The sequence below is a fragment of the Mesorhizobium sp. B2-3-2 genome (assembly GCF_006442295.1).
In the GTDB taxonomy this organism is placed as follows: Bacteria; Pseudomonadota; Alphaproteobacteria; order Rhizobiales; family Rhizobiaceae; genus Mesorhizobium.
Genome location: NZ_VFWA01000012.1, coordinates 115,343 through 165,773, shown reverse-complemented (window position 1 = coordinate 165,773; position 50,431 = coordinate 115,343). Strand labels below are relative to the sequence as shown.

The following is a 50,431-nucleotide window of genomic DNA, read 5'->3' as shown; positions in this document are numbered from 1 at the left end:
GGCGCCGGACCCTTCGCGCTTCACTTTGACAGCGACACCAGCACCGCGACCCGGGTCGAACTCGGTACCCGGCTCGACCATGCGATCGCGCTCGAGGACGGCGCCAGACTGACGCTGAGCGGCCGCGCCGCGTGGGCGATCAATGGCGGCACCGACCGTAATTTCGGCGCCGGCTTCCAGGCTCTTCCCGCCAGCAGCTTCACCATCGACGGCGCCAAACCCGACCGCAACGCCCTGCTCGTCGACGCCGGCGCCCAGTACACCTCTCCCTCCGGCGTCTTTGCCGCGGCCGCCTTCCAGGGCGAGTTCTCCGGCAACGTGAAGAGCTATTCCGGCAAGCTGAAGCTCGGCATCACCTGGTGAACGATGATGCCCATGGCCCTCACGAACTCGCAGCCGAGATGCGGTCGAATTGCTGGTCCGGGTGGATCGTCTTGAGGGCAAGGAATCGAATTTAAGATTCTCCAATTCGCTGGAGTTTCGGGAGCAAGGCAGATGGGTGGAAAAGTCAATGTAAAAAGGCGGGCCCGCTGGTGGCTGGCCTGAGCAGGGGAACTTGCGTGTCGACGCCGGGTTCGCAAAGCAGCGTAGTCGAGCATTGTCTGGTGGAGATCGGTCTCCACATTGCTAGCGTCGAGGGACAGCGCTGGCGCGGGTAACAACCCCGGTGTCCCCGGCGGCCCCAGCAAAAAACCTCTCTCCAGGGCAGAGATGCAGTGCTCCAGCCGCTGAAGCCGCGACCTGTGCGCCTGAATTTGAAAACCGATCTCGGAAGGCCTTCGCGGCTTCGCCACATCTGCGGTGGCGATCAACGCCCGTTCAAGTTCGGCAATCTGTTCCCTGAGCTTTCGAGCGTCGTCGATCCGCTGTTTCCGAATCCACCCCCGACCCCGCAGTCCACCAGATGTTCTTGCTGTCCCCTGCCCAGCGTCCGACAGGGATGCTGGTTTGGTGGTGGCGGTCATGCACTTCTCGTCGTTGGATTGTTGTGGCAGCCCGCACGCTAGGCGCGGTTCATCGGACCAACCCAACAAAGTTATTCCGCCACGTGGGCGCAGGCAATCCTTGAGCGAGCGTTGCTTGTTGCAGTGGCTGGTCATGGACGTCGCGTCATTCAAATGAGCCTAGGTCCAATCGCGCTTGCTTAATAAAGTCCTTATATTCGAGGTTGCTTATATTAAGTTCTTTAAATCCAAACCGATGAAATTAATTACTTTATTAGTTGACTGATGTGTGATGTTCTTTGTTGAATTGATTCAAGCGCAGATTCGGCTGCCTTGAAGTGCCGCGCCAGCCTTTGGATGAGAGGGCTGCATTGTGGCGGAGGAGCGGGCGGTTCGGGAGAGGGCGATGCTGGGGCACACCAGGCCAGCAACGGGGAGTGACGATTTGGATCAACTCCGGCGCGGCTCGGTTGAGCGCGCTGCGGCTTATTGCTTTCGGTATGCCGAATAATGCAAGAGCCTGTTGTAGATCACTCGTGTTCCGATTTGAGGACGCAAACCGGCTGGCAGTTGGCCGGCCATCTGCGCGTCGCCGTTTCCCGCAAGAGCAAGCTTCATCGCAAGGCTGCCTGCGGCATCAACCTGGATCGCCGGTCGGGTGGCTGGTTCCGTTCCAGACTGTCACATGGAACTCGAATGCAGGCGCCATAATCGTGCCGTCAGGCGCGAGCCCGCCAGTTTGGCGCCGGGGGGACTAAATGAACGAGACGCTTGGCAATTCGACGCCGCTGCGACTGAGGCTCGGATCAAAGTCCGAGGCGAGCGATGGGCGATCTCGCTTGCTGCGCGGCGGCCGCATGACGAAGTGGAAGGGCGAGGCGGCGAGCTATGCCTCGCATGTTGGCGAGTTGGCCCGGTCGTCGGTCCGAGCCTTGCGGGCGGCGCTTCTGCCTGTTGCACTGATGTTCGGGCTGGGTACAGGAGGGGCAGGGGCCGCCGACCTATACTGGGACGCGAACAACAGCGGCATCGGAATTGGTGGAACAGGAACATGGGACACGAGCACGTCCTCCTGGAACACGACCGGCAACGATGTAGCCGGCCCATTCACGACCTGGAACAGTGCCACCCCGGATAACGCTATTTTCCAGGGCACAGCTGGCACGGTCACGCTCGGCGCACCAATAACCGCGGGCAGCCTTACTTTCAACGTCAACGGTTACAACATTACCGGCAGCACATTGACGCTCGGTGGCGCCACGCCGACAATCACCGCAGCCGGCAGCGCTACCATCAATTCGGTCATCGCCGGCTCGGCGGGCCTGACGAAGGCGGGTGCGGGCACGTTGACCCTGTCTGGCGTCAACACTTTCTCGGGCAGTGTAACCGTCAACGCCGGCACCTTGGGCCTGACCGGCACAAACAGTTTCACCGGTGCAGTGAACGTCAATGGCGGGATACTCTTCGTCGGCTCGAACGCGGCGCTTGGCAACGCAACCAACGTCGTAAATATGGCTGCCGGAACGACTTTGAGCGCCAGCGGATCGCTTCTCGGACGGACAGTGAGTCTTTCCGGTCAGGCGAATGTGCAGGGAGCCGGGGCAGGCTCTGCTCATTACACTGGTGTCGGTGGACTTACGATCGCGGCCGTGGGTAGCACCGGTTCGATCAGCATGAGTGACGATACGAATGACTTTGCTGGGCCGGTGAGTTTTGTCGTCAACAACGCCGCAGCGGCGTCTTTCACATCGGTGCGCAATATCGGTCAGGCTAGCGCGTTGGGGGCCGGGGACACTATCAGCCTTCAGGCCAACACAGGAGTGTCCGCCCTCAACTACACCGGGACTGGGAACACGTCGAACCGCAACTGGCAGATCACCACCGGAGGCGGAGCGCCGACCGCCTTCCTCCAGAATGCCGGTACCGGCACGCTGACGCTGACCGGCAATATTTCGGTCACGGGCGGAACCACTGTCGCATTGGGTGCCACCACCGCCGATTTGCAGGCGCTCGGCGTCATCAGCAGCGCGGCCGCCAACACATTCAGGTTCATTGCCAGCGGTTCAGGAGCGATCACGCTCGGCAATGCCAATACGTTTACTGGAGCTGCGTCCATCGAAGGCGGTGTCGTCAGGGCTGGCGTGCTCGCAAATAGCGGCGCGACCAGTTCGCTCGGCGCAGGCACGGCCATCACGATCAGTGGCGGGACTGTTAGCTACACGGGCGCCGGCGCGAGCAGTAATCGCACATTGACCCTGGGCGGCACGAGCGCCATCCGTAACGACGGCACGGGAGCGCTGACTCTGAGCGGCGCCACGTCGCTGACGGGCAACCTGACCCTTGGGGGCACCTTCACTGGCGCCGACAATGCGATGTCCGGCGTTATTTCCGGCAGCGGCAATTTGATCAGCAGCGGCAATGCCACCTGGGCGCTGACCGGGGCGAATACCCGCACTGGCACCGTCACCGTCAATGGAGGCACTTTGCGCGCCGGCAGCGCATCGGCGTTCGGCACGACGACTGGCATCACAACCACAGGGGGCACGCTGGATCTCAACGGGTTCAACATGTCGACGACGTCGATTGCCGGCACGGGCGGCACGTTGGCGCTCGGTAGCGCGAATCTTGCGCTCAATCTCGGTACAGGCGTCAGCAATACTTATGGCGGGAGCATTACAGGCGCCGGTGGAAGCCTGACCAAGCTCGGCGCTGGCACTCTGACGCTCACCGGCACCAGTACCTACACTGGCACGACGACCCTTGGGGGCGGCACTCTGGCGCTCGACTTCTCGCCCGCCGGCGGGCCGACCAGCGGCATCATCTCCGCTTCATCCGCCCTGGTCATGAACGGCGGTACGCTGACCGTGAAAGGTGCAGTTGGCGAGACCAACGTCCAAAGCTTTGGTGGCCTGACCATCACGACGGGCAACAACACCGTCAGCGCCACTTCCGGCTCTGGCGGCACCACCACGATCAATCTCGGCACGATCAGCCGCACCGGGGGCCTTGCCAACTTCGTGTTGCCGACGACAGGCGCGATCACGACCAGCAATTCGAACGGCGCTTTGGGCGGCTGGGCCACCGTCAACGGCACCGACTACGCCAAGGTTCAGGGCGGCAACATCGTTGCCTTCACCACGGCCGATTACGTCAACAAGGACAATGCCTCGACCTGGCTCGCCAACGAGATCATCAGCGATGCCGGTGGCGCCGCCAACACGCCCTATTTTGGCACGGTGGGCAGCACCGTACAGATCGGCGGCCTGCAATTCACCGCAGCGGGGAACTCCACAGTCAACGTCGCCATTGGTCAGACGCTCGGTGTCGACGGCACCATCATCGTCGCTCCCTCCGTGGGAGCAGCCAACCAGACCATCACCGGCGGTTCGATGACCGGCACGCTGGGTGGCGGTGTGCTCGGCGTCCAGCAGAACGGTACCGGCACTTTCACCATCGCCTCGACGATCGTCGACAACACGGGCGCCATCGGCTTCACCAAGGCCGGCACGGGCAAGGTGGTGCTGTCCGGCGGCAACACCTACACCGGCGCCACCACAGTGGCGCAAGGCACGCTCTCCATCAATTCGGTCGCCGATGCGGGGCAGGCCAGCGCTATCGGCGCAGCATCGACCAATGCGTCCAACCTGGCGATCCAGGGCGCAATCCTGGAATATACCGGCGGAACTGCGTCCACCGATCGCGGCTTCACCATCGCCCGCTCCGGGGCCATCACCTCGGACACGATCTCCGTCACCAATGCCGCCGCCAGCCTGACCTTTTCGGGGCAGGTGGTCAGCCCGGACGGCGCCAACTTCATCAAGGATGGGGCGGGCACGCTGACGCTTTCCGGCAGCAACAACAGCTATACCGGCAACACCATGGTCAATGGCGGTACGCTCGCCGTCACCACGCTCGCCAATGGCGGCGTCAACAGCTCCATTGGTGCCTCCAGCAATGCGTCCTCGAGCCTCGTCCTGCAGAACGGCGGTAAGCTGGACTACCTCGGCGCCATCGCGACAAGCAACCGCGGCTTCACGCTCGCTTCGGCAGGCGGCATCGGCGTGAGCAATGCCGCCACGACCCTGACGCTGGGCGGCGTCGCGACCGGGCCAGGCAGTCTGACCAAGACAGGTCCTGGCACGCTGGTGCTGTCGGGCACCAACGATTATTCCGGCGGCACGACGGTAAGCACGGGCATCTTGCGGGCGGGCTCTACCAGCGCCTTCGGCACAGGGGCGATGACCGTTGCTGGCGGAGCGACTCTCGATCTTGCCAACAACAGCAACTCTGTCGGGGCGCTCGGCGGCTCAGGCAACGTGACCCTCGGTACAGCAAGGCTCACGATCAACGGCAGCGGCACGTTCAGTGGCGTGATCAGTGGTGCTGCTGCCGGCGGAGTTACCCTTGGCTCCGGCGCGCAGACATTCAGTGGTTGCGGCAACACCTACGCTGGTTCCACGATCCTGCAGGGCAACAGCACCCTGAATGTCGGCTGCCTGGCCAATGGGGGCCAGCTGAGCGACATCGGTGCCTCCAGCAGCGCTTCGACCAATCTTGTTTTCAACCAGGGCGCCCTGAACTATACCGGCGGCAACGTAACAACCGACCGCGGCTTCCAGCTGCTGGCCAATATCGGCGCCATCGGCGTGGCGAATGCAGCGACGACGTTGACATTCACAGGCCAGGCAACTGGTGGGGGCATCTTGCGGAAAGATGGTCCCGGCACGCTCGTGCTCTCCGGCAACAATACCTACACTGGCGGCACTATCGTAAGCACCGGCACGTTGCGGGCCGGCTCGACAACCGCCTTTGGTACCGGCGGCACGACAGTAAATGCAGGCGCGACGCTGGACCTGAACGATCTGAGCAACACGATGGCTGGCCTGACCGGAGCCGGCAACGTTACCTTGGGAACGGCCACACTGACGATCAATGGCGGTGGTGGACTCTCTTTCAGCGGCGCAATCAGCGGCACCGGCAACTTTGTCAAGACTGCCGCCGGTGGGCAGGGGCTTGCCGGCTGCAACAACAGCTATGGGGGCACTACGACCATCAGTGGCGGCTCGCTGGTGGTGGATTGCCTCGTCAATGGTGGCGTCAACAGCTCGATCGGCGCGTCGAGCGCAGCCGCCAGCAATCTCGTGTTCAATGGCGGCACATTGGGCTATGTCGGTACCGGTGGCAGCACGAACCGTCAGTTCACCCTCGATACCGCTGGCGGTGGCCTCGACGCCTCGGGCACTGGCGCGATCAACTTCACCAGCACGGCGGCGATCACCCTTCTGGGTACGGACACCGCTCGCACCCTGACCTTGGGTGGCACCAACACCGGCAACAACAGCCTCGCGGCGCAAATCACGGACAACGGCACTGGCAAGACGGCGCTCACCAAGACCGGCACCGGTACCTGGGTTCTGACCAATGCCAGCAGCACCTATACCGGCGTTACCACAATCAGCGGTGGGGTGCTCGCCGTCGACAAGCTCGCCGATGGCGGCCAGGCAAGCTCTATCGGCATGTCGGCCAAGGATGCGTCCAACCTTGTGATCGGCAGCGGCTCGACGCTGCGCTACACAGGCACCGGCGACACCACCGACCGCCTGTTCACGCTCTCGACCGGCACCAGCTTCATCGAATCCTCGGGTTCGGGTGCAATCGTCTTCAGCAATACGGGCTCGGCCGCTTATACCGGCTCTGGCAATCGCACACTGGCGCTTGGCGGCACCAATACCGGCCTCAACACCATGGGCGGCACCATTGTCGACGGGCCCGGTGGTACCACGACGCTGGCCAAGAACGACAGCGGCACCTGGGCGTTGACGGGCAACAACACCTTCACCGGCAACACCGTTGTCAACAACGGAAACCTGATGATCGGCAATGGCGGCACCACCGGTAACGCCGGCGCCGGCAACGTCATCGTCGCCAATGCAACTTCCACGCTCTCCTTCAATCGAAGCGACCCCTTCAATTTCACGGGAACGCTGAGCGGCCTTGGCAATATCGCGCAGATCGGCACCGGCACCACGGTGCTGACCTCGGCCGGCAACACCATCGGCGGCACCACCAACGTTAACGCCGGCACGCTGCAGGTGAACGGTGGGCTGACGAGCACCGGAGGTATCACGGTTAACGCTGGCACACTGCAGAGCAACGGAGGGGGCGCTGCCATAACCACGCCGACGATCGCGATGAACGCCGGCTCGAAGCTCATTGTCGGCGGTGGAACTATCCAGGCAGCCGGTGGCACCCAGACGTTGTTCGCCGGCGGAACCGGCGGAGCCACGATCAACATCACTGGCGGCACGCTGCTCGGCAACGGTACGCTGGGCGCAGGCGGGAACACTGTCAATCTCACCGCCGGTTCGCTCAACACCGGCGCAGCCGCATTGAACCTCGGCAGCGGCAGCGACACTTTGCTGTTGAGCGGTTTCGCGACGATCGCAGGAGTCGGGGTGGACGGCGGTGCCGGCACCGATTCACTTCAGGTGAGCACCACACTTAACCGTACGCTCGACGGCGCCCAGATTGCCGGTTTCGAGAGCCTGGACAAGCAAGGCACCGCCACCCTCACACTGACGGGCAATCACAGCTACAGCGCAGGCACGACAGTAACGCAGGGAACGCTCCAGATCGGCAATGGCGCGACGGCAGGTTCTCTCACCACGCCAACAGTGGTCAACAACGGCACGCTCGCCTTCAATCTGAACAGCGCCTACAGCTTTGCCGGCGCAATCTCCGGCACCGGCGCTGTGAACAAGCTCGGCACCGGCACCACCACTTTGACCGGTACCAACAGCTACACCGGGGCGACCAACGTCAATGCCGGCACGCTCCTCGTCAACGGCAATCAGGCTGGTGCCACCGGGCAGACCAGTGTCGCCAGCGGCGCGACGCTGGGCGGCACCGGCACGATCGGCGGCAGCGTCACGGTCGCCGATGGCGGCACGCTCAGCCCCGGTGACGCTGGCAGCGTGCCCGGCGCGCTGACGATCAACGGCAATCTCGCGCTTGGCAATTCCAACCTCAACGTCGATTTCGGCCAAGCGAACATCCCCGGCGGCGCGTTCAACGACCTGATCGATATCGGCGGCAACCTGACGCTCGACGGCACGCTCAACGTGACGCAGAGCCCCGGCGGCACGTTCGGCCCCGGCGTTTACCGCATCTTCAACTATGGAGGTTCGCTCGCCGACAACGGGCTCAACGTCTCGGACCCGAACTATTTCGTGCAGACGGCGGTGGACAAGCAAGTCAATCTCGTCAACTCGACTGGGTTGACCTTGAGCTATTGGGACGGCGAACTGGGTCCGCATTCGAACGGTGCTGTCAACGGCGGCGACGGCACCTGGCGCGCCACGGGCGACCAGAACTGGACGGACGCGACCGGCCTCTTCGCGGCGCCGTTCGCCAATGCCAGCTTCGCGATTTTCCAGGGCGCTGCCGGCATGGTGACGGTCGACAACACTGGCGGCCAGGTCCAGGCCACGGGCATGCAGTTCGCCACTGACAGCTATGCGGTGCAAGGCAATTCCATCGTGCTGGTCGACGATCCCGCGCAGGCAGGTCTCCAGTCGATCATCCGCGTCGGCGACGGCACGGCGGCAGGCGCGGCCTATGTCGCCACCATCGCTTCCGATCTGACGGGCAGCAGCCAATTGGTGAAGACCGATCTCGGCACGCTGGTGCTGGCGGGGACCAACAGCTACAGCGGCGGCACGGCGATCAATGGCGGGACGCTCCAAGTCTCCGCCGATGCCAATCTCGGCGCCGCGGCCGGTGGCCTCTCGCTCGACAGCGGCACGCTCAACACCACAGCTAGCTTCGCTTCGGCACGCGGCGTCACGATCGGCGCCGGCGGCGGCGCTTTCGACACGGACAATCTGACGAATCTGACGCTGACCGGCACGGTCGGCGGCGCCGGCGCGCTGACCAAGGAAGGCGCCGGCACGCTCATCCTGGCCGGCACCAACAGCTACCAGGGCGGTACTTTCATCAATGACGGGACGGTCCAGATCACGGCCGATGCCAATCTGGGCAACGCGACCGGCAAGATCACCTTCGATGGCGGCGCGCTCTACCAGCAGGGCGCGGCCAGCATCGTGACGGGCCGCAACGCGACGCTTCAGGCGGGCGGCGGAACGTTCCAGGCCGACAGCGCCCTGCAGTGGGAAGGAACTGTTGATGGCGCAGGCGCGCTCACCAAGGCCGGCACAGGCGCCCTGTTCCTCGGCGCCGACAACAGCTATGCTGGTGGGACGACTATTGCGGGCGGCATCCTGTTGCTGGGCACGGGCGGCACGACGGGTTCCATCCTGGGTGACGTTGTCGACAACGGCACGCTCAGCTTCAACCGCTCCGACCTCTATACGTTCAACGGCACGATCTCCGGCAACGGCGGCGTGACCCAGGACGGCACCGGCAACACCGTGCTCACGGCCAACAACAGCTATGCCGGCACCACGCTGATTGTCGGCGGCGGCGGGCTCTACATCAATGGCGACCAGAGCGCTGCTACCGGATTGACCAACGTCAATTTCGGCACGCTTGGCGGCAATGGCACTAGCGGCGGCGATGTCTTCGTCGACGCCGGGGGCAGGCTGGCTCCCGGCGGCATCGGCGCTACCCCCGGCACGCTCACCATCATGGGCGGCCTCGACCTGGCGGATGGTTCGAACCTCGACTACTCGTTCGGCCAGGCGGGCGTGGTCGGCGGCGCCTATAACGACCTTACCGTCGTGCACGGCGATCTGACGCTCGACGGCACGATCAATGTGACGGAGGCGCCGGGTGGCAATTTCGGGCCGGGCATCTACCAGGTCATCAGCTATGACGGCACGCTGACCGACAACGTGCTGGACACGACATCGCCGAGCCACGTGGTGCAGACCTCGGTCGCGGGCCAGGTCAACCTCGTCGATATCAGCGGGCAGACGCTCAATTTCTGGGACGGCAACGCCGGGCCGAAGAGCAATGATGTCGTGAACGGCGGAGACGGCACCTGGCGGGCCGCCGGAGACGACAACTGGACCGGTTCCGACGGCAACCTGAATGCCGCGTTCTCCAATGGCAGCTTTGCCATCTTTGCCGGGACCTCAGGCCTGGTCACCGTCGACAACACCAATGGCCAGGTCCAGGCGGCAGGCATGCAGTTCGCCACCAGCGGCTATGTGGTCCAGGGGCAGGCGATCCAGTTGGTCGGTCCGCAGTCGACCATCCGCGTCGGCGATGGAACCCTTGCCGGCGCTGCTTACATAACAGGCCTCTACGCGAACCTCACCGGCGCGGCTCAATTGGTGAAGACCGACCTTGGCACGCTGGTGCTTGACGGAGCCAACAGCTACAGCGGTGGCACGGCCATCAATGGCGGCACGCTGCAGGTTGCGGCCGACGCCAATCTGGGCGACGCGGCCGGCGGCTTGAGCCTGGCCGACGGCACGACCTTGAGGACCACCGCGGCCTTCACCTCCGCGCGGAGTGCCACCCTGGCCTCGGGTACGGGCACATTCCAGACCGATGCGAACCTCACTCTGTCGGGCCCGATCACGGGTGCCGGCGGCCTTACCAAGACTGGGGCCGGAGCGCTCTCGCTCACCGGCACCAACAGCTATGCCGGGCCGACCACGGTGACAGCCGGCGGGCTCTATGTCGATGGCGACAACGGCGCGGCCACCGGTGCGGTTTCGGCCGCAAGCGGCGCGACAATCGGCGGCAAGGGCAGCATCGGCGGCGACGTCACCGTCGCCGACGGCGCGACGCTCTCGCCCGGCTCGGCCGATGGCGCTCCAGGCACGCTGGCGATCGGCGGCAACCTCAACCTCTCCAGCGGCTCGACCCTCAACTATGCCTTCGGCGAGGCGGGTGTCGCCGGCGGGGCACTCAACGACCTGACCACGGTCGGCGGCAATCTCGCGCTCGACGGCACGCTTAATGTCAGCGTCAGCGCCGGCGGCACGTTCGGGCCGGGCGTCTACCGCGTCTTCAGCTATGATGGCACGCTGACCAACAACGGCCTCGTGGTCGGGGCGATCCCGTCATCGGGCTATTCGATCCAGACCTCGATCGATCACCAGGTGAACCTGGTCAACACGCAAGGGCTCACCTTCAACTATTGGGACGGCAGTGCCGGCCCGAAGAACAATGGCGCGGTCAATGGCGGCGACGGCGTCTGGCAGGCCTCGGCCGGCAACGACAACTGGACCAACGAGACCGGCACGATCAACGCACCGTTCGCCGACTCCTCCTTCGCGATCTTTGCCGGCCAGGCGGGCACGGTGACGGCGGACGGCAGCCTGGGCCAGGTGACTGCCTCCGGCATGCAGTTCATGACCAACGGCTATGTCATCCAGGGCGACGGGATCGAGCTCATCGGCCCGTCCAGCAGCATCGTCGTCGGTGACGGCACGGCGGCGGGCGCGGGGATGACCGCGACGATCGCCTCCGCTCTTTCCGGTGACGCGCAACTGGTAAAGTCGGACCTGGGCACTTTGGTGCTGACCGGCACCAACAGCTACACGGGCGGCACCGCAATCAATGGCGGCACGCTGCAGGTCTCGGCCGACGCCAATCTGGGGGACGCGGCGAGCGCGCTCGACTTCAACGGCGGCACACTGCACACAACTGCAAGCTTCGCCACCTCGCGAGCGGTGAGTTTGACCGGTTCGGGGACCGTCGCGACGGACGCCGCCACAAGCCTGACCTTCGATGGCGGCCTCACCGGCGCTGGTTCCTTGACCAAGGCTGGGGCGGGAACGCTTCTTCTGAACGGCGCCAGCGCCTATGCAGGCCCGACCTCGGTTCAGCAGGGCACGCTGGCAGCGGGCGCGGCGAGTGTGCTGAGTTCGGCCTCGGCCTTCACGGTCGCTTCCGGCGCGACGCTTGATCTCGGCGGCTTCAACCAGGCCGTCGCTTCGCTCGGCAATGCCGGCTCGGTGCGGTTGGGCACGGCGCCGGGAACGACGCTAACTGTCAATGGCGACTACACCGGCAATGGCGGAACCATCTTCCTCAATGCCGCACTCGACGGCGATGCTTCGACGACGGACAAGCTTGTGGTGAATGGCAACACATCGGGCACCGGGATTCTTGCCGTCGCCAATGTCGGAGGGACAGGGGCCCAGACCGCCGAGGGCATCAAGATCGTCGATGTCGGCGGCACGTCGGCCGGCACCTTCACGCTTGCCGGCGACTATGTCTTCCAGGGCGATCAGGCGGTGGTCGGTGGCGCCTATGCCTACCGGCTTTACCAGAACGGCGTCAGCACGCCCGTCGACGGAGACTGGTATCTGCGCTCGGCGTTGACCACCCCGACCGGTCCACAGGGACCGCTCTATTCGCCGGCCGTGCCGATCTATGAAGCCTATCCCGGCGTGCTGCAAAGCCTGAACGAAGTTGGCACGCTGCAGCAGCGCGTCGGCAACCGCTCCTGGACAGGTGCCGCCCAGGGCGCCGACGAGATCGGCAGCGTGCCGACGCAAAGCGCGATCTGGGCCCGCATCGAGGGGGCGCATGCAAAGCAGAGCCCTCAGAGCGCCACGACCGTATCGGACTATGACGTGACGACATGGAAGCTGGAGACGGGAGTCGACGGGCTGATCTACGAGGACGCCACCGGCATTTTGCTCGGCGGCCTCACCTTCCATTACGGGACAGCCTCTTCCGACATCTCGTCGATCTACGGCGTCGGCTCCATCCAGGCCACCGGCTATGGCTTCGGCGGCACGCTGACCTGGTATGGCGACAATGGCTTCTACACCGACGGCCAGGCTCAGGTGACCTGGTATGACAGCGATCTCAAGTCGGCCACGCTGGGCAGCGAGCTTGCCAAGGGCAACAACGGCTTTGGCTATGCGCTGAGCGTAGAGGCCGGCCAGAAGATCGCCCTGCAAGGCAGATGGACGCTGACGCCGCAGGCGCAGCTTTCCTATTCGTCGGTGCGCTTCGACGGTTTCACCGATCCATTCGACGCGTCGGTGTCGCTGAGCCGCAGCGAGGCCTTGATCGGCCGCGCCGGACTGTCGCTCGACTTTGAGGACGCCTGGACCGGCGCCCAGGGCAAGGCAAGCCGCTCGCATCTCTACGGCATCGCCAATCTTTACTACGATTTCCTCGACGGCAACGATGTCGATGTCTCGGGCACGGCGCTGCACGAGCACGACCAGCCGCTGTGGGGCGGCCTCGGTCTCGGCGGATCGCTCTCCTGGGACGACGATCGCTACGCCGTCTCCGGCGAGGCCTTCGCGAAGTCGAGTCTGAAAGACTTCAGCGACAGCAACTCAATCGGCGCCAAGCTCGGCTTCAGCCTGAAGTGGTAGCCGAGGTTCGGCATGCCGTCATGTGACAGCTCCTTCGGGGCTGTCGTTCTAAAGAAAGGCACTGGCTTGCGTATTCCCAAACTAATCTATGCAGCGGCAGCGTTGATATCACTAACCGCATCGGCATCCGCTCAGGAAAGCACCCTGCCGGGCGGTGCTTCATCACTGCAGGAGGCGTATCAGGACTGGAATCTCAACTGTCAAGGTAGCCCCAAAATCGTCTGCGTGGTCTCGCAGCAGCAATCACAGCAGAATGGACAGCGCGTATTGGCGGTCGAATTGCGCAAGGGGGAGGGCGATGTCGTCTCTGGCAATTTGGTCCTGCCTTTTGGACTTCAGCTCGATTCAGGCGCGTCGCTGCAGATTGACGATGGACAAGCAGGAGAACCATTGCGATTCTCCACGTGTGTGCCCGCGGGTTGCGTGGTGCCGCTCAGCTTCGAGGCTCAGGCCGTCGCCAGCCTGCGTGCGGGCACGGCGCTGAAGATCAAGGTCAAAAGTGCTGACCAAAAAGAGCTGACCCTGCCTGTTTCGCTAAAAGGTCTGGCAGCGGCGCTCGACAGGCTGCAGGTCTTGGCCGGGAGCTAAGTGGCATGGACTGATCGAGAGACGGAAATTTGCCACTTCAGGTCGGTGGTAGCGCTAGCGGCTTAGGACTTCTCACGGGAGAGATTGCTGCGCAAGCAGTGGGTCAGGGCGAATCTGAGCTGCACTTCCCGTAGGGGAGACTCGCCCGCCAGCTGAAGAGGCGACGGCCCAAGCTACCGCGAGGCCGCATAGCAGCGACGCCGCGATGGCAACTGATATCGGGATGCGATGCATCCGGGCTAGGTAAAGGGATCATCACCCAAGGTCGACTAACGTTTGCGCCTCCGTCCTCACGCCTCGTTACATGCTTAACGCGCGGTCGTGGCACACACCCTGCCTGAGAGCAGCATGGCTCGACATGCGTGGATAGCCATTCATATGTTTAACTAAATGTAAGACCCTTAAATCCATGTTGAGCGTGGTGGGGGGCAAGGCGACTGTCGCTTTTCTGCTTGTCTAGAAACTCTCAACGCCCGCATAGCCTTGTGGGTCGAGCAAGCCACGCATTATGTCGCCAGCATCGCCAGCATCGCCAGCATCGACCGACTGCAGCGGCGCACGGCTGTAGCGGGCGCCTCCCGGCGCAGCTTACAAACGATGTGAGAATCGTGTGTTCATCGGCACTCGGTTACTCCCGACGTGGCGGACCCTCCGAAGGCAGAGGTCACAGCTTCTTCGGCTCGCACTAAACCGGGAACCTATTGCTTCATCTCGAATTGAGTCGCGTTCGAGTTCGGGAGAGTTGCGTGCAAGACCAGCGATTTGAAAAGCCTGTGCATGTTGCGCTCGGCAGGTCGAGGAACACCGTCTACACCATGGACCGAGTAGCCCAGGCAGCGGACATCTTGCTGAACCGATGGCCGGCGACAACCGGGAAGAAGCATGTCGCTGCCCGCAAAGCCTGCCTTGGCGTGCTTTAGGGCCCTGAAAGAAATCCGCGACGCCCGCAGAGCCTTCGTTGAGGCCGCAAAGGAGGCGGACATTCGCTGAGCGGGATACGTTCAGTGAGCGTCGATCCGGTTTTGATCGTGCGCCGATAGCCCTACTGTAAACAGGCGCCCAGGCCCGGAGTCTCCATGTGTAACGATTACGAACAGCATGTACTCTGGGCTGAATATTGCCGGATGATGGCGTCACTGGCGCTCAGAATCCCGAGCCACCAAACCGAACTTGATTTGCCCCAGGCGGATGACGTCCACATAAATGACCCGGCGCCAATAATGCGTGCCGCTGGTGACACGATCGAACTGGCATCGATGACGTTCGGATTTCCACCCACCGGACCAAAGGGCGGGCCTGTGTTCAACTTCCGCTCCGAAGGCCGGCAATTCGGAAACAGCAAACGCTGCCTCATTCCGGCGTCCGCGTTCTTGGAGTTCACAGGCACGAAATATCCGAAAGCGAAACATCGCTTCACGCTCAACCGCTCGCCGTTCATGGCTGTCGCGGGGCTTGGCGTGAGGCAGTCGGCAACAAGCCACCCACCTTCACCATGCTGACGATCGATCCCGGACCGGATGTCGCGCCCTATCACAATCGGCAGGTTGTGGTCCTTCAGCCGGAGAATTGGGCGGCCTGGATCAATCTGACAAAGCCTGAGGCTGAACTGCTGCGGCCGCTTCCAGCCGGATCGCTCTCGGTGGAGACAGTTCGCCCCGAAAGCTCGTGACTTAACTGCGCAATAACTCCGGCACGCTGAGCGGACCGAGATCGAGAACTGGCGTGTATTCGCCCGTGCGGCGCCAGACGCCCCGCACCTTTCCATGCTCTCGATCTCGCCTCGGATCGAACGTCAGCCCTTGGAAGTGATCAGAAACGCCTCTGCAGATGCGGCATCGCTGAAGCAATGAAGCCGATAGGTTTCATATTTGCCATTCGGCCATATTGCCTGCACATGCCGCGTCTGATGTCGAAGCCCTCGTTCCTGGCAGAACTCCGCGACCATGGTGAAGTTTCGCTCGGTGCAGAGGTCATCCGGCAACGCAACCTGGTGTGGCCAGTCGCGGTCGAAGACCGATGGCGTTGGTGAGCCCCGACCGCGTTTGACCACTAGTCGAAATGCATGGACTGGCCGCGCATCATTGCGAGCGTCAGCGCGATTGCAGGATTTGCCGGCGGCTTCTTCATATGCAAGGAGCCATCGAAGTCACGCCATGCCGCCATGCGCAATTCATCATCGTCATCGCTGGCCGACGGGTCGAAAACGTGGGCATCACAGGGATCTCGGTCGATCTCGATCGTCCAGTCCTTGAGCGCCTTGCGAGCCATCTCTTCGACCTGGGCAAGGTCGCTGGTGAAGAAGGGGATACGGTCACCATCTTCCGAAAGCGGCTCAACCCTATCCAGCGTCGGCCGCTCGGGAACCCAACCGAGAACGAAGGCAATATCGAAATCGATCTGGCGATCCGGGCCGGTCGTGATCTCCAGCCGCTTGACGACGTCAGGATAGAGTTGCTTCCGCTCCGGCCAGGTGTCTGGAATCGCCTCGGCTTGCAGCTTCGTGCGGGGGACGTTGATCAGCTCCATGACCTGATGGTGCGGAACTTTGTGCTCCGGCCAGCCCGCACAACATGCAGCAGCCGCAGCCGCGTCGGCTTCCAACCAAACTGTGGCGGCTCGGTCCTCGTCCTCGGTAGGCTTGTCGTCTTCTGGAAAGCCTTTGATATCCCAGCCTTCCAACGCAAATAGTCCTTCCGCACCTTGCAAAGCCGTAATGCCGGCGCGTGCAAACACGGCTTCGGCTGCCGCGATGCCACGTGCGAGCTCCTGAGGTGTTGCGTCCTCGATGTTCAAGCGAAGTTCCATGGTTCGCCTCCTATGGCTCTAGTTCCTGCAAATGTGAACAAAATGAGAACAAAGAGTCAAGCGTGCCCTTGACGAGAGAGGAATATGTTCCTTATTTCAGCGTAATCTGGAGCAGCAAAGGACCATGGCTCGGCGTCAATCGCGCTGGCCGGCGAAGCTATGGCGAAAACGGCGGAAGACAATTTTCGGATCGAGGTCTGGGATCGCGAGGAGCAGGCTTTGTCAGAAACCATTTCGCGTTCCCCCGATTCAACGGTCAGCCAGGCAGCCTGGCAGGCCGCCATCCGACGCCGGCCGGGCATGTTGCTGATCCACTACAACAGTCGGCATGTGATGGAGAAAATCCTGACACCAGGCGAGGTCAAAATCCCACCGCAGACCATCATCGATGGCAGCATTCACGCTGCCCTGGATGTGGCGCTCGGCGATCTTCGCGAGTGGCATGTGCTGCGGGCCTGGTGCAGATCCTGTTCCCACTATGCAACGGTAAAGCCTGCCGGCCTCATTGAACGCTATGGAAAAGGCGCTCTATTCAGTTCGGTCGAGCGAGCGCTCTTTTGCACAAGTTGTGACAGGGGAGGGCCTGTCAGGCTGGAATTCATAAGCTGCCACGCAATTGAGGGGTGAAGGGATGCAAGACCTCATCGATTTCGTGCAGGCCAACTCGGCTCTGGCTTGGACACTCCGATCGCGATCAGCGGCCGAACTGTCGAGAGCCGGAAGTGCGCGATCTCCGCTGGTCGGCTTCGACGCAAAAATATGCGGACCACCGCGGACGGGGACAGTCGGTCCCGCGTCCCGTCCTCGGCCGGCGCTATGCTGACGCTCCTACGGCTGTCCCGTTCACCGCCCCGCGGCGGGGGCGAATTTCCTCCGTCCTGCGCGCGACAACGGTCCGCTGTTGCGGCCGCGCGCAGGACTGCGGCTTATACGCCGTTCTTCCTTAGCGCGCCGGCGGTCGCCGGCGCGGGATGCTGCGCATGGAACCGAATCCCAGGCACGGTATTGAATCGGACTATGTATCCGAGTTCCGCATGTCGGCTGTAGACGGCACCGTCAGCACGCATTGTTCACTCAGCCGACTTTGGCAAGGCTGGGGACTACGACGGGAAAAAAGTGCTGGTTGCGAGCGCAGGCAACTCCGGATAGCGTGCCACCCCGTCTGGCGGCGCCACCCGTCTGGCCTCCGATTGCCACCGACGGCGGGGCAGTACGGGCTATCAAAAACGGCAATATCATTGTTTTGCCAGAGATCAGGAAGTTTGCTGGAGAGGCTGTCATCCTAGATAGCGGGGCTTCCGTCTATCCGGACATCGTTATCGCCGCGACCGGTTACAGCCCGGGCCTAGACCAGATGGTTGGGAAACTGAACGTGCTGGATTGCAAGGGCGTTCCGCTTTTCAACGTCGACGCATCCGACCCGAGTTTGCCGGGCCTTTGGTCACCGGCATGAGGCCGAACATTCCCGGTTGCTTCATGAACGCCAGAATGCAAGCAAACGCGACCGCTGGCGCTATCTCAAAAGCGCAACGTCTCAAAGATAGCTAAAGCCGCATTCGGGGGTCAGCTTGGGACGGATTGCAGCAGCGCCCCTCCCGCGGCCAGCAACAGCACAATGATCCACGGCGGTGCCTTCCAGACGATGAGCAGCAGAAATCCGGTAAGCGCGAGCGCGAAATCCCCCGGCGACAGAACGGCGCTCGTCCAGACCGGACTATACAATGCGGCGCCGAGAATGCCGACAACGGCGGCATTCGTGCCGCGCATGGCGGCCTGCGCCGTCGACCGCTGCCGCAACGCGCCCCAGAAAGGCAGCATGCCGTAGACGAGCAATAGACCCGGAAGGAAGAGGGCGGAGAGCGCTATGCCCGCACCAACAAGCCCATTGGGCGCCGGCGCCATGACCGCACCGAGATAGGCGGCAAAGGTGAAGAGTGGTCCGGGAACAGCCTGCGCCAGGCCATAGCCCGCGAGGAAGGTTTCGTCCGCCACCCAACCGGGCGTCACGACCTGCGTCTGCAGCAGCGGCAGAACGACGTGCCCGCCGCCGAACACCAGAGCCCCCGAGCGGTACAAGGCATTGAACAGAGCGACGGCCTGATGACCGGTTGCGTTCGCCAGAAGGGGCGGAAGCACGAAGAGAGCCGCGAATATAATAAGTGCAATCGCACCACCCCGGCGCGATACCGGAAAGCTCAGATGACCGCTTAGCGCGCGCACTTCCCCACGGCAGAGCCCGAGCCCGGCGACGGCGCCGAGCACGATCGCGCCAATCTGACCGAATGACCCGCCGATGAAGACAACGACGAATGTGGCCGCAATCGCGATGCCGGCGCGTTCCTTGTCCGGCGTGAGATTTTTCGCCATGCCCCAAATCGCCTGCGCTACGACCGCAACGGCTACCAGTTTGAGCCCATGTAAGAACCCCTCCGCAATCGGCTCCACGAAGCCAGACGTGCCTAGCGCGAAGGCAAACAGGATGACCGCGGACGGCATGGTGAATGCGAACCAAGCGGCAAGCCCGCCGAGAATACCGTTGCCGCGCAGGAGGCCCAGCGAGAAGCCAACCTGGCTCGAAGCCGGGCCAGGCAGAAACTGACAGAGCGCCACGACATCGGCGTAGCCGGCCTCGTCGATCCACTTGCGCCGCACCACCAGTTCGTCGCGGAAATAGCCGAGATGCGCAATGGGGCCGCCGAAGGAAGTCAGGCCGAGCTTGAGGAAGACCCCGAAGACCTCGCTGGGCGAGCCGGTTGTGGGTTTCGCCTCAGATGCGGCCTCGCTGACTTCAGCTGCTTCATTCTGACTCAACGGTGCGTATTCCCAGCCGACTTTCCCGAATGTGATAACGGGAGTATTTCCCTGAAAAGCTCACGCACCCTCAGTCCGGCCTCGTTCAGGGCCTCGCAGCCCAGCGGCGTTGCTCGGTAACGCCGTCTCACCGAACGCCCCGTTCTCCTCGGTCCCGTCGTTCATATTGAAAACGAACCCTGGAGGTCTGGTGGCGCGAGAACCTACGTCGCGGTGCCTGAGCAAGCCACTGGTCAGATAGCAAACTGGTCGACTGCATTGTGGCGGATCGCAAGCTGCTAGGTCAAGCAGGTGACCGCAACAGCCGCTTTCTATTGGCCCTGATCTTGCCGCCATAGTAACTTGCTAGCTTGTCTGCTGGCGCACCCATGGCGAGCATCATGGTTGCGCGGCCGGCAGCCTCGATTTTTTCACTGATCATCAACTTGGCTTCCCGTTCAGCCGCTTTGCCGCCACTAGCAATTCGCATACCTCGAAGCCACATCACTTGCTGCGCTTCCAGTATCGAAAGAGAGAGATCGACCCATGGGTTGAACATTGAGCGCCCCTGATTGGCATGAGAGAACGGCAATCTCCCCCGTCGGTTCCGCCGATTGGCAGGTCGAAAACGTCTTTCTGGCAGCGAGTTGACGGAACAAGCCGAACGTTCTGCAGCTGTCGCCTCGGCCGACCTCTTTCTTATTGGACACAAAAAGCCGCTGTCCCCATTTCGGCCCGGATCGGCCGTTCGAAAATCCTGCTCGGAGGCCGGGATTAATTAGAGTTCGCTTTTCTGTGGCCTAGACCATCGGTGGGGACTCCCCGTCTTGGAAAGATCGCGCAACACTTAACACGGCCGCACTGGGCCGCCAGTAAGCGCCGGGCGCAGGCTTTGTGGCCCAACCGAAGCGAAGCGGCCGTCGACCGTCAACTGCATGAGCCTGGCGAGAGAGCTTGAAAAAGCGAAATGAAGATCTCCGATTTTTTCATTCGCCAAGCTGCCGCAGCACGCGAGCGGCTTGGACGTCGTCGTGGAGACGTTCCGGCAGTTGCTGGCCATAGAGGTTTGAGACTTGCTGACGGCTGAAGGCCGTTGCGCCAGAGCCCCTGTTGGATCGGGTCGAGGGTAAGTATTCGAATACAGGACAGCGCCTGCAAAGCCGGACGACTTCGACCTGATGAACCGGCGGCTTCCCGGAGGAATCTGCCCGGCAGCCCTCGACCTTCTAAGCGATTGCGTCGTCCTGCTCAAAATCTTCGGTCTGCTTCGACAGGTCGTTCCTGTTGAGATCGCGAAGCGGATGATTGCGCTGGGAGGGTGAAGCTCAACACCGCGCGGGACTTCATAATTCTCACGCCGCAATCCCTGCGTGCCGATCCTTCAAGGCCGCGGCAACAATTCCCCGGCATCGATGCCGTGCAATTGGCGACCATGGAAGCCGAATGGCCGATCTCAGCAGCAGGTCTCAGCGGGCGGCGGAACGGAGCGGCACTTGGAATCTCGAGCAGTTTCCGCAGCGCCTTGCAGAACCTCAAACGATCCTCGATTTTCCAACGCACATCGACCCGTCGATGCGTCGCCGAAATCGTCCCAGAGTGAAGCCAAACAGGGTGCTTAGGTGCCTCGCTCCTGTCGCCGGAGAAGAAAAGGCCCCGTCGAGACTTCGGCGGGGCCGCATTTCTCAAAGCGGTGTGGTTCGGCGAACGCGATCGCGTTCCGCCTCGATGTCGTCAAAAGGCTCTGCGCTGGCGTCGAATCCAGTCCATCCGGCAGCCTCGTAACTGCTACGCCGTTCATCGAGATTGACCGAACGCCCGCCGCGCAGAATGCGCTCAGCCTCGCCCGCCAGCCGATCGTCGACTTTGGCAGTCACCAGACTGCCGCCGCGGCGAACGCTCTCGGCATAAACATGTGCATCCCGTTCCGAGACGCCGGATTCTGTAAGTGCCCCGATGATCCCGCCGGCTGCTCCGCCGACCACGGCGCCACCCACCGCGCCGGCCGCTGTCGCAGCGAGCCACCCGGCCGCCACCACGGGTCCGACGCCAGGTATGGCCATGATCCCGAGCCCGGTGAGGAGCCCGCCCGCGCCGCCGACGACCGCTCCCAGGCCCGCACCTGTGGCGGCATCTTCACCGGCTTCTGAAGTCTCGTCCTGCCGATACCAATTGTCGGAATTATTGGCCACGATGCTGATGTCGTCTCGCGGCACGCCAATCGCTTCCAATTCGCTCACGGCGTCGGAGGCGTCCTGATAGTCATCGAAAAGTCCGGTGACTGTGGTCATTGTTTCACTCCATTTCTGAGTTCGGTTATTGAGCTCCGGCAACCACGTTGCCTTGGAAATCAAGCGCTACGGTCACTTGCTTTCCGTCTTTCTCGGCAGTGCCACGCCAGATGCCTTTGTCGTCCTTCGTCAGCGCGCTGACATTGGAGAAGCCGGCATCCTGAATGCGCGATTTCGCCTGCGCTTCGGTGAAGCTGTTGGCGCCAGGTACGGGCGCCGCCGGGTTATTGGTGTCGCTCGTCGACACCGCGGGCGTCGTCGAACTCGTGCCGGAAGACTTGTCGTTGGTGCCGGATGCGATCTTTTCGATCATTTCCTGATGCATCTTGAGCGTCGGCAATGTCTCCTGCGCGAATGTCTTGAGCTGAGTATTATCGCCGTCCTTGGCGTAGCCTTCGAACAGCTTCACAGCGTCGACATGTGCGTCGCGCTGCATCTGCACGTAAGACTTGTCGAACGAGTCCTTGCCGGTGTTCAGGGCGTGAAGGTCGCTCTTGTGCGCGGCGTCCGTCTCGGCGGGTACCTTCAGCTTCTGCTCGCCGGCGATTGTCTCGAGCTTGGCGTTCGCCGCGCCATGATCGTTGATCATCTTCTGGGCGAAGTCTTTGACTGCCTGATCCTGAGCCTTGCCTTGTGCGATCTTGCTCGACTCGACCTCGAACATGCCGCCGGCGGCGGCCTTGTCGACGAACTCCTGAGCTTTATCGGCGGCGTAGGAGGACGCGGCAAATGTCAGGACCGCGCAGGTAGACAGCGCTGTCATTAGAAGGCGGTGTTTCATCAATAGGTTCCTTGTTGAATGGGTGTCATTCAACAAGCGCCAGAGCCGTTTGTTCCGGTCCAAGGACAATTTAGCTAGCACAAGAATGCCTCTTGTTGAGGCGGCGGCGCTAAGCTCGTCTGTAAGGGCGAGATGCGTCGAGATGCGCGCCGACCCGATCCGACGAGCCAGCGCGGGCCACTCGCATTTGCATCCCGCAACAACTTTTATACGGATTCCAATCCAGAACAAGCCAATGCAGAAGCGCCGGGTTATCAAGGAATGTAGCTTATTTTTGCTAGGCTTTCGGTGGTCCGCAGCGCCCTTTCAGCGCGGCAATTTTGGTTTCGTGATCGCCGCCGGACATCGATGAATACGGCACACCGATGAGGAACATGCCTGGCGCATCATTGCCGCATTGTTCTGCTGATCGGCTAGAAACCCCGGACCCTCTGCAAGGCCCGACCCCTGAGTGTCCGCGCGATCAGCCATGCGGGCGCATCACCACCTTGATGCAGCCGTCTTGCTTGTCGCGGAATGTCTTGTAGAGGCCGGGTCCTTCGTCGAGACCGGCGCGGTGAGTGATGACGAAGGCCGGATCGATATCGCCATTCAGCACTTTCTGAAGGAGCGGATCGAGGTAGCGCTGCGTGTGGGTTTGGCCCATGCGGAACGTCAGCCCCTTATTCATCGCCGCGCCGAACGGGATGTGGTCGACCAGGCCTATATAGACGCCAGGCACCGAGATGGTGCCGCCCTTGCGGCAGCAATAGATCGCCTCGCGCAGCACATGTGGCCGGTCGGTGCCGAGATAGACGGTCGTCTTAGCCTTATCGAGCATGGAATCGGCCGTGGCCGTGGCATCTGCCTCGGTCCCGACACAGTCGATGCAACTGTCCGGACCGCGTCCGTCCGTCATGGCCATCAGCGCATCAAAGATATCGGAGTTGCTGAAATCGAGCGTCTCTGCCTTGCCGTAGTCGCGTGCCATGGCGAGCCGCTCCGGCACCTTGTCGATGGCGATGACGCGACCAGCGCCGAGCATCCAAGCGCTCTGGATTGCGAACTGACCGACTGGACCGCAGCCCCAGACGGCGACGGTGTCGCCTTCCTGGATTCCGGCGTTTTCGGCCGCCATGTAGCCGGTGGGTAAGACGTCGGAGAGGAACAGCACCTGCTCGTCATCGATGCCGTCAGGCACCTTGATCGGGCCGACATCGGCAAAGGGCACGCGCAGATACTCGGCCTGTCCGCCCCAGTAACCGCCGAGCAGATGCGAATAGCCAAACAGGCCCGCGGGCGACTGGCCCATGATTTTGGCGGCCTGCTCGGCATTAGGGTTGGACCTGTCGCAGAGCGAAAACAGGCCGTTCTGGCAGAACCAGCATTCTCCGCACGAGATGTTGAAGGGAACGACGACGCGATCGCCTTTGTTGAACTTTGTGTGGTTGCGACCAACCTCCACCACTTCGCCCATGGTCTCGTGACCCAGCACGTCGCCCGATTTCATCGTCGGCATGTAGCCGTCCATCAGATGCAGGTCCGAGCCGCATATGGCGCAGCAGGTCACCTTAATGACGATGTCGCGGTCGTCCTCGATCCTGGGATCGGCGACCTGTTCGCAACGAATGTCGCCTTTACCGTGCCAAGTCAGAGCTTTCATCGGGCGGTTCTCTATGAGTTTCGATACTCGCGGATATGGCCGAACTGGCGCTGGGCTTGAATGTTCCCGGATCGCGTCCGCGCCCTCAGCGATCTTTCGCCGAGCCCGGCTCGGCTAGTTTGCGGTGCTGTTCGGCCAGCGTGCCGGCCGGGGTGACATGTGCGGCGGCGACCTGCATCTTGTTCGTCCAACCGCTGACGACCTGTTCCTCGCCGCCATCGTGGCGTCGTAGCCGTCTCTGGCTACATCGACGGGACTGTCCTTCCCTTGCACCCCGATCTCGGTATCCATCATGTCGGCGCGTTCGAAAAAACGCGTCTGCGCGGCGCCCGGCATCAGCACAGTCACACTCACGCCGCTGTCCTTCAGCTCATGACGCAGCGCGATGGCGAAAGAATCGATGAATGCCTTGGTTCCGTTGTAGACCGGCTGGAAGGTGCCCGGCATGAAGCCGGCAACAGAGCCGGTAAACAGGATCCTGCCGTGACCGCGCCGGATCATTTTGCAACCGAGTCGTTGAGCGAGATGCGCCGTGCCGGTGACGTTGGTATTCGATGACGCGGCGTGCCTCGCCCCAGCCCTGGTCGACAAAGCCCCGGCCCAGGCCGCGCCCTGCATTGAGGAGCAGAAGATCGATGTCACGGTCTCCGATTTCGGCGATCAATTTGTCGGCGCCCTCCTCGCTTGCAAGATTGGCCTCCACTGCGTCAACCGAGACGTCATGCGACCGGAGCGCCTCGGCCGCCAGTTCTATTGCAGGCTCGTCGGCGGCGACGACGAGGCCATAGCCGTTCTCGGCACAAAGTTTCGCGAGCTTCTTGCCGATGCGGCTCGAGGCGCCGGTGACGACCGCCACTTTCCCGTTTCCCATCCGATCCTCCTGAGTGGTTCGGCGAACATCCGGCTGAACCGATTGTTCCTTTGGGCGGTATTATGCCCGCGCAATCGAATTGCCAATAGTCGGCCGAGGCAAGCGCTGTGGGGCGCCCACGGCTGTTGGACGGCAAGGAGCGATGCCCATGGGAACTCTTTGCGACCTGAACAAGAAGCTCACCGAAGCCTGAATCATCCGTAACGGCTGTGGATTGCGTTTGCGAAGGCGCGACACCGGCTCGCAGGGTGGGGTGCCCGATCCAACATCGTGGGGGGCCCCTCGGGCGTATCGTGCCCATGATATTGGAAGGCGCAGTTCGCGCGCCAAGGATTGCGGATCGCCTCTATTTTCCTGCACCGGACTGTCTATCACGCTTGGTTTCGAGAGCTCTTACAAACGCCTTGGCCCCCATATCACAGCTGTGCCTGGAGGGCCCATTGGAGCTAATGACTGCCTTTGCCTGATCGAGCGTGAGACCATGCTTGGCGGCGAATTCAGATGGTTCGTAGGCATCAGCCCACTTATCGATCGGCTTCATTTCAACTCCGTCTGACGTTGTTGTCACCAGAAGCTATGGTAACAAGAAGAAGGCGGAAATCTCATTTGTTGAAAGGAGCGCGGCAAAGGTGACCCGGTAGCGAAGCCGCTGCCAAGGGCGCTGTCGGCGTTGCAGGCCGCGTGCTGCTCGACAGTAGGCTTGAACAAAATCGAAGACCGATCTGGCCAATCCGCAAGCCGCATCACGTCGCGGCGGCGCGCAGCACCGCCCGCAGGCCCGCAAAAAGCAAGCTTGGAACATCCTGCTCCGTTCTGAGTTCGTCACCGTCGTGGGGGAAGCTAACGTTCGTGGCCGAGAGCGCCGGAAGGGATTTCAATATCAATTTTGGGCCGCAGCATCCGGCGGCGCACGGCGTCTTTCGCGTTGCGCTCGAGCTCGCTCACATAGGCCTGCTTCGCCCAAAAAGCTGAGCCAATGCGGCTTGGCCGCGGACGGCACCAACAAGCCTTACCGCTGCGTGCTGCGGGGAGCCGAGCTTCGCGCACCTGCAGGCGATGGACCTGCGCTGCCGCGGCCATCTGCTTGCGGACGTCGCGGCCCTCCTGGGCATTGTGCCCGGGTGACGTGGACAGAAAAACGCCAAGAGGGGTAAAGAAAAGTTTGATGCGTGATCACTTTCTCCCAATCCATTTCGACAGCTTCTTCATGGCGGGATTCGAATGTTCTTCGCATCGTCGCAAAGATGGCCGGCGTCTGGACCTTATCCGCGCAACCAGCCACGACATTCACGCTGAGGACGACTACCGTAGATGCTCAGACTTGGGATTGAGAACCATTCGTGATGGACTGCGGTGGCATCTGATCGAAACGGCGCCGGGTGTCTACGATTGGTCGAATTGGAAATCCATGCTGGACGCCGCGAGTGCCGCCGGCGTTCAGGTCATCTGGGATGTCTTTCACTATGGGTCTCCCGACCACCTCGACCAGGGCAGCGAACAGATGATCCAGAGCTATGCGTCTTTCGCAGCCGAAGCGATCCGACTACACCGGGCAGTGACCGGGAAAGCTGCGGTAGTCTGTCCCATCAACGAAATATCGTTCTTCGCATGGGCAGTCGAAGTCGGCTATTTTCCGCCAGCCGGACCTAAAAAGAGTGGCTGGTTCAAGCGCCATCTAATCAAGGCAGCTGTACAGGGTATCCGTGCAATGCGTGAGGCTGACCCCGAGTGCGTATTCGTCTGGGCTGAACCGCTTATCCACATCGCCCCGCGCGACCGCACCCGCACGGAGGTCAGTCGTGCGGAGAAGGTCCGCCAAGGGCAATTCGAAGCGTATGACATGCTGTTGGGCCGTATCGCGCCTGAGTTAGGAGGAGCCGAGGATCTGATCGATGTGATTGGCCTTAACTTTTATCCACACAACCAATGGTATCTGCATGGGCCGACAATCCCGATGGGCCATCATGAATACCGGGCTCTATCAGAGATGCTAGTCGAGGTCGCCCGACGCTACACCAGGCCCATGTACATTGCAGAAACCGGCGCCGAGGGTTCCGCCGGCCCCGCATGGCTTCACTACGTATGCGATGAAGTTCGGACCGCGATCAGCCAAGGAGTCCCGATCGAGGCTATCTGCCTCTACCCAATCACCGCCTATCCCGGATGGGACAATTCCCGCCACGCCGAAGTCGGCCTGTTTTCCGTTGTCCACGCGGACGGCTCGCGCCGCATCCGCCGTCCGCTAGCCGATGAACTCGCGAGGCAGCAGAAGCTATTCCATTCTTGACGCGCGCGACCTTGCTGTCTCGGATAGAGGGAGGGGCGTCTAAGCGGGCGCCGCCATAGCCGTCTGCAAATCGGGCGTAGCCGGAAGCTCCTTTTGGATACGCGCGAAAGTGGCCAAAGCCTGTCCTACGACCTGATCCATATTGTAGTAGCGATACGTGGCTAGACGGCCAACGAACCAGACGTTCGGGCAATTTGCAGAAAGCGCCTCATATTGTTTGTAGAGGGCCTCATTTTCCGAACGCGGCACAGGGTAGTATGGGTCACCAATATCTGTCGGGTATTCGTAGGTGAGGCTGGTCCGGACATTCTTCTGGCCAGTCAAATGCTTGTACTCGGTGATGCGCGTATAGGCTTCCGTTTGCGGATAGTTGACCACCGCGACCGGTTGAAACTGCTCGCAGTCGAGGGTGACATGCTCGAAGCGCAATGAGCGATAGGGCAGACGGCCAAGCTTCCAGTCAAAGAACTCGTCAATCGGTCCGGTGTAGATCATCCGCCGGAAAGGAATCCGCTCTCGCACATCGCGATAATCGGTCTGCAGCATGATCTTGATGTTGGGATTGTCCAACATTCGTTCGAACATGCGCGTATAGCCGCCGGCCGGCATCTGCTGGACGCTGTCGCCGAAATAACGATCGTCGCGGTTCGTTCTGGTCGGAACGCGGGCCGTGACAGACTTGTTCAACTGGCTGGGGTCGACCCCCCACTGCTTTCTGGTGTATCCGCGGAAGAATTTCTCATAGAGTTCTCTGCCAACCGTGCTGACAACCACATCCTCGGCGGTGTGGACTTCCTCGACGGTTTCCCGACGCGAGGCGAAGAACTGTTCCAGCTCTGCCGAACTCAGCTCCAGACCGTAGAGGCGGTTGATCGTGTCGAGGTTGATCGGGATCGGCAGAAGCTTGCCGTCCACGAAAGCGAGCACACGGTGCTCGTAAGGCCGCCAGGCGGTGAATTGCGACAGATAGTCAACGATCGATTGCGCGTTCGTGTGGAATATATGTGGTCCATAACGATGGATGAGAATGCCCGCTTCGTTGTAGCAGTCATACGCGTTGCCGCCGATGTGGCTGCGACGGTCGATGAGGAGAACGCTTTCGCCTCTTTGCGAGGCGATCCTTTCCGCGAGAACACTGCCGGCAAAGCCGGCTCCGACGATCAGCCAGTCGAACATGTCATGCGCTCCTGCGGAAGGGCACGACCTTCTTGCTTGCACTGGCTTGCTTGATGTGGGCGGCCATGGCTTCCCAGGTTCGCTGCCAGGACATGTTGGCGAGATAGGCATCGACCGCTGGCAGCCGCGTGTCGCGCGGCTGCGCCAGCAGTGAGCGTAGCTTGGGCTCGATATCGTCGGCATCCGCAATATCCACGAGTCCTGCGGCGCCGTAGCTCCGCACGACGTCGACGATTGCAGTCGAGATCACGGGCAGACCCGCGGCGAGGAACTCGGGAGTTTTCGTCGGACTGATGAAACGCGTGGCTTCATTGAGCGCGAAGGGCATCCAGCCCACGTCCCAATGCCGGAGGTAATCGGGCAGGTCCATATAGGCTTTGTTGCCGAGCCAATGCAGGTTTTCGGCTCTCGGCAGGAGGTCAGGATCGATTTTCACGACCGGACCAAGCATTACGAAATGCACGTCTGGCATCGTCCTTGAAGCCTGCGCCACGAGATCGATATCGAGGCGCTCGTCGATGACGCCGAAGAAGCCTACCCGAGGGTGTGGGATGGCCAGTTGATCCGCTGGCTCCTCGCCGGGCTTCCTCGCCTTTTGAAAATGGCTGACGTCGATGCTGCTGGGGAAAGGGTAGATTGCCCGATGCTGGCAGCGCTTCGCTTCGAACAGGCTTAGGCCGCCGGTGAAGACCAGATCGGCGCGCTCGAAGAGCGCCCGTTCCCTTAGCGCGAGTTGGGCCGGCGCATTCTTGAATGCCGAAAGCTCGTCCATGCAGTCATACACGCACACGTCGAAATTAATATGCGCGCTGAAGCGCAACGCCATCGGGGTATAATACCAGGCGGTCAACTGAGCGTGCGGTGTCGACGCGATGATCCGGTCAAGATATCTGCGCTGGATCGCATCCGCCCTCGCGGGGCTGGTGCCGATCGGTAGCAAGGGGGTCGCGATCCGGATGCCCGGCGCCGCTTCGCAAAACCGAATGGATGAGTGAGAGCATTCTTCGAAGATAGGTTCCTCGAAGTAGACGATCTGGTGCTCTCCCGAGGCAAGGGTGAGAATGTGCTGTGGGCGCTGATGGACGAAATTCCACCGCAAATGGGAAAAACACACCAGTAAATCTTGTTCTTTTCTGGTTTCGACGAGGGCCGGTATTCTTATCGCTGCGTCCATATAAAGAGTTCCCTTGATGACATCGCCGTTTAGACTGCGTATAACATTTGTTAATCGCCAGTTGCAGGAAGCTGTTCCTGCGACATGTCTAACACTCCGCTGAATAACTTGTTCCAGCTGCAGCGAGCGATATCCAGACGGGCGTGGGCTGCGCCTAAGAGGGCGGCCATGGCTGCAGGCAGCTTTCTGGGGACGGCCGCGCGGACGCCGCATTTTGGTTGAATGAGCAGCTAAAATAGCTGACGGCTTGAACTGTTTCGTCGGGCTGAAGCGTGAGAGCTCTCACGGCCGACAATCGCTGGGACAGACGATGAAGATCGATTTTGAGACGAATGTGTTCCCGTTGTTTCACCCGCAGGCGGTAGACGATCTCAAGGATCCATGCCCGGTTTACGACGGCCGGCTCTGGCATGTGTTCGGGTCGAGCGGCACGGTAACGAGCGAGACCTGGAAGATCCTTCACGCAACCGCGCCTGAACTGCATGGACCGTGGACGGAGCACGCGCCCATCGGGCTTCCGGTCAAGGGTTCGGGCGTTGCGGCCCCGGGTGTCGTGCACGAAGACGGCGTCTTCCACATGTTCATCCAAACCGAGTTCATGAAATCTGGCGGCCGTTGCGAACACGCAGTGTCCAACGACGGTTTCAACTGGGTGGTGCTCAACCCGGCAATCCTGTCCCTGCCGGGGACGGATGAAGACGGCATCTATGATCCGCATCCGGCTCTCATCGGCGGTAAGCGCTACATCGTTTATTCCGGCATGCCGGAATTCACCCGCGTCCCGCAGCCGGATATCTATTTGGCTCGAAGCCAGTCCGATTCATGGTTCGGGCCCTGGAAGCGGTTGGGCAAAATCCTGGATCACAACGAAATCCCCCACCACAACACGCGGGAAGATCCCGACTACGAATGGGGAATTGAAGGCGCTCAACTGGTGGAGCTTCCGGATGGTCGTGTGCTCCTCAACGCCACTTGCTTCCTTCCGCACGGACCGCGGGGTAGCCGTCAGCGGGTATTTTTCGCCATTGCGGGCGCCGTTACCGGACCTTTCGTCTCGCTTGGTCCAGTGCTCGATCCGGGCGGGCCTGGGGAAAACGGCCACTCGACGGTGATGATTGACGGCGAGCGGCTGACCCTTTTTTACCAAAGTCGCGTTGCCGCGACGAACCATCGCTGGCGCTATGGTTTGGCGAGCTTCGATGTGTCTCTCCTGTCGGCAGTTGCCTGACTGCCTTTCCACCAGCATGCGGACCTATTGCGAGAGTTTCGTTCCGCTTGGCCTCCCACCGCTCGCGGTAACATTGCCGTCGGGAACAATGTCCCTTGGGCATAGTTCGGTCGCGTTCGTGCGGAGAGCGGCCAGCCATGTGTCTACAGCAAACAACCGGGATGCGGCCCAAGCCCCGACGGCGGACCGGGCCCGTCTTCATTCCTTGCGCAACCCTGTCGCCAGGCTGGCTGGACCCACAAACTGATGCGAGGACGTCGTGCGCCGCCGTATGAATATTTTCAATTTCGAACGTGACAGCGCCCAAAGCGATGTGCGCCATCCAAATCGCATTTCGCCAAGCGATGCAGATCAGCTCGGCTATTTCGCTGCGGTAAATGGGCTCACAGAGCAACAGGCACAAGAACTGATCCAAACCCACGGAGGCAATCTTGCCGTGCTCGTCAAGGAAGCTCGGAAGCTGCGAGAACCTAAATGACCAGGACCGCTGGAATTTACCACGGCTCGCCGGCCTCGTCGGCAGGGGCCCGTCCCAACTTCCCCGTGATCTCTACGACGAACAATGAAACCTTGAAGTTGCCTTTGAGATACATGGCGTCGAATATGTGAAAGTCGCAACGCCGGCTGCCGACCAGCAGCCGGCGTTCGAAACCGAATGCATCGCAAGCCGAAGGCTGGCCTTTTCGACATCAGGATAAGACAATACCGGTATGAACGCACTGACGGGCATCGGGCGATTGCGTAACAAATCTGCGCTCCTTGAACGACGAGGCCGCACGATGACGCATGGCCTCGTCCGTCACCAAAAAAGGTGCCGAACAGGGATGATATCGACAAAGGTAGCTGTCCGGCGTTTTGACGCCAAGATCAGCTGTAGGGCGACCAGCACTGCCGGCGCGGTCCGCCATAGGGCTGGTAGGTGTTGTCCCAGGCGCGGTAGGAGACGTAGTGGGCGTAGCACCACCTGACATGGGCGGCGGCTAGACGTGCGTCTGGTCGGGGCGCAGGCGGAAACGGATTTGCAATGCTCGCGCCGGCCAGCATGCCCGCCGCGAAGGCGCCAACTGGAAACCAGTAACCGTTATAATAGCGATAGCCCGGCCGGAAGCGGACATATCCTCTGTATCCGTTGAAATAGTAGAAACCGCCGGCGGCATAGAAGCCCCTGCGAAAATAGACTTCCGTCGTGCCACTCGCCTGAACGGTGGCCTCCGGCAAAGGCTGAAGCGGCATCGCGCCGGCCTGCTTAATGGTGGCCGAAATGGCAAGCAGCGCTGCGCCGATCGCTGTCGAAACTTTTATCATGATCCTGATCCTTTCAAAAAATGAGGCGGTGTCTATTGCCGGCGCAGCGAACGCAGTTCGCCCAGCGACAGAGCCCGGTCGCCATTGGCATCGGCCTTCAACAGCCGATCGGGAACGAAGCTGGCGAACTCGCCGCGCGAGATCCTACCGTCGCCGTTGCTGTCCATTTCCCCCTTGCGTTGCTGCATGTCGGCCAGTTGTGCGTGCTGCGCGCCGTCCTGCGTCGACTTTGCCCGTTCCATCGCCGCTTGGATCTCACCGGGATCGAGAACGCCGTTGTGATTAGTGTCCGTGCGGTCGAACAGTCTCGCCCGTGCGGCCGCGATCTCGTTGAATTCGAGCTTTCTGTCGCCGTTTGTATCGATCTGGCGGAAGAGCTCGCGTGCACGCTCCCTATCCGTCGCTGCCGCGCTGCCTATTGTGATCAGCAAGGCGCCGAGGGCCATCGAAATCCTTTTCATCTCCGCTCTCCGTTTCGAAGAAGGCGGCCCGCCGCGGGCCGTCCTTCATGGGCCTCTACGCAGCGGCCGCCCGGCTCCTACGCGCGACGCAGAGACTTTGAGCCGCGACGGAAATTTTTCCCCGCCGCGTAGGAGGGAGGGCCGGCGCTGCGTATCGGCAGGCAAGGTCGCCAAAAGGGGCTTCCTCATCGAACGAAAAGGATCACCATCGTGAGGACTTCTGTTTTCCTTACATCGCTGTGCCTAGGGCTTGCACCGCTTTCCGCCGCCCACGCCCAGGACCTATCCAGCGGCCGTCTCTTCCAGCGTATCGACACCAATGGCGACGGCGTGATCTCGAAGGACGAGATTCTTGCCGGCCGGCAGCGCCTGTTCTCGAGGCTTGACCGCAATGGCGACGGCGTCATCGACAAGGACGAGATCGAGGTGGCCCGCGACGCCATCATGGACCGGGCGGAGGCAGCCGCGGCGAGACTGGGCAATGCCATGCGACGTGTAGACACCAATGGCGACGGCAAGGTTTCGGCTGATGAGTTCCGCTCCAGCACACCGCTTTTCGATTTGGCCGACAGGAATGGCGATGGAAAGCTTTCGCCCGACGAGATCGTCTTCATCCGCGACCTCTTCGCCCGACACCACGGCTGACCGCCGTCACCCTGAACGAAGGAATTCCGGATATGATGACTTCTGTCAAATTCTCTATGCTCTTGCTCGGCGTGGTCCTCGCCGTTTCGGCCGCCGGCCCAGCGGGCGCCCAGGAATGGACGCGAAAAACCGTCAATGGCGGCGAGATCAACCGCGGCCTGACCGACGAAGGCGGCGGGATCTTTTCCGGCTCCACCACCCGCACCGGTGTCGATGGCGGCACCTACACATCCACCTCGACGTGCGCGAACGGCGTTGTCGCGCGCTGCTCCAGGAGCTATTCCGGCGTGACGGCCAACGGCAAGACATTTTCGGGCCAAAGTCTGTCCGCTCATGGTCCGTTCCGCACGCGTTCGGTCGGAACCTTTACCGGTCCGGGCGGCAGCAAGTGGTACGGTTTCCGTCGCTTTCGCCGCTGAGCCGGGACGAACGGGATAAATATTGTCGTGCAGGATGGAGAGCGGCGTGGGGACGACAAGCTTGTGGCGCGGATCGCGGCGGGCGATCAGGGCGCGCTTGCGCAGCTCATTGCCCGTCACGGTCGTGGGCTGCGCGTCTTTGCCGCCCGCTACCTCGGAAACGCTAGTGATGCTGAGGATGTGGTGCAGGACGTGTTCGTGAGCGTGTGGAAGAATGCCGGCCGCTTCGACTCGCAAAAGGCGAGCGCCTCGACATGGCTTTACAGGATCACGGCAAATCGCTGCATCGACCGGCGTCGCCGTCGCGCCTTTCGCAGTTTCATTGGGCTCGACGATCTCGAAAACGATCCAGCGTCGGAAACGCCCGATGTCGACGCAGCGATTACGGGCCGCCAGGAATTGTCGATCGCAAGGGACGGCCTGACGCGCCTGCCGGAACGGCAGCGCATGGCTTTGCTTTTGCGTGTCGTGGGCGACCTCGACGTGCCGGCCATTGCCGAGGTCATGGGATCGAGCGCCGGTTCGGTCGAGCAATTGCTCGTGCGTGCCCGGCGCGGCCTGAGGGATCATATGAAAGACCACATGGCGGGCCATGAGGCCGCGAAGGGAAAATGCAATGACCAGCGATGATTTCGAGGAGCTGAAGCGTCGTTTTGGAAACGACATTGCGGCCTGGCCGGCGCCCTTTCGGCAGCAGGCCCTGAACATGTCGATCAAGAACCCCGGTCAGGATGACGAGCTGGACTGGCTGGTCCTGGAAGCGGCCCTTCTGGAGACAGACGAAGGCAAGGTGGCCCGCCAGGTCCTCGCACGCATCAACGCGGATCGCGGATCGCACCTCGGCTTGTTTCTTTCCGGCATCCTGCTGAAGCCCGCCGCTATGGCGGCGTGCGGAGCCCTGCTTCTCGTCGCTCTGGCGACCGGAGGGTATCAGATGGCGGCATCGCAGGGCGATCCGTTCGATGTGCAACTTCTGGCGCTGGCAGCGGGAGCGCCGCTGGGGAACGACCTTATCGGCCTTTCCGCCGATGACGGATCGGAGGGCGCGCTATGACACGTCGATCGTCGCTCTGGGCGGCGGTTCTCGTCCTGCTCGGCCTCTCCATCGCCCTCAACGTCTTCATGGTCGGCTATGCCGCGCGCGGGCTTCGGAACAGTGCCGCCGCCGGTATGCTTATCGAGAACGTCGCCAGCATCTATCCGCCGGAAGTCAGGCGGGAATTTCGCGCCGTAATGCGGGAGAACCGCCCACGCACTTTTGCGGCGCTGCGCGATCTGCGCACCGCCCGCGCTGCTTTGGCCGCGGCAGTCAAGGCGTCACCGCTCGACGAGCCGGCTGTGCAAGCCGCGATGGAAAAAGTCCGTGACGCCACGGGTAACCTGCAGGGGGTGATGCAGGATTATCTGCTGACTGCTTTAAAGCGGACCAGGGAAAGGCCGGCGTCCTGAGTTGTGGTTCTACCTTCATGGGACCACAATGCTTTACTGGGATCGGATCTTATTCAACCGACCGTCAGTCAGTCGGGTGAAAAGGCTGGCTTGGAGAACGATGGTCATGAAATACGACAGGCTTGTCCTGATCTTGCTATGGCGGGAGGTGTTGGCCTCTCTGCGCTCCATGCGCCGCTATGATCTTGCGTGGATCGGCTTTGGCGGGGCGCTGGTCATCGCTTACGCAACCGCCGACATCGCCGTTGCCTTGCGCGCTGCCACAGCCACCCTGAGGCAATCGCCATGGCTGTGGCTTGCCGGGCTGCCGGTTTCGGCCACCCTGCTGGGGCTTTCCGTGGGAGCGGGCGTCGTCCGCCTCAGCCTGGCCCGTGCCTATGCACCCTTCATGAAAGCCCTGCCCGTGTCGACCTCCGACCGTCGCCGCATGATGGTATTTGCGACCTCGTGCATCGGCGCACCCTTGACGGTGATTGTCGTCATCCTCCTGGGACTAGCCTGCGTCATGATCGCAAAGCCGAACGCCTTGGCGTGGGCGCTCGGTGGCGGTGCGCGCTGTTTGCCGTCGGCTTCGTGATCGGCACATACACGCTGCTGCCTGCGCCTTCCCTGCACCTTGCGGATGCGGTGATAGTTGCGACACGCCGGATTCGCCGTGGGCGAAAGCTTTTCAAGCTGGACCGTTTCGATCGTGCCAAGCCGGCGTGGCTTGGAGCCTGGGCATGGAACCTGCCCGCCGGTGCGGTCTTGTCGTCTTGGCGCCTGGCCTGCGCAGGTGCCGCGATGAGCCTCGCGGCCTTGATCCCGGCTGCCTTCAGCCTCGTCCATCACAACGCAGTTGCGGGAGCGGTTGCCGGTCTGGTCGGCGGCGTGGCCGTGTTCATGCTAACGCTGCGCTATCGCCCGCTAGGTTCGCCCGTCCTGCGCACCGCGCCGGTCAGCTTCGGCTGCGTTTGGCTGCGGCTGTTGTGGCTGCCGCTTCGGCTGTCGATTACCTTCTTCCTCCTGCCGGCCGGTGCCGCCCTAGCGGCCGACCCGTCTTCGTGGCCGATGCCCCTTGCAAGCGGCCTTTGGCTGCTAATCCTGAACGGCACCTATGCTGTCTTCGCCGCCTATTTCATGACCGCCCCGCTGCTTGCTGCCTTCAGCTTCTTGGCCGCGATCACCTACACAAGCTACGAATCCCTGGAATATGGCCGTACCGTTCTGCTGGGCCTTGCCACTCTCGTGCTGTGGCTGTGGCATCGGGCACGCTTGAGGTACTATCATGGATGAAACGGCTACCAGCGCTGTTGCCGACAAGGACCTTCTTGTTGTGTCCGGCCTGAGCGCGGGCTATGGCGGGCGAACGGTGATAGCCGGTATCGATCTGGCGGTGGCGCATGGAGAGATATTGGGCCTTCTGGGCGCGAACGGTTCGGGCAAGTCCACTTTGGTCAAGGCCATAACCGGACAGCTTCGGCCGCAGATGGGAACCGTCGCCATCGACGGCATCAATCTCGCTCGCGAGCCGGAACGCGCCAAGGCTCGTTTTGGGCTCGCCATCGATGTTTGGGATCTACCGGCTTCACTCTCGGGATGGCAATATCTCGATCTGGTCGCGTCCCTGCGTTCGTGCGCATCCCGTGACTGGCCCGGCGGCGACCTCACGGCGCGGCTTGGCCTTACACAATGGCTCGAACGGCCCATCGAAGAATATTCGCTTGGCACACGCTCGAAGATCGCGGTCGCCGCCGCCTTGCTCGGCTCTCCGCCGCTGCTCATCTTCGACGAATCTCTCAACGGACTGGACCCGGTGGCGGCATGGGAGGTCAAGACGTTGTTGATCGAGCTTGCCGCTAGCAAGCGTCACGCCATCATTGTTTCCACGCATGTCATGGAGACCGTGCCGAGCCTCTGTAGCCGAGCGGTTTTTCTTGCTGATGGAGCCATAGCCAAAAGCTGGGGCGCGGAGGCGCTAGTCGCTTCAACCGGTGAGGCTGGCGGGTTCGAGGCCCGTGTCATGCAGGCGCTGCGGAACCACGTCGCGTTGCGCAATGTTGCCTAACGAGCTTACAATGGCAGCTTTTCTGCATTGTCGCTTCAAAAGCCTCGCCATGATGCGCGATACCGAAGGGCAAAGCCGCTGCCGCTGATGTCGAGCTGCTGGCGACGGCGGCAAATCACAAGGCGACATTCTTTCGCTCGGGCGGGGCCAATTACGATACGGCACGCCCAGGCACTTTGCGGCTGATGCCCAGCGAGATTCGGATCAAGGATCTCAGAGCGGATTATCGGGCAATGGCGCCGATGATGTTCGACGACACCCCGCCTCCATTCGACGGCATTCTTTCCAGGATTGAGAAATTCCAGGAGAGCATCGGCAGGTAGGCGCACGACTGACCGAGAATCGTGGGCCATCGTATCTGGCTCTTCCCGTTGCCCAACGCTGTCGGACTTTGCTAACGAGGCTTTGATCTGGTCGCTGGCATGCGGTTTGGGCGACTTGGACTTCGACAGAATTGGCCTGAGCTTCGATTCGGGCCTGGAGAGCGCCCCGGATGACATTTCGATTTATTCATACGGCCGACGTCCATCTCGATTCGCCACTGCGCTCGCTAGCACTCAGAAATTCTGAACTTGCCGAGCTCGTCGGCGATGCCAGCCGGCAGTCGTTCGCTGCAATAGTGGACCTTTGCCTGGCTGAGCGTGTCGACGCCCTTGTCATTGCCGGCGATCTTTACGATGGCGACCAGACTTCGATGAAGACGGCACGCTTTCTGGCCACCCAGATGGCGCGTCTCCATCAAGCTGGCGTCAGGGTCTACATGATCCGCGGCAATCATGACGCCATGTCGCGGATTACGAAGCAACTCGAACTGCCGGACACGGTGACCACTTTTGGCGGCCGCTGCCAATCCGTAATCCAGTCTGGCGCTGGGGTAGACGTCGCGTTCCATGGGCTTAGTTTCGTCAGCCCCAAGGCGCCCGAAGGCCTACTATCCAAATATGTCGCCCCGCGGGAGGGAGCGGCGAACGTCGGCATTATGCACACGAGCTTGGCGGGCTCGCCAGGCCATGACGTCTATGCACCTTGCAGCGTCGCCGATCTGCAGGGCCACGGCTTCAATTATTGGGCGCTTGGTCACATTCACGTTCGCCAGGTGTATTCCGGTGCGAGCACGCTCGTGATGCCAGGGATCCCTCAGGGGAGGGACATCAATGAGGCGGGCGAGAAATCGGTCACGCTGGTCACCATTCGCGACGATCGCTGCGTCGAGATTGAGGAGAGGCTAACCAGCGTGGCGCAGTTCGAGCGGGTGAGCGTCGATCTGACTGGGGCGTCGGAATGGAGCGAGGCCATCGTCCGCATCCGATCAGGGCTGGAGCAATCCCGGCAGGTTGCCAGATCGCGCTACCTTGTTGCCCGCCTCGGCTTGATCGGCACTTCTGTCCTTTCATGGTCGCTGATGCGCGACCGGGACCTGGCGGTCGCTGAAGCCGAACAGGCAGCGGAACAGGTGGGCGACACCTGGGTGGAGAAGCTAGAGTTTGCTCTTTCGGCTCCCGGTGTCGGAGATTTGGCAAGTGTTGCCGATCCCACTCTGGAACTCGCACAGTCCATGCGCGCCAATGCGGGTTCAGAAGCATTTCGATCCGAAGCGCGAGAATTCATGTTGAAGACGATCGCGGACCTGCCGCCCGATGCGCGAAGCTTCGCCGGCAAAGATGAATTGGGGCTCGAGAAGTTTCTCGACGATGTGCTTGCACGCGGCGTCGACTTGGTCACTGCGCGGCTCAAGGCAGGCGCAACGCGATGAGATTGCGGCGGCTTGATCTGACCCGCTACGGCAAGTTTACCGATAGGGCAATCGATTTCGGAGAGAGACCGGTTTCAGGTCCCGATCTGCATATCGTGTTCGGTTTGAACGAGGCTGGCAAATCGACGGCACTTTCCGCGTATCTTGATCTGCTCTTCGGTATCGAAGAGCGCAGCCGCTACAGTTTCCTGCACGACTATAGCTCCATGCGCATTGGCGGGCTGCTCGAATTCGAGGGGGAGACGCTGGCCGTTTCACGCACCAAAAGTCGCAGCAACTCACTGCACAACGCCGAAGGCCGCCCACTGAGCGAAATTGCCATTTCGGCTCACCTCGCCAGCTTGTCCCGCGAAGCCTACAGCAGCATGTTCTCACTGGATGACGAAACGCTGGAAGCAGGGGGCAAGGCCATCCTGGAATCGCGTGGTGATCTCGGCAAGCTCCTTTTCACCGCCAGCGCCGGGCTTGGTCATGCCAGCGATGTCTTGGCCGCGCTGGAGACGGAAGCAGATGGGCTCCACCGAAAACAGGCACAGACCACCGAAATCGCGCTGCTGAAGAAGCGGTTCGCCGAACTCAAGTTACGTAAGGAGACGATCGACACTCTGGCCTCGACATTCGAGGCGCTCGAGGCGGAACGGGTGGAAGCCCAGGACAAGTATGATCGCAGCCTCGCTGAACGCTCGGTTTTGTCGGCGCGGCTCGCCACAATCGAGCGCCATGCCCGCGCTGCGCCGCTGCTTGGAGAGATCAAACGCAAGGCGAGCAGACTGACCGAGCTGCCTGACATCGAGTCTCCACCCAGGACTTGGAGCGGCAGCGTCGCGGAATTGATCGATCATGACGCTCGGCTGAGAACTCGCCTCCAGGCCAATGGCGATGAGATCGATCGGGCGAAGGCAAAGATCGAAGCAATCGCTGTCGACGACGCTGTGCTAGCGATCTCCGAACAGGTGCGAGGACTTGTCGATCGCAAGGCGCGCCATGCGTCCGCGGGCATGGATCTGCCGACCCGCAAAATGGAAGTCCAGATGCTTGACCATGTGGTGGCGAATTGTCTCGCCGCGCTCGGAAGATCGGCCGAACAGGATCCGTCCCGGCTCATCCTGCCTGCCTTTGTGATCGGCACGCTTCGCAACATGGTCGAGCAACGCTCGGGCATCACGACGAGCTTGCGGATGGCCCGCGATGAAGCCGCTGCCACGTTTGACAGGCTCAACGCTGCGCGAAGTCGCGTTGGCGAGGAGAGGGCGGTGCCCGAACCCGCAAGAGCCAGGCTGATGGCCGCCGTGTCGGAGGCGAAGGCCAGCAGTCACCCAAGGGAAATAAGAGAGGCGCGCGCGTCGGCTGACGAGGGGCAAACGAGACTAGCGGATGCGATGCGGCGGCTCCAGCCGTGGTCGGGAGATGCGGAAGCACTTTCGAAAATATCGGTTCCGCCCCCGACACAGATTGCTGCCTGGAAGACATTGGCCGCGGACCTTCAAAGGGACAAAGCGGTCTTCTCCGAGCGTCTGGCTGAGTATGAACAAAGTCGGATAACAACTTCGTCACGGCTGGCTGCTGTCGGCGCCTCGGCCGATCTCGCCGACGATGACACAGCCGCAGCCATAAGACGTGAGAGAGACGAGGCCTGGAGAAATCACCGGGCGGACCTCACGACCGAAACCGCAGACGTGTTTGCCGCAGCGTTGGCTAAGGACGATCATGTCGGTACGGCTCGACTGGCCCATGCGGGCGAGTTCGCCGATCTGCGCGCAATCAAGCAAAGGGCGGCCGAGACCGAAGCGGCAATGGAGCGCGTAAGCTGCCAACTCGCCGGGGTAGCCCAGCGCGCAGAAATGGCGTCCGCTGAAATCAAACGAACGGCCAGCCCCCTGCTTGAGGATAGCCAGGCGCAATCGCTCGACCTGCTGATCGGACTTCTCGAGGAGCGCCTTTCAGCGCGGGCCGACGCGCTTGTCGCTTGGGACGACATCCTGCTCGCGCGTGCCCGGATTGAGCGCGCAACCGCCGAAGGAGAGCGGCTTCATCTCGGATTGGCCTCGGCTCTTCAAAGCGTTGGAATTCAGCCGGAAGCCGGTGAGGCCCTGGAGGCCATGGTGGTCGCCGCCGACCGCTTTCTCGACAGGCAAGGGAAGGTCGACGCGGAACGAGCGGAAGCGCTTAGGAACGTCGCGGCGAAGGAAGAGGAGCTGGCCGCCAGGCGGCTCGCTGTTGAAATTGCCGAGAGGAGAGAGGGTGCATGGCAGGCCGAGGTTGAGGCAACGCTGAAGGGCACTTGGCTCGAAGAAGGCGTTGCCGGGACTGGGCTTGGCAGCGTCCTCGATCAATTGTCAGATCTGTCAAAGGCGCTGCAGGATCGTGAGGCCATGCGTATCCGCATCCGCAAGATGGAGGCGGACAGAAGTGCATTTGCTGAAGAGGTGGCCGGGCTTGGTGCGCAGGCCGGCGAGCGTGCGGGCGACGAGGTGCCAGAACAAGTGAGCGTCAGGTTGACAGAGCGTCTGGAGCAAGCCGAGCGTGCCCGTGAGGCGAGGGCAAGTCTCCTCCTTGACGTTCAGAAATTGCAGGACATTCGAGAGGCACTGGGCGTTGAGTTCGCGGCACACGAGACGACAAAGCAGGAAGTACTCGATGCCTTTGGTGTGAGAACTCTGCCAGAGGTCGGGGAACGCGATGAACAGCTTCGCGAGCGAGACGGTCTGCAGAGTGCCGTTGCCGAGCTTGAAGAACGCCTCACGAGTGAACTCGCTGTCGACGGCCTCATCCAAGCGCAATCGTTGCTGGAAGGCCTCGATCTCGATGGACTTGCGGCTGAAAAGGCCGAGGTCGAGCGGCGCCTCGCCGACCTCCATGACTCACTGCAACAGCAACTCGTCCGGCGCATGCGGGCGACCGACAAGCTCGATGCGATCGGCGGCGACAGCGCAGTTGCCCGTATCGATGCCGAGCGTCGCACCGTGCTTCTCGAAATCGAGGACAAGGCCGTCCGCCATATCGAATTGAAGCTTGGGGTGATGTCGGCGGCGAGCGCGCTTCGGGTCTATCGCGAACGCCATCGCTCTGGAATGATGCGCGAGGCCTCCGACGCCTTCGCACTGATCACGCGCGGTCAGTACACAGGCTTGACGACCCAGCCGGTGAAGGGCGGCGAGGTCCTCATCGCAATGCAGCGGGATGGCCAATCGAAGGTCGCAGACGCTCTGTCGAAAGGCGCGCGTTTCCAGCTCTACCTGGCTCTACGGCTCGCCGGATATTACGAGTTTGCCAAGCTCAGGCCTGCTGTTCCCTTCATCGCCGACGACATCATGGAGACCTTTGACCATCTCCGGTCGGAAGAAGTTTTCCGGTTGTTCGGCGAGATGGCCAGCGTAGGCCAGGTGATCTACCTCACCCATCATCAGCACCTATGCGAGATTGCAAAGTCGGTCATCCCCACTGTAGCGATCCACGAACTGGACTAGTGAACGGGACCGCCTCGGTCGCCGAGGCCAGTGCTCAGCTTCGCGGAGCTTAGCTAGCGCGCGTCCTATGCGTCGCCACTCGAAGCTCTCATGGCAACCTGGTCGGTCCAACCAACTTTGAATGGACCTCGTCCTGGCCGAATTTCCGCGGCTTGGCAGCAGAGGCCACAACGCAGCTATGGAAGCGAAGCTTTTTGAGACCTTTGGCTGACCTTTGATACGTTCCGGCGATCCGGCTGTTTCCGGATCGGGGCGCAGCTTTCGTGATGCCGTTTTTGCCGCCGAGGAACTGGAGGAAACGGCAAAGCTGGCGTTTCTGACAAAACACCTGCCTCTGCGGCGACTGTCCAAGCATCTTGTCGCCGAGCTCAGCCAACATCGACAAAAGTGAATGTCCGGAACTGGTGCGAAGGAGGCAGCGCCGTCAGGCGGCAAATTCATCGTCGACCATACCCACGTCGATCTTGCGCAGCGTCCGGTGTGCCCCGACGGTTAAGATCATTGGGCCGGCAGTTGGCCCGCCCGGCGATCATATCGGCCGCCTTTTCGGCGATCATGATAACGGCGGCGTTGGTGTTTGAGGACACAATGCGCGGCATCACCGAGCTGTCGCAAATGCGCAGGCCCTGCAGCCCTCGCACGCGAAGCTCGGGATCGACGACGCTCTCAGCATCGCCGCCCATTCTGCAAGAGCCGACCGGATGATAGGCGCTGCGCCCATGCTCGCGGGCAAAGGCTTCGATCGCCGCGCGTCCCCTCGTTCCCGCGCCGGGTAGGTGCTCGCGGCTGATATAGTTCGCAAAGGCGGGCTGAGACAGGATCTCGCGGCTGATCTCGATGCCATCGATGGCGCGGTCGAGATCGTAGCGTTCGGCGAAAGGATTGGGATCGATGACAGGCGGATCGCGCGGATCCGCCGATCTCAGCGCGACGCTGCCACGCGAGCGGGGGCGCACGTGGTAGGAATTCAGCGTGCAGCCATTGCCGCTGGGAACTGAGCCAATGCCCTCCTCGACGCCAGCGCCGGGCAGGAAATGAAACTGGATATCAGGCGTTTTTTCCATCCGGTCACCCCACCAGAAGCCGCCGGCTTCAACAATGTTGGACGCCACCGGGCCCTTGCCGAACAGAGCGTATTCGAGGCCCGCGACCGCCTGCCAACGCTTCTTCGTGTAGCGGTCGATGCCATACGGTCCGTTGAGTTCGGCGACGACATCGACATCCATGTGATCATGGAGGTTCTGGCCGACGCCGCCTAGGTCTTGGATCACCTTGATGCCATGCCTGCCGAGATGCGCCGCCGGGCCGATGCCGGACAGCATCAAAAGCTTGGGTGAGCCGATGGCACCGGCGGTGACGATAACCTCACGCTCGGCGCGCAGCAATTCGGTGCGGCCGTTGGTGATGATCTCGACGCCGATGGCGCAGCCATTCTCGACAACGATGCGGCTGGCGGTTGCGTCGGTGCGCAGCGTCAGGTTCTTGCGGCTCAGCGCGGGCTTAAGATAGGCGACCGCCGTGCTGCTGCGCTTCCCGTTGCGCGTCGTCGTCTGATAAAAGCCGACGCCTTCCTGCTGGCCTGCATTGAAGTCGGCCCTGAAGGGAAGACCCGCCTGCTGCGCCGCCTTGACGAAGACGCGGGACAGCGGATGCGGCGTGCCGCTGGAGACGCCGAGCGGACCTTCGGTGCCGTGTTGCGGATCGGCGAAGGTGTCGTTGCCCTCGGAGCGGCGGAAATACGGCAGCACGTCGGCGTAGCTCCAGCCCACGCAACCTTCGTCGGTGGACCATCCATCATAGTCCTGCGGGCAACCCCGGGTGAACACCTGGGCGTTGATCGAGGAGCCGCCACCGAGAACGCGCGCCTGCGGATAGATCATGACGCGGCCATCGATCGCTTGGCCGGGGGCAGTGTCATAACCCCAGATCAGCGGCCCTGCCGTCATCTTGAAGAAGCCGACGGGCAGATGGATGTAGCGGTCGGTGTCGGGCGGGCCGGCCTCCAGCAGGACAACGGACAGGTCCTGATCCTCGCTCAGCCTGGCGGCGAGAATGCAACCGGCCGAGCCGCCGCCGACAATGATGTAATCCGGCATTCCCGCTCCCTTGCATGGGCGACGTCATTGCCCTGCTCTCCTGCGGACCACGATCGCAAGTCGCTTGTGCCGCGTCAAGAGAAAGGGTATGGTTATCGTGTTGAAGGGTTGTCGTACAAGTGGAGGAACTTGGCAATCCCCCGATCGGAGGTCGCGCTCCCCGCGCAAGCCGCCGGGCGGGAAGCAGATTTCAATCGGGAGGTTCGATAATGAGGAAGAGTTTTACGCTTTCCGGCCCGGTCAGCCGCCGGATGCTGATGATGGGCGCCGCAACTGGAGTGGCCGCGCTGGCCATGCCGAGGGTCTTGCGGGCCGAGGCAAAGCCGACGCTGGTAACGTCGATCCGTTCGTTGTCCAATCCTTACCATGCCGTATGGAAGACCGGCGCCGAGGCTTACGCCAAATGGGCCGGGCTTGAACACGTCACGCTGGTTTCGGAAGGCAACAGCGAGAAAGGGATAGCCGACATCAAGGCGATGCTGGCCAAGACCGGCGGCAACATGGTGCTCAATTCCGACCCCAACGATACGCCCGATGCGCGCCCGATCGTCGAAGCCTGCGCCAAGGCCGGCGCCTATGTCGTGACGCAATGGAATAAGCCGGCGGACCTGCATCCCAAGGACTTCAACCCGAACTATGTTTCCCACATCGAGTTTGACGGCATCGAAAGCGGCAAGACCATCGCCGAGATCCTATTCAAGACCATCGGCGGCAAGGGCGGCATCGTCGCACTTGGCGGCCTGATCTCGACTACGGCGGCGATCGAGCGCAAGAAGGGACTCGACGCCGCACTCGCCGCCAATCCGGACATCAAGCTGCTCGACTTCCAGGTCGCCAACTGGAAATCGACCGAGGCCTTCGACCTGATGGGAAATCTGCTCACCCGCTTCGGCGACGACATCAAGGGCATCTGGGCCGCCAATGACGACATGGGCTCCGGCGCACTCGAGGCGTTGCGCGCCGAGAACCTCGCCGGCAAGGTGCCGATCGTCGGCGTGGACGGCATCAAGACGGCGGTTGACGCGGTGCGCACCGGCGAGTTCGCCTGCACCGTCACCTCGGATCCGTTCTGGCAGGGCGGCATGGGACTCGCCATCGGCTACAATGCCAAGATCGGCAAGTTCGACCCGGTCAAGGAACCGCCGGAGCATCGCGAATTCTACGGCAAGGCGGTGCTGATCTCGCACGACAATGTCGAGGAATACTACAAGACCAATATCGACGCCAAGCCGGACATCGATTGGAACGATCTGTGGGGTCGGGTGACTGGAGCCATCCGGACCTGACCGCGATTGCGGGCCGCTGCTCCCTGGCGGCCCGCTTCCTTTTACAGGCGTCGTGCGTCCTATGTGGGTCGGCGACTGTTACAAGCAGAGGGTAAGCGGTTTCTTGACAATCCATACAGAACCCCTGAAGTCCGTTTCGGACATCGAGCGGACGACGCTTATGACATTCCTCTCCGGCCGCATCGCCACTGTGTTCGGTGGCAGGCGCTGGCGCAGCCTGGCGCCGCTGGCGGTGCTGATTGTGCTGTGCGTGCTGATCGCCATTGCCAATCCCAATTTCATCGAATTGCGCAATCTGGTGCGTCTCGCCAACTCGGCCGCCGTGCCGCTGACGCTGGCGATGGGGCTTACCTTCATCATCCTCATGGGCAGCATCGACCTTTCGGTCGAAGGCACGCTGTCGGTGGCGGCGATGGTGGTCGTGCTGCTTGCCGCCAATGACAGCAATGGCAACGACTATGGCTGGTGGGCGGTGCTGGCCGCGGTCGCCGCCGGTACCGCCATGGGTTTCATCAGCGGTCTCGTCCAGACCATGTTGCGCATCCCCTCGTTCATGGCGACACTGGGCATGTGGTTCATCGGCCTTGGCCTGTCGGTTTACATGCTCGGCGGCTCGGCGATCCGGCTCAACGACGCCTCGATCCGCGACCTGGCACTCACCCGCTTCCTCGGCCTGCCGCTGGCGGTGTGGGTCGCGACCGGAGCGTTCCTGCTTGCCGCTGTCATCCAGTATCACACCAAGCTCGGGCGCCACATCCTGGCCATCGGCGGCGACGAGGACGTCGTCAAGCTCTCCGGTGTCAACGTGGTACGGGTGCGCATCACCGCCTTCGCGCTGGCCGGTTTTTTCTTCGGCATCGCCGGCGTCCTTGCCGCGGCCCAGCTCGGCCAGTCGCATGCGGTCATTGGCGATGGAAGGCTGTTTGCCGCGGTCACCGCCGTGGTTGTCGGCGGCACGGCGTTAACCGGCGGCGAGGGTGGCGTCGTCAACACGCTGATTGGCGTTCTGATCGTCACCGTGCTTGCCAATGGCATGATCCTGCTCGGCATTTCGCCCTACATTCAGCAGACTGTGCAGGGCCTGATGATCATCGCCGCGGTTGCGCTGTCGCTCGACCGCGTCCGCCTCAAGATCGTCAAGTGAACGCCATGCTGAGCGCATCGGGCATCATCAAGAACTTTCCCGGCGTCCAGGCGTTGCGTGACGTCAGCATCGAGGTCCGGCCGAACGAAGTGGTCGGGCTGATCGGCGAGAACGGCGCCGGCAAGTCGACGCTGATGCGGGTGCTCGCCGGCAGCTATCGGCCGGATGGCGGCAGTCTCACCCTCGACGGCGAGCAGCTTCGCATGCGCAATCCGCGCGAGGCGGCACGGCATGGCATCGGCATGGTGTTCCAGGAACAATCGCTGGTGCTCAATTTGACGGTAGCCGAAAACATCTATCTCGGCGAGGAAGACCGCTTCACCCGTCTTGGCATCGTCAAATGGCGCGCCATGAACGCGGCGGCGCGCCGCCAGCTCGGCAAGATCGGCATCGATATCGATGTTACCCAACGCATCTCCGAGCTCACCTTTGCCGCGCGCCAGATGGTGGAACTCGCCAAGGCGTTGACCCTGGAAGAGATGGTCGAACGACCGTTGCTCATCCTGCTCGACGAGCCGACCTCCGTGCTCAACGCCGCCGACATCGAGGTGCTGTTCGCACGCGTGCGTTCGCTCAAGTCCCGCGCCAGCTTCGTCTTCGTCTCGCATCGCCTCGACGAGGTGCTGGCGATCTCCGACCGCGTGTACACCATGAAGGACGGTGCGGTCGTCGCCGAGCATCGCGCGGCTGACGTCACCGTGCCGGAGCTGCACGAGATCATGGTCGGGCGCGGGCTGCAGGCCGAATATTACCGCGAGGCCCGCCAGCAGGCGCCGCGCGAGACGGTCATGGTCGAGGCAAAAGGGTTGGGGGCGGGCGGCGCCTATCATGGCGTCGATCTCAAGATCAGGGCCGGCGAGATCGTCGGCATTGCCGGCGTCTTCGGCTCCGGCCGCGAGGAAGTCACGCGCACCATCGGGGGTTTCCTCCAGCATGATGCCGGCGAAATGAAAATCGCCGGCGATTCCGTGCGCTTCGGCTCGCCGGAACCGGCCGTGCGAAAGGGCATCGGCTATGTGCCGCGCGAGCGGCGGCTTGAGGGGCTGGTGATGTTCCTGTCGATCGCCGAAAATATTTCACTCGCCGATCTCTCAAGTGTCATGCGCCATGGCGCCATCGACTATGCCAAGGAGCGCCGGCTTGCCGCCGACTGGATCAGGCGACTGCGCATCAAGGCGCCTAGTCCCGATGCCGCCTGCCGCAAGCTCAGCGGCGGCAACCAGCAGAAAGTGGTGCTGGCGCGCTGGATGACGGCGGGCTCGCGCATCCTCGTGCTCGACCACCCAACGCGTGGCCTCGACGTCGGCGCCAAGGAGGAGGTCTACGAACTGGTCCGCGATCTCTCCGCGCAGGGCGTGGCGATCCTGCTGATTTCCGACACGCTGGAGGAAACCATCGGCCTGTCGCACCAGGTGCTGGTGATGCGCGACGGTGAGATCACCGCACGTTTCGACGCCAGCCCGGGACACAAGCCGAACCAGGTCGAACTTTTGCGGGCGATGGTGTGAGGCAGGCCGATGAATAGAGCTTTTTCCCCCAAGAGGCTGTTGGACGGCAAGTGGACGCAAGGTGCTATTCCGCTGGTCCTGCTTGTCGGCCTGCTGCTGATCATAGAGGTCGCAGCGCCCGGCTTTCTCACCGGCGAGACCGTGTCCCTGCTGTTCGCCAACACCGCCGTGCTGTTCATCCTGGCGACGGGCGTCACCTTCGCCATCCTGCTCGGTGGCATCGACCTGTCGATCCAGGCGGTCGCTTCGCTGGCGAGTGTGATCCTGGCGCAGTTGCTGCCCTCGCTCGGCCTCGCCGCCTTTCCGTTGGCAATCCTGTCCGGTCTCGCCTTCGGAGCGCTGAGCGGCATCGTCCATGTCAAGCTGCGCGTGCCGTCTTTCGTGGCGACGCTGGCCACCGGTGGCGTGGTCACCGGCATCGCGCTATGGGTTTCCGACGGCCGTGCCATCACCATCGAGGAAGGCGGTCGCGAAAACACCGCCTGGATCAACGCCACGGTCGGGGGACTGCCGGTGGTCGTTCTGATTTCGGCGGTCATCGGCATCGCCAGCTTTCTCGCGCTGCGCTACACGCGCTTTGGCCGCCAGGCGATTGCCGTCGGTGCTGGCGAGCCGGCCGCCTGGGCGGCGGGCATCAATGTCGACCGCACCAAGATCATCGCCTTCGCCGCCTCCGGTATGCTGGCCGCGGTCGCCGGCGTGGTGCTGGCAGCGAGACTGTCGAGCGGCTCGCCGGTTCTGGCCAACCAGTTGCTGCTGCCGGCCATTGCCGCCGTCATCGTCGGCGGCAGCGCCATCACCGGCGGGCTGGGCGGCGTTGCCCGCACGGCGGTCGGCGCGCTGATCATCTCGATCGTGCGCATCGGCATGACTTTCATCGGTGTCAACATCTTTCTGGAAAACATGGTGTTCGGATCGGTGCTCATCGCCGCCGTCGCCATCACCATCGACCGCAGCAAGATCGCGGTCATCAAGTGACAGCTCGATCCGCACCGCCTCCCAAGCAAGCGCGGACCGGACGGGGTCGCATCACAAGCCCGATGCGACCCCGCCCGATCAGGTCACTACATGGTATCGAGGCCGATCAGTTCGATCTTGTAGCCATCCGGGTCCTCGACGAAAGCGATATGGGTGGTGCCATGCTGCATCGGCCCGGGCTTGCGCGCGATCTTGGCACCGCGCTTCTCGATCTCGGCGCAGACGGCATAGATGTCATTGACGCCAAGCGCCAAATGGCCGAAGCCAGTGCCGATTTCGTAAGGCTCCTCGCGACCCCAGTTCAGCGTCAGCTCGACGACGGCCTCGGTCTCTTCCGGCCCATAGCCAACAAAGGCGTTGGTGAACTTGCCGCCGGGATAGTCGTCCCGGCGCAGCAAGGTCATGCCGAGAACCTCGGTGTAGAAGGCAATCGACTTGTCGAGGTCGAGAACCCTGATCATGGTGTGCATATAGCGAAAGCCCGGGGCGTCGCTCATTGGAAAAGTCCTCCGAATTCAGTGGTTCGCTGGCCTGATCATCCACATCGAACGGTCGGCGGGACCACGGCCTCGCTTGATGTTCTAAATCAGGGTTGTATGATAACACGACAAGAATGGTGATTGTCCAGTCGTTTTCCCGGAAGGGTCAGAGTCAATTCATGAATGTCGTGCCACCCATCTCCAAATCGCTGATCGCGGCACTTGCCGGCGTGCTGCCGAATGGCGGGCTGGTGACCGCAAGCCAGGATCTGGCGCGCTACAGCCGCGACTGGTCGGGTGACCATTTCGGCCGCCCGCTGGCGGTCGCACGACCGGCCTCGGTCGAGGAGATGTCGGCTCTCATGCGCCATTGCCACGCGCAGCGCATTCCAGTCGTGCCGCAAGGCGGCTTGACCGGTCTTGTCGGCGCGGCAGTGGCAGCGGATGGCGGTGAAATCGTCATCTCACTGGAGCGCATGAACAGGATCCGCTCGATCAGCCCGATC

At 62.1% G+C, this 50,431-nt stretch carries 37 protein-coding genes and 3 pseudogenes (1 of these 40 only partly in view); 27 read left to right on the top strand and 13 right to left on the bottom strand.

Features of this window, described 5'->3' with window-relative positions:
* The 5 genes and pseudogenes from FJ964_RS23685 to FJ964_RS23665 form a co-directional block, all read left to right on the top strand.
* A partial coding sequence (locus FJ964_RS23685) for an autotransporter outer membrane beta-barrel domain-containing protein (RefSeq protein WP_140552628.1) occupies positions 1–363 on the top strand: 363 nt, incomplete at its 5' end.
* 1,339 nt (positions 364–1,702) lie between these two features.
* Positions 1,703–13,258, top strand: a complete 11,556-nt coding sequence (locus FJ964_RS23680) for an autotransporter-associated beta strand repeat-containing protein (RefSeq protein WP_140552627.1) — start codon at positions 1,703–1,705, stop codon at positions 13,256–13,258.
* Between the two features lie 66 nt (positions 13,259–13,324).
* A complete protein-coding gene (locus tag FJ964_RS23675; RefSeq protein WP_224628915.1) occupies positions 13,325–13,846 on the top strand; it encodes an invasion associated locus B family protein in 522 nt (173 codons plus the stop codon).
* Positions 13,847–14,661: 815 nt separating this feature from the next.
* Positions 14,662–14,766, top strand: a complete 105-nt coding sequence (locus FJ964_RS31485) for a DUF982 domain-containing protein (RefSeq protein ID WP_246676217.1) — start codon at positions 14,662–14,664, stop codon at positions 14,764–14,766.
* A gap of 156 nt (positions 14,767–14,922) precedes the next feature.
* Positions 14,923–15,515 (top strand): annotated as a pseudogene (locus tag FJ964_RS23665) (SOS response-associated peptidase family protein).
* 380 nt (positions 15,516–15,895) lie between these two features.
* Here FJ964_RS23665 and FJ964_RS23660 read toward each other — a convergent pair.
* Positions 15,896–16,651, bottom strand: a complete 756-nt coding sequence (locus FJ964_RS23660; RefSeq protein ID WP_140552625.1) for a hypothetical protein — start codon at positions 16,649–16,651, stop codon at positions 15,896–15,898.
* Positions 16,652–16,810: 159 nt separating this feature from the next.
* Between FJ964_RS23660 and FJ964_RS23655 the strand changes: the two genes are divergently transcribed.
* A complete protein-coding gene (locus FJ964_RS23655) occupies positions 16,811–17,278 on the top strand; it encodes a hypothetical protein (protein ID WP_224660539.1) in 468 nt (155 codons plus the stop codon).
* 936 nt (positions 17,279–18,214) lie between these two features.
* On the opposite strand, the gene chrA is transcribed toward FJ964_RS23655, so the two are convergent.
* Together chrA and FJ964_RS23645 are read right to left on the bottom strand one after the other, a co-directional pair.
* Positions 18,215–19,462 (bottom strand): chromate efflux transporter, encoded by a 1,248-nt coding sequence (gene chrA, locus FJ964_RS23650; protein WP_140552624.1) that lies wholly within the window; start codon positions 19,460–19,462, stop codon positions 18,215–18,217.
* A gap of 283 nt (positions 19,463–19,745) precedes the next feature.
* Positions 19,746–20,000 (bottom strand): hypothetical protein, encoded by a 255-nt coding sequence (locus FJ964_RS23645; protein WP_140552623.1) that lies wholly within the window; start codon positions 19,998–20,000, stop codon positions 19,746–19,748.
* 759 nt (positions 20,001–20,759) lie between these two features.
* On the opposite strand from FJ964_RS23645, the gene FJ964_RS23640 reads away from it, so the two are divergent.
* The gene (locus tag FJ964_RS23640) at positions 20,760–21,041 is read left to right on the top strand and encodes a hypothetical protein (protein ID WP_140552622.1); all 282 of its coding nucleotides are present in this window, start codon (positions 20,760–20,762) and stop codon (positions 21,039–21,041) included.
* An 82-nt stretch (positions 21,042–21,123) separates the two neighbouring features.
* On the opposite strand, the gene FJ964_RS23635 is transcribed toward FJ964_RS23640, so the two are convergent.
* From FJ964_RS23635 to FJ964_RS23620, 4 genes and pseudogenes are all read right to left on the bottom strand, one after another.
* Positions 21,124–21,729: a general stress protein gene (locus tag FJ964_RS23635; protein WP_140552621.1), complete on the bottom strand. Its 606-nt coding sequence runs from the start codon at positions 21,727–21,729 to the stop codon at positions 21,124–21,126.
* A 25-nt stretch (positions 21,730–21,754) separates the two neighbouring features.
* Positions 21,755–22,510: a DUF4142 domain-containing protein gene (locus FJ964_RS23630; protein ID WP_140552641.1), complete on the bottom strand. Its 756-nt coding sequence runs from the start codon at positions 22,508–22,510 to the stop codon at positions 21,755–21,757.
* 463 nt (positions 22,511–22,973) lie between these two features.
* A complete protein-coding gene (locus FJ964_RS23625) occupies positions 22,974–24,152 on the bottom strand; it encodes a zinc-dependent alcohol dehydrogenase (protein ID WP_140552620.1) in 1,179 nt (392 codons plus the stop codon).
* A gap of 85 nt (positions 24,153–24,237) precedes the next feature.
* A pseudogene (locus tag FJ964_RS23620) lies at positions 24,238–25,023 on the bottom strand (SDR family NAD(P)-dependent oxidoreductase).
* Between the two features lie 983 nt (positions 25,024–26,006).
* Here FJ964_RS23620 and FJ964_RS23605 point away from each other — a divergent pair.
* A pseudogene (locus FJ964_RS23605) lies at positions 26,007–26,148 on the top strand (NADH-quinone oxidoreductase subunit D); the annotation flags it as partial.
* Between the two features lie 40 nt (positions 26,149–26,188).
* A complete protein-coding gene (locus tag FJ964_RS23600; protein ID WP_140552617.1) occupies positions 26,189–27,310 on the top strand; it encodes a beta-glucosidase in 1,122 nt (373 codons plus the stop codon).
* A gap of 39 nt (positions 27,311–27,349) precedes the next feature.
* Here the strand turns inward: FJ964_RS23600 and glf are convergent, their stop codons facing one another.
* Together glf and FJ964_RS23590 are read right to left on the bottom strand one after the other, a co-directional pair.
* Positions 27,350–28,486 (bottom strand): UDP-galactopyranose mutase, encoded by a 1,137-nt coding sequence (gene glf / locus FJ964_RS23595; protein WP_140552616.1) that lies wholly within the window; start codon positions 28,484–28,486, stop codon positions 27,350–27,352.
* A 1-nt stretch (position 28,487) separates the two neighbouring features.
* Positions 28,488–29,660, bottom strand: coding sequence for a glycosyltransferase (locus tag FJ964_RS23590; protein WP_140552615.1), 1,173 nt, complete (start codon positions 29,658–29,660; stop codon positions 28,488–28,490).
* 310 nt (positions 29,661–29,970) lie between these two features.
* Here FJ964_RS23590 and FJ964_RS23585 point away from each other — a divergent pair, with 310 nt between their 5' ends.
* Both FJ964_RS23585 and FJ964_RS23580 read left to right on the top strand, forming a co-directional pair.
* Positions 29,971–30,888, top strand: a complete 918-nt coding sequence (locus tag FJ964_RS23585; protein ID WP_140552614.1) for a hypothetical protein — start codon at positions 29,971–29,973, stop codon at positions 30,886–30,888.
* Positions 30,889–31,159: 271 nt separating this feature from the next.
* Positions 31,160–31,366 carry a DUF3606 domain-containing protein gene (locus FJ964_RS23580; protein ID WP_140552613.1) on the top strand — a complete coding sequence of 69 codons (207 nt, stop codon included), beginning with the start codon at positions 31,160–31,162 and terminating at the stop codon, positions 31,364–31,366.
* 389 nt (positions 31,367–31,755) lie between these two features.
* Here the strand turns inward: FJ964_RS23580 and FJ964_RS23575 are convergent, their stop codons facing one another.
* Positions 31,756–32,193 carry a BA14K family protein gene (locus tag FJ964_RS23575; protein ID WP_140552612.1) on the bottom strand — a complete coding sequence of 146 codons (438 nt, stop codon included), beginning with the start codon at positions 32,191–32,193 and terminating at the stop codon, positions 31,756–31,758.
* Between the two features lie 32 nt (positions 32,194–32,225).
* Entirely contained in the window at positions 32,226–32,654 is a 429-nt protein-coding gene (locus tag FJ964_RS23570; RefSeq protein ID WP_140552611.1) for an EF-hand domain-containing protein, read from the bottom strand.
* A gap of 210 nt (positions 32,655–32,864) precedes the next feature.
* Here FJ964_RS23570 and FJ964_RS23565 point away from each other — a divergent pair, with 210 nt between their 5' ends.
* The 11 genes from FJ964_RS23565 to FJ964_RS23520 all read left to right on the top strand — a co-directional run bounded on the left by FJ964_RS23565 (position 32,865) and on the right by FJ964_RS23520 (position 42,434).
* On the top strand, positions 32,865–33,299 hold the full coding sequence (locus FJ964_RS23565) for an EF-hand domain-containing protein (protein ID WP_224628926.1): 435 nt from the start codon (positions 32,865–32,867) through the stop codon (positions 33,297–33,299).
* 32 nt (positions 33,300–33,331) lie between these two features.
* A complete protein-coding gene (locus tag FJ964_RS23560) occupies positions 33,332–33,718 on the top strand; it encodes a hypothetical protein (RefSeq protein ID WP_140552610.1) in 387 nt (128 codons plus the stop codon).
* A 27-nt stretch (positions 33,719–33,745) separates the two neighbouring features.
* On the top strand, positions 33,746–34,348 hold the full coding sequence (locus FJ964_RS23555) for a sigma-70 family RNA polymerase sigma factor (protein ID WP_224628929.1): 603 nt from the start codon (positions 33,746–33,748) through the stop codon (positions 34,346–34,348).
* Positions 34,335–34,772: a hypothetical protein gene (locus FJ964_RS23550; RefSeq protein WP_140552608.1), complete on the top strand. Its 438-nt coding sequence runs from the start codon at positions 34,335–34,337 to the stop codon at positions 34,770–34,772. The genes FJ964_RS23555 and FJ964_RS23550 overlap by 14 nt, the downstream gene beginning before the upstream one ends.
* Positions 34,769–35,167: a periplasmic heavy metal sensor gene (locus tag FJ964_RS23545; protein WP_140552607.1), complete on the top strand. Its 399-nt coding sequence runs from the start codon at positions 34,769–34,771 to the stop codon at positions 35,165–35,167. Before FJ964_RS23550 ends, FJ964_RS23545 begins: the two co-directional genes overlap by 4 nt.
* Positions 35,168–35,273: 106 nt before the next feature.
* The gene (locus FJ964_RS31475; protein ID WP_224713372.1) at positions 35,274–35,744 is read left to right on the top strand and encodes a hypothetical protein; all 471 of its coding nucleotides are present in this window, start codon (positions 35,274–35,276) and stop codon (positions 35,742–35,744) included.
* Positions 35,741–36,442, top strand: a complete 702-nt coding sequence (locus FJ964_RS31470; protein ID WP_224713371.1) for a hypothetical protein — start codon at positions 35,741–35,743, stop codon at positions 36,440–36,442. Before FJ964_RS31475 ends, FJ964_RS31470 begins: the two co-directional genes overlap by 4 nt.
* A complete protein-coding gene (locus FJ964_RS23535) occupies positions 36,435–37,214 on the top strand; it encodes an ABC transporter ATP-binding protein (protein WP_140552606.1) in 780 nt (259 codons plus the stop codon). Before FJ964_RS31470 ends, FJ964_RS23535 begins: the two co-directional genes overlap by 8 nt.
* A 185-nt stretch (positions 37,215–37,399) precedes the next feature.
* A complete protein-coding gene (locus FJ964_RS31810; protein WP_348642866.1) occupies positions 37,400–37,537 on the top strand; it encodes a hypothetical protein in 138 nt (45 codons plus the stop codon).
* 170 nt (positions 37,538–37,707) lie between these two features.
* Positions 37,708–38,967 (top strand): DNA repair exonuclease, encoded by a 1,260-nt coding sequence (locus FJ964_RS23525; protein ID WP_140552605.1) that lies wholly within the window; start codon positions 37,708–37,710, stop codon positions 38,965–38,967.
* Entirely contained in the window at positions 38,964–42,434 is a 3,471-nt protein-coding gene (locus FJ964_RS23520) for a YhaN family protein (RefSeq protein WP_140552604.1), read from the top strand. The genes FJ964_RS23525 and FJ964_RS23520 overlap by 4 nt, the downstream gene beginning before the upstream one ends.
* 437 nt (positions 42,435–42,871) lie before the next feature.
* Here FJ964_RS23520 and FJ964_RS23510 read toward each other — a convergent pair whose 3' ends face one another.
* Positions 42,872–44,530, bottom strand: a complete 1,659-nt coding sequence (locus tag FJ964_RS23510; protein WP_140552603.1) for a GMC family oxidoreductase N-terminal domain-containing protein — start codon at positions 44,528–44,530, stop codon at positions 42,872–42,874.
* A 209-nt stretch (positions 44,531–44,739) separates the two neighbouring features.
* Between FJ964_RS23510 and FJ964_RS23505 the strand changes: the two genes are divergently transcribed.
* The 4 genes from FJ964_RS23505 to FJ964_RS23490 all read left to right on the top strand — a co-directional run bounded on the left by FJ964_RS23505 (position 44,740) and on the right by FJ964_RS23490 (position 49,446).
* On the top strand, positions 44,740–45,816 hold the full coding sequence (locus FJ964_RS23505) for a sugar ABC transporter substrate-binding protein (RefSeq protein ID WP_140552602.1): 1,077 nt from the start codon (positions 44,740–44,742) through the stop codon (positions 45,814–45,816).
* A gap of 160 nt (positions 45,817–45,976) precedes the next feature.
* Positions 45,977–46,960: an ABC transporter permease gene (locus tag FJ964_RS23500; protein WP_140552601.1), complete on the top strand. Its 984-nt coding sequence runs from the start codon at positions 45,977–45,979 to the stop codon at positions 46,958–46,960.
* A gap of 5 nt (positions 46,961–46,965) precedes the next feature.
* Positions 46,966–48,468: a sugar ABC transporter ATP-binding protein gene (locus tag FJ964_RS23495; RefSeq protein ID WP_140552639.1), complete on the top strand. Its 1,503-nt coding sequence runs from the start codon at positions 46,966–46,968 to the stop codon at positions 48,466–48,468.
* 9 nt (positions 48,469–48,477) lie between these two features.
* Positions 48,478–49,446 (top strand): ABC transporter permease, encoded by a 969-nt coding sequence (locus FJ964_RS23490; protein WP_140552600.1) that lies wholly within the window; start codon positions 48,478–48,480, stop codon positions 49,444–49,446.
* Between the two features lie 86 nt (positions 49,447–49,532).
* Here FJ964_RS23490 and gloA read toward each other — a convergent pair whose 3' ends face one another.
* Positions 49,533–49,943 carry a lactoylglutathione lyase gene (gene gloA, locus FJ964_RS23485; protein WP_140552599.1) on the bottom strand — a complete coding sequence of 137 codons (411 nt, stop codon included), beginning with the start codon at positions 49,941–49,943 and terminating at the stop codon, positions 49,533–49,535.
* Positions 49,944–50,104: 161 nt separating this feature from the next.
* On the opposite strand from gloA, the gene FJ964_RS23480 reads away from it, so the two are divergent.
* Positions 50,105–50,431 carry the 5' end (the start) of an FAD-binding oxidoreductase gene (locus tag FJ964_RS23480; RefSeq protein ID WP_140552598.1) on the top strand. Its footprint extends 1,113 nt past the window's final position, so 327 of the gene's 1,440 nt are visible here — the first part of the coding sequence; its start codon is at positions 50,105–50,107; its stop codon lies off the right edge, out of view.

Coding starts and splice junctions, on each gene's coding strand:
- FJ964_RS23680 (WP_140552627.1), top strand. CDS start 1,703: ATGAACGAGACGCTTGGCAATTCGACGCCGCTGCGACTGAGGCTCGGA.
- FJ964_RS31485 (WP_246676217.1), top strand. CDS start 14,662: ATGGACCGAGTAGCCCAGGCAGCGGACATCTTGCTGAACCGATGGCCG.
- FJ964_RS23660 (WP_140552625.1), bottom strand. CDS start 16,651: ATGGAACTTCGCTTGAACATCGAGGACGCAACACCTCAGGAGCTCGCA.
- FJ964_RS23655 (WP_224660539.1), top strand. CDS start 16,811: ATGGCGAAAACGGCGGAAGACAATTTTCGGATCGAGGTCTGGGATCGC.
- FJ964_RS23645 (WP_140552623.1), bottom strand. CDS start 20,000: ATGTTCAACCCATGGGTCGATCTCTCTCTTTCGATACTGGAAGCGCAG.
- FJ964_RS23635 (WP_140552621.1), bottom strand. CDS start 21,729: ATGACCACAGTCACCGGACTTTTCGATGACTATCAGGACGCCTCCGAC.
- FJ964_RS23630 (WP_140552641.1), bottom strand. CDS start 22,510: ATGAAACACCGCCTTCTAATGACAGCGCTGTCTACCTGCGCGGTCCTG.
- FJ964_RS23625 (WP_140552620.1), bottom strand. CDS start 24,152: ATGAAAGCTCTGACTTGGCACGGTAAAGGCGACATTCGTTGCGAACAG.
- FJ964_RS23600 (WP_140552617.1), top strand. CDS start 26,189: ATGCGTGATCACTTTCTCCCAATCCATTTCGACAGCTTCTTCATGGCG.
- glf (WP_140552616.1), bottom strand. CDS start 28,486: ATGTTCGACTGGCTGATCGTCGGAGCCGGCTTTGCCGGCAGTGTTCTC.
- FJ964_RS23590 (WP_140552615.1), bottom strand. CDS start 29,660: ATGGACGCAGCGATAAGAATACCGGCCCTCGTCGAAACCAGAAAAGAA.
- FJ964_RS23585 (WP_140552614.1), top strand. CDS start 29,971: ATGAAGATCGATTTTGAGACGAATGTGTTCCCGTTGTTTCACCCGCAG.
- FJ964_RS23580 (WP_140552613.1), top strand. CDS start 31,160: ATGAATATTTTCAATTTCGAACGTGACAGCGCCCAAAGCGATGTGCGC.
- FJ964_RS23575 (WP_140552612.1), bottom strand. CDS start 32,193: ATGATAAAAGTTTCGACAGCGATCGGCGCAGCGCTGCTTGCCATTTCG.
- FJ964_RS23570 (WP_140552611.1), bottom strand. CDS start 32,654: ATGAAAAGGATTTCGATGGCCCTCGGCGCCTTGCTGATCACAATAGGC.
- FJ964_RS23560 (WP_140552610.1), top strand. CDS start 33,332: ATGATGACTTCTGTCAAATTCTCTATGCTCTTGCTCGGCGTGGTCCTC.
- FJ964_RS23550 (WP_140552608.1), top strand. CDS start 34,335: ATGACCAGCGATGATTTCGAGGAGCTGAAGCGTCGTTTTGGAAACGAC.
- FJ964_RS23545 (WP_140552607.1), top strand. CDS start 34,769: ATGACACGTCGATCGTCGCTCTGGGCGGCGGTTCTCGTCCTGCTCGGC.
- FJ964_RS31475 (WP_224713372.1), top strand. CDS start 35,274: ATGAAATACGACAGGCTTGTCCTGATCTTGCTATGGCGGGAGGTGTTG.
- FJ964_RS23535 (WP_140552606.1), top strand. CDS start 36,435: ATGGATGAAACGGCTACCAGCGCTGTTGCCGACAAGGACCTTCTTGTT.
- FJ964_RS31810 (WP_348642866.1), top strand. CDS start 37,400: ATGCCCAGCGAGATTCGGATCAAGGATCTCAGAGCGGATTATCGGGCA.
- FJ964_RS23525 (WP_140552605.1), top strand. CDS start 37,708: ATGACATTTCGATTTATTCATACGGCCGACGTCCATCTCGATTCGCCA.
- FJ964_RS23520 (WP_140552604.1), top strand. CDS start 38,964: ATGAGATTGCGGCGGCTTGATCTGACCCGCTACGGCAAGTTTACCGAT.
- FJ964_RS23510 (WP_140552603.1), bottom strand. CDS start 44,530: ATGCCGGATTACATCATTGTCGGCGGCGGCTCGGCCGGTTGCATTCTC.
- FJ964_RS23505 (WP_140552602.1), top strand. CDS start 44,740: ATGAGGAAGAGTTTTACGCTTTCCGGCCCGGTCAGCCGCCGGATGCTG.
- FJ964_RS23500 (WP_140552601.1), top strand. CDS start 45,977: ATGACATTCCTCTCCGGCCGCATCGCCACTGTGTTCGGTGGCAGGCGC.
- FJ964_RS23495 (WP_140552639.1), top strand. CDS start 46,966: ATGCTGAGCGCATCGGGCATCATCAAGAACTTTCCCGGCGTCCAGGCG.
- FJ964_RS23490 (WP_140552600.1), top strand. CDS start 48,478: ATGAATAGAGCTTTTTCCCCCAAGAGGCTGTTGGACGGCAAGTGGACG.
- gloA (WP_140552599.1), bottom strand. CDS start 49,943: ATGAGCGACGCCCCGGGCTTTCGCTATATGCACACCATGATCAGGGTT.